Annotated in this window: 49 protein-coding genes and 9 tRNA genes (1 of these 58 running past the window's edge); 41 read left to right on the forward strand and 17 right to left on the reverse strand. The window is 39.3% G+C overall.

Annotated features, from left to right (window positions below; all coding sequences use genetic code 11):
- Positions 1–19: 19 nt before the first annotated feature.
- The 11 genes from ACOZIR_RS12360 (at position 20) to aceA (ending at position 3931) form a co-directional block, all read left to right on the forward strand.
- Positions 20–112, forward strand: a tRNA-Ser gene (locus tag ACOZIR_RS12360).
- Between the two features lie 25 nt (positions 113–137).
- Positions 138–214: transfer RNA gene (locus ACOZIR_RS12365), tRNA-Met, on the forward strand.
- A 4-nt stretch (positions 215–218) separates the two neighbouring features.
- Positions 219–294 (forward strand) — tRNA-Asp (locus tag ACOZIR_RS12370).
- 8 nt (positions 295–302) lie between these two features.
- A tRNA-Phe gene (locus tag ACOZIR_RS12375) sits at positions 303–378 on the forward strand.
- A 10-nt stretch (positions 379–388) separates the two neighbouring features.
- A tRNA-His gene (locus tag ACOZIR_RS12380) sits at positions 389–464 on the forward strand.
- An 11-nt stretch (positions 465–475) separates the two neighbouring features.
- Positions 476–549: transfer RNA gene (locus ACOZIR_RS12385), tRNA-Gly, on the forward strand.
- A gap of 6 nt (positions 550–555) precedes the next feature.
- Positions 556–632, forward strand: a tRNA-Ile gene (locus tag ACOZIR_RS12390).
- A gap of 3 nt (positions 633–635) precedes the next feature.
- A tRNA-Asn gene (locus ACOZIR_RS12395) sits at positions 636–710 on the forward strand.
- Between the two features lie 4 nt (positions 711–714).
- A tRNA-Glu gene (locus ACOZIR_RS12400) sits at positions 715–786 on the forward strand.
- Between the two features lie 209 nt (positions 787–995).
- On the forward strand, positions 996–2255 hold the full coding sequence (locus tag ACOZIR_RS12405) for a M48 family metallopeptidase (protein WP_045295285.1): 1260 nt from the start codon (positions 996–998) through the stop codon (positions 2253–2255).
- A gap of 392 nt (positions 2256–2647) precedes the next feature.
- On the forward strand, positions 2648–3931 hold the full coding sequence (aceA, locus tag ACOZIR_RS12410) for an isocitrate lyase (RefSeq protein ID WP_028412422.1): 1284 nt from the start codon (positions 2648–2650) through the stop codon (positions 3929–3931).
- A 195-nt stretch (positions 3932–4126) separates the two neighbouring features.
- Here aceA and ACOZIR_RS12415 read toward each other — a convergent pair whose 3' ends face one another.
- Positions 4127–4363 (reverse strand): IDEAL domain-containing protein, encoded by a 237-nt coding sequence (locus ACOZIR_RS12415; protein ID WP_028412421.1) that lies wholly within the window; start codon positions 4361–4363, stop codon positions 4127–4129.
- Between the two features lie 176 nt (positions 4364–4539).
- Between ACOZIR_RS12415 and ACOZIR_RS12420 the strand changes: the two genes are divergently transcribed.
- The 8 genes from ACOZIR_RS12420 (at position 4540) to ACOZIR_RS12455 (ending at position 21068) form a co-directional block, all read left to right on the forward strand.
- Positions 4540–6519 (forward strand): S9 family peptidase, encoded by a 1980-nt coding sequence (locus ACOZIR_RS12420; protein ID WP_340141591.1) that lies wholly within the window; start codon positions 4540–4542, stop codon positions 6517–6519.
- A 162-nt stretch (positions 6520–6681) separates the two neighbouring features.
- Positions 6682–7299: a TVP38/TMEM64 family protein gene (locus ACOZIR_RS12425; RefSeq protein ID WP_013081701.1), complete on the forward strand. Its 618-nt coding sequence runs from the start codon at positions 6682–6684 to the stop codon at positions 7297–7299.
- 580 nt (positions 7300–7879) lie between these two features.
- Positions 7880–8620: a 3-oxoacyl-ACP reductase FabG gene (gene fabG / locus ACOZIR_RS12430; protein WP_045295283.1), complete on the forward strand. Its 741-nt coding sequence runs from the start codon at positions 7880–7882 to the stop codon at positions 8618–8620.
- A gap of 270 nt (positions 8621–8890) precedes the next feature.
- Positions 8891–12391, forward strand: a complete 3501-nt coding sequence (gene addB, locus ACOZIR_RS12435; RefSeq protein WP_310878289.1) for a helicase-exonuclease AddAB subunit AddB — start codon at positions 8891–8893, stop codon at positions 12389–12391.
- Positions 12384–16121, forward strand: coding sequence for a helicase-exonuclease AddAB subunit AddA (gene addA / locus ACOZIR_RS12440; RefSeq protein WP_340141590.1), 3738 nt, complete (start codon positions 12384–12386; stop codon positions 16119–16121). Before addB ends, addA begins: the two co-directional genes overlap by 8 nt.
- Positions 16122–16174: 53 nt before the next feature.
- Entirely contained in the window at positions 16175–17359 is a 1185-nt protein-coding gene (locus ACOZIR_RS12445) for an exonuclease SbcCD subunit D (protein ID WP_045295280.1), read from the forward strand.
- A complete protein-coding gene (locus ACOZIR_RS12450; RefSeq protein WP_045295279.1) occupies positions 17356–20748 on the forward strand; it encodes an SbcC/MukB-like Walker B domain-containing protein in 3393 nt (1130 codons plus the stop codon). The genes ACOZIR_RS12445 and ACOZIR_RS12450 overlap by 4 nt, the downstream gene beginning before the upstream one ends.
- 14 nt (positions 20749–20762) lie before the next feature.
- The gene (locus ACOZIR_RS12455; protein WP_013081707.1) at positions 20763–21068 is read left to right on the forward strand and encodes an HNH endonuclease; all 306 of its coding nucleotides are present in this window, start codon (positions 20763–20765) and stop codon (positions 21066–21068) included.
- 46 nt (positions 21069–21114) lie between these two features.
- Here ACOZIR_RS12455 and ACOZIR_RS12460 read toward each other — a convergent pair whose 3' ends face one another.
- The 6 genes from ACOZIR_RS12460 to ACOZIR_RS12485 all read right to left on the reverse strand — a co-directional run bounded on the left by ACOZIR_RS12460 (position 21115) and on the right by ACOZIR_RS12485 (position 23344).
- Complete coding sequence (locus ACOZIR_RS12460) at positions 21115–21333, reverse strand: spore germination protein (protein WP_025749935.1); 219 nt, start codon at positions 21331–21333, stop codon at positions 21115–21117.
- Between the two features lie 60 nt (positions 21334–21393).
- Positions 21394–21825 carry a spore germination protein GerPE gene (locus tag ACOZIR_RS12465; RefSeq protein WP_045295278.1) on the reverse strand — a complete coding sequence of 144 codons (432 nt, stop codon included), beginning with the start codon at positions 21823–21825 and terminating at the stop codon, positions 21394–21396.
- A gap of 12 nt (positions 21826–21837) precedes the next feature.
- Complete coding sequence (locus ACOZIR_RS12470) at positions 21838–22014, reverse strand: hypothetical protein (protein WP_045295277.1); 177 nt, start codon at positions 22012–22014, stop codon at positions 21838–21840.
- Positions 22011–22727 (reverse strand): spore germination protein GerPC, encoded by a 717-nt coding sequence (gerPC, locus tag ACOZIR_RS12475; protein ID WP_045295276.1) that lies wholly within the window; start codon positions 22725–22727, stop codon positions 22011–22013. The genes ACOZIR_RS12470 and gerPC overlap by 4 nt, the downstream gene beginning before the upstream one ends.
- Before the next feature lie 89 nt (positions 22728–22816).
- Positions 22817–23092: a spore germination protein GerPB gene (locus ACOZIR_RS12480; RefSeq protein WP_029324687.1), complete on the reverse strand. Its 276-nt coding sequence runs from the start codon at positions 23090–23092 to the stop codon at positions 22817–22819.
- Between the two features lie 30 nt (positions 23093–23122).
- The gene (locus ACOZIR_RS12485; protein WP_013055358.1) at positions 23123–23344 is read right to left on the reverse strand and encodes a spore germination protein; all 222 of its coding nucleotides are present in this window, start codon (positions 23342–23344) and stop codon (positions 23123–23125) included.
- A gap of 198 nt (positions 23345–23542) precedes the next feature.
- On the opposite strand from ACOZIR_RS12485, the gene ACOZIR_RS12490 reads away from it, so the two are divergent.
- Together ACOZIR_RS12490 and ACOZIR_RS12495 are read left to right on the forward strand one after the other, a co-directional pair.
- Positions 23543–24715 (forward strand): DUF418 domain-containing protein, encoded by a 1173-nt coding sequence (locus ACOZIR_RS12490; RefSeq protein WP_045295274.1) that lies wholly within the window; start codon positions 23543–23545, stop codon positions 24713–24715.
- A 78-nt stretch (positions 24716–24793) separates the two neighbouring features.
- Entirely contained in the window at positions 24794–25141 is a 348-nt protein-coding gene (locus tag ACOZIR_RS12495) for a DUF1516 family protein (RefSeq protein ID WP_014461635.1), read from the forward strand.
- Between the two features lie 245 nt (positions 25142–25386).
- On the opposite strand, the gene ACOZIR_RS12500 is transcribed toward ACOZIR_RS12495, so the two are convergent.
- On the reverse strand, positions 25387–25947 hold the full coding sequence (locus tag ACOZIR_RS12500; RefSeq protein ID WP_045295272.1) for a DUF2777 domain-containing protein: 561 nt from the start codon (positions 25945–25947) through the stop codon (positions 25387–25389).
- Between the two features lie 171 nt (positions 25948–26118).
- Here ACOZIR_RS12500 and asnB point away from each other — a divergent pair, with 171 nt between their 5' ends.
- The 12 genes from asnB (at position 26119) to ACOZIR_RS12560 (ending at position 43402) form a co-directional block, all read left to right on the forward strand.
- Positions 26119–27966, forward strand: a complete 1848-nt coding sequence (gene asnB, locus ACOZIR_RS12505; RefSeq protein WP_045295271.1) for an asparagine synthase (glutamine-hydrolyzing) — start codon at positions 26119–26121, stop codon at positions 27964–27966.
- A 316-nt stretch (positions 27967–28282) separates the two neighbouring features.
- Positions 28283–29815, forward strand: a complete 1533-nt coding sequence (locus ACOZIR_RS12510; protein WP_045295270.1) for a phytoene desaturase family protein — start codon at positions 28283–28285, stop codon at positions 29813–29815.
- Positions 29812–31269, forward strand: coding sequence for a phytoene desaturase family protein (locus tag ACOZIR_RS12515; RefSeq protein WP_310878285.1), 1458 nt, complete (start codon positions 29812–29814; stop codon positions 31267–31269). The genes ACOZIR_RS12510 and ACOZIR_RS12515 overlap by 4 nt, the downstream gene beginning before the upstream one ends.
- 59 nt (positions 31270–31328) lie before the next feature.
- Positions 31329–32177 carry a phytoene/squalene synthase family protein gene (locus ACOZIR_RS12520; RefSeq protein WP_045295267.1) on the forward strand — a complete coding sequence of 283 codons (849 nt, stop codon included), beginning with the start codon at positions 31329–31331 and terminating at the stop codon, positions 32175–32177.
- A gap of 184 nt (positions 32178–32361) precedes the next feature.
- Complete coding sequence (locus ACOZIR_RS12525; protein WP_028412404.1) at positions 32362–32703, forward strand: P-II family nitrogen regulator; 342 nt, start codon at positions 32362–32364, stop codon at positions 32701–32703.
- A gap of 37 nt (positions 32704–32740) precedes the next feature.
- Entirely contained in the window at positions 32741–34141 is a 1401-nt protein-coding gene (locus ACOZIR_RS12530) for an ammonium transporter (RefSeq protein ID WP_045295264.1), read from the forward strand.
- A 149-nt stretch (positions 34142–34290) separates the two neighbouring features.
- Positions 34291–35805: an alpha-amylase family glycosyl hydrolase gene (locus tag ACOZIR_RS12535; RefSeq protein ID WP_045295263.1), complete on the forward strand. Its 1515-nt coding sequence runs from the start codon at positions 34291–34293 to the stop codon at positions 35803–35805.
- Positions 35806–35862: 57 nt separating this feature from the next.
- Positions 35863–36897, forward strand: a complete 1035-nt coding sequence (locus ACOZIR_RS12540) for a LacI family DNA-binding transcriptional regulator (protein WP_045295261.1) — start codon at positions 35863–35865, stop codon at positions 36895–36897.
- Between the two features lie 503 nt (positions 36898–37400).
- Positions 37401–38948, forward strand: coding sequence for an L-glutamate gamma-semialdehyde dehydrogenase (pruA, locus tag ACOZIR_RS12545; RefSeq protein WP_045291950.1), 1548 nt, complete (start codon positions 37401–37403; stop codon positions 38946–38948).
- Positions 38949–38971: 23 nt separating this feature from the next.
- Positions 38972–40177, forward strand: coding sequence for an ornithine--oxo-acid transaminase (locus ACOZIR_RS12550; protein WP_045291949.1), 1206 nt, complete (start codon positions 38972–38974; stop codon positions 40175–40177).
- A gap of 103 nt (positions 40178–40280) precedes the next feature.
- Positions 40281–41960 carry a M20/M25/M40 family metallo-hydrolase gene (locus tag ACOZIR_RS12555; RefSeq protein WP_045291948.1) on the forward strand — a complete coding sequence of 560 codons (1680 nt, stop codon included), beginning with the start codon at positions 40281–40283 and terminating at the stop codon, positions 41958–41960.
- Positions 41961–41983: 23 nt separating this feature from the next.
- On the forward strand, positions 41984–43402 hold the full coding sequence (locus ACOZIR_RS12560) for an amino acid permease (protein WP_045291947.1): 1419 nt from the start codon (positions 41984–41986) through the stop codon (positions 43400–43402).
- Positions 43403–43429: 27 nt separating this feature from the next.
- On the opposite strand, the gene ACOZIR_RS12565 is transcribed toward ACOZIR_RS12560, so the two are convergent.
- The 3 genes from ACOZIR_RS12565 to ACOZIR_RS12575 all read right to left on the reverse strand — a co-directional run bounded on the left by ACOZIR_RS12565 (position 43430) and on the right by ACOZIR_RS12575 (position 46441).
- Positions 43430–44842 (reverse strand): sigma-54 interaction domain-containing protein, encoded by a 1413-nt coding sequence (locus ACOZIR_RS12565; RefSeq protein ID WP_045291946.1) that lies wholly within the window; start codon positions 44840–44842, stop codon positions 43430–43432.
- 104 nt (positions 44843–44946) lie between these two features.
- A complete protein-coding gene (locus tag ACOZIR_RS12570; RefSeq protein ID WP_045291945.1) occupies positions 44947–45810 on the reverse strand; it encodes an SDR family oxidoreductase in 864 nt (287 codons plus the stop codon).
- Between the two features lie 139 nt (positions 45811–45949).
- Entirely contained in the window at positions 45950–46441 is a 492-nt protein-coding gene (locus ACOZIR_RS12575; protein ID WP_013055376.1) for a YajQ family cyclic di-GMP-binding protein, read from the reverse strand.
- Between the two features lie 255 nt (positions 46442–46696).
- On the opposite strand from ACOZIR_RS12575, the gene ACOZIR_RS12580 reads away from it, so the two are divergent.
- Complete coding sequence (locus tag ACOZIR_RS12580) at positions 46697–47560, forward strand: CvfB family protein (RefSeq protein ID WP_045291944.1); 864 nt, start codon at positions 46697–46699, stop codon at positions 47558–47560.
- A 34-nt stretch (positions 47561–47594) separates the two neighbouring features.
- Here ACOZIR_RS12580 and ACOZIR_RS12585 read toward each other — a convergent pair whose 3' ends face one another.
- Positions 47595–47726, reverse strand: a complete 132-nt coding sequence (locus ACOZIR_RS12585) for a DUF3941 domain-containing protein (protein ID WP_013055378.1) — start codon at positions 47724–47726, stop codon at positions 47595–47597.
- Positions 47727–47778: 52 nt separating this feature from the next.
- Positions 47779–48639 (reverse strand): DegV family protein, encoded by an 861-nt coding sequence (locus ACOZIR_RS12590; protein WP_045291943.1) that lies wholly within the window; start codon positions 48637–48639, stop codon positions 47779–47781.
- Between the two features lie 257 nt (positions 48640–48896).
- Between ACOZIR_RS12590 and ACOZIR_RS12595 the strand changes: the two genes are divergently transcribed.
- Positions 48897–49736 (forward strand): YitT family protein, encoded by an 840-nt coding sequence (locus ACOZIR_RS12595; RefSeq protein WP_045291954.1) that lies wholly within the window; start codon positions 48897–48899, stop codon positions 49734–49736.
- Positions 49737–49772: 36 nt separating this feature from the next.
- Here ACOZIR_RS12595 and ACOZIR_RS12600 read toward each other — a convergent pair whose 3' ends face one another.
- The 3 genes from ACOZIR_RS12600 to ACOZIR_RS12610 form a co-directional block, all read right to left on the reverse strand.
- Complete coding sequence (locus ACOZIR_RS12600) at positions 49773–50534, reverse strand: DUF3813 family protein (RefSeq protein WP_045291942.1); 762 nt, start codon at positions 50532–50534, stop codon at positions 49773–49775.
- Between the two features lie 3 nt (positions 50535–50537).
- Positions 50538–50690, reverse strand: coding sequence for a hypothetical protein (locus ACOZIR_RS12605; protein ID WP_013055382.1), 153 nt, complete (start codon positions 50688–50690; stop codon positions 50538–50540).
- 118 nt (positions 50691–50808) lie between these two features.
- Positions 50809–51621 carry a Cof-type HAD-IIB family hydrolase gene (locus ACOZIR_RS12610; protein WP_045291941.1) on the reverse strand — a complete coding sequence of 271 codons (813 nt, stop codon included), beginning with the start codon at positions 51619–51621 and terminating at the stop codon, positions 50809–50811.
- Between the two features lie 237 nt (positions 51622–51858).
- On the opposite strand from ACOZIR_RS12610, the gene ACOZIR_RS12615 reads away from it, so the two are divergent.
- Positions 51859–52167, forward strand: coding sequence for a metal-sulfur cluster assembly factor (locus ACOZIR_RS12615; RefSeq protein WP_013081729.1), 309 nt, complete (start codon positions 51859–51861; stop codon positions 52165–52167).
- A gap of 28 nt (positions 52168–52195) precedes the next feature.
- Here the strand turns inward: ACOZIR_RS12615 and ACOZIR_RS12620 are convergent, their stop codons facing one another.
- Complete coding sequence (locus ACOZIR_RS12620) at positions 52196–52894, reverse strand: Crp/Fnr family transcriptional regulator (RefSeq protein ID WP_328120429.1); 699 nt, start codon at positions 52892–52894, stop codon at positions 52196–52198.
- A gap of 352 nt (positions 52895–53246) precedes the next feature.
- Between ACOZIR_RS12620 and argC the strand changes: the two genes are divergently transcribed.
- The 5 genes from argC to ACOZIR_RS12645 form a co-directional block, all read left to right on the forward strand.
- On the forward strand, positions 53247–54290 hold the full coding sequence (argC, locus tag ACOZIR_RS12625; RefSeq protein ID WP_045291938.1) for an N-acetyl-gamma-glutamyl-phosphate reductase: 1044 nt from the start codon (positions 53247–53249) through the stop codon (positions 54288–54290).
- 48 nt (positions 54291–54338) lie between these two features.
- Positions 54339–55571 carry a bifunctional ornithine acetyltransferase/N-acetylglutamate synthase gene (gene argJ, locus ACOZIR_RS12630; protein ID WP_375156309.1) on the forward strand — a complete coding sequence of 411 codons (1233 nt, stop codon included), beginning with the start codon at positions 54339–54341 and terminating at the stop codon, positions 55569–55571.
- A gap of 12 nt (positions 55572–55583) precedes the next feature.
- On the forward strand, positions 55584–56408 hold the full coding sequence (gene argB / locus ACOZIR_RS12635) for an acetylglutamate kinase (RefSeq protein ID WP_045291936.1): 825 nt from the start codon (positions 55584–55586) through the stop codon (positions 56406–56408).
- The gene (locus tag ACOZIR_RS12640) at positions 56374–57528 is read left to right on the forward strand and encodes an acetylornithine transaminase (protein ID WP_045291935.1); all 1155 of its coding nucleotides are present in this window, start codon (positions 56374–56376) and stop codon (positions 57526–57528) included. Before argB ends, ACOZIR_RS12640 begins: the two co-directional genes overlap by 35 nt.
- 70 nt (positions 57529–57598) lie before the next feature.
- A protein-coding gene (locus tag ACOZIR_RS12645) for a carbamoyl phosphate synthase small subunit (protein WP_045291934.1) crosses the window boundary here: on the forward strand, positions 57599–57671 show its 5' portion. 1001 nt of this gene lie beyond the right edge of the window; 73 of the gene's 1074 nt are visible here — the first part of the coding sequence; the start codon lies at positions 57599–57601; its stop codon lies off the right edge, out of view.

Below are 57671 nucleotides of genomic sequence, written 5' to 3' on the forward strand. Positions count from 1 at the left end.
ACATTTGTTATAAATATACGGAGGAATACCCAAGTCCGGCTGAAGGGATCGGTCTTGAAAACCGACAGGGGTGTTAAAGCCCGCGGGGGTTCGAATCCCTCTTCCTCCGCCATTTATTTATATCATATTCATATCATCGCGGGGTGGAGCAGTTCGGTAGCTCGTCGGGCTCATAACCCGAAGGTCGCAGGTTCAAATCCTGTCCCCGCAACCAAAGTGGTCCCGTGGTGTAGCGGTTAACATGCCTGCCTGTCACGCAGGAGATCGCGGGTTCGATTCCCGTCGGGACCGCCATTTTGTTTGGCTCGGTAGCTCAGTTGGTAGAGCAAAGGACTGAAAATCCTTGTGTCGGCGGTTCGATTCCGTCCCGAGCCACCATTTTAAGACGGCGATTGTGGCGAAGTGGTTAACGCACCGGATTGTGGTTCCGGCATTCGTGGGTTCGATTCCCATCAGTCGCCCCATCTTAAGTAACGCGGGTGTAGTTTAGTGGTAAAACCTCAGCCTTCCAAGCTGATGTCGTGAGTTCGATTCTCATCACCCGCTCCAAATAATGGGCCTATAGCTCAGCTGGTTAGAGCGCACGCCTGATAAGCGTGAGGTCGGTGGTTCGAGTCCACTTAGGCCCACCATATTCCACAGTAGCTCAGTGGTAGAGCTATCGGCTGTTAACCGATCGGTCGTAGGTTCGAGTCCTACCTGTGGAGCCATACTGGCCCGTTGGTCAAGCGGTTAAGACACCGCCCTTTCACGGCGGTAACACGGGTTCGAATCCCGTACGGGTCATCTCAAAAGCAGTTTGCATATGCAAACTGCTTTTTTTGTTTGTAAACAGAGTTTAGACAAAAGAATAAACTCTGTTTTTCGTTTTTCTATGATTTTCTCTTCACAATTTGCATTTCCTATAGCACATCTATAAACGCTTGTTCTAAATTTCGAAAAAAAACCTACAATAGTAATAACGGAATACTGTTTGTACAAAAGGAGGGGAATGCGTGAAAAAAATTGTTTTGTGGTCCATCGGAGTTTTTCTTGTGTATGCAGCTTGTATATGGGTGTATTTATTTTATATAAGTGACACCTCTATTCCACAATCATTAAAAGGCACCAGCGTAGATCCGGCTACGTTTATGAATGCAAGAGAACTTATATTAACCGAAAAATATTCAAAGATTAGAGATGCGCTCTTTTTTATCCGAATTCCATATGAGTGGCTAGGGTTTATTTTAATTTTAGTGTTAGGTGTGTCTAAGAAAGTTAATAAGTGGTCTAAAGACATCAGCCGTTTCAGTCTTCTCCAAACTGCTATTTATGTATTTTGGTTATCTGTTCTGCTGCTGATCTATTCTTTTCCTATGGACTGGATTAGCTATAAGCTTTCAACCGCATATCATATTACAACGCAACCTTTTCAAGGATGGATGAAAGATCTTTTTACAGATTTTTGGGTGAACTATGCCACGATGTTTTTAGTGATTGCTGTGTTATATGCATTCATTCGTAAGTTTTCAAAAAGATGGTGGCTGTATGCGTGGCTAGTATCTATTCCATTTACGCTATTTTTGACGTTTATTCAACCAGTGGTTATCGATCCGTTATATAACGATTTTTATCCGTTAAAGAATAAAGAGCTGGAGACGAAAATTTTGAATTTAGCAGATGAAGCTCATATACCTGCTAAGCATGTATATGAAGTAAACATGTCTGAAAAAACGAACTCTCTCAATGCATATGTAACGGGAATAGGTTCTAATTCAAGAATTGTGTTATGGGATACTACTCTTAATAAATTGACGGAACGTGAAATCTTGTTTATCATGGCGCACGAAATGGGTCACTATGTGAAGAAACATATTTATGTGGGGATTGCTTCAGCTTTAGTTTTATCGATTGTAGGTTTATGGCTAACGAAACATTTAGCAAGCTTTGTGATTAAGAGATGGGGGAAAGCATTAAAAATCACTTCTCTTAGTGATTTAAATTCATTACCGCTTATTCTACTTATTTTTTCTGTGCTCACATTTGCTGTAAGTCCGTTAACAAATATGCAGTCGCGTCATCATGAACTTCAATCTGACACGTACGCCATGGACTTAACAGGAGATAAACAAGCTGCTATTAAAACATTTCAGGATTTAACAAAATCAGGACTGTCCCAGGTAAATCCGCCGTATTTAGTGAAAATTTTCCGATATGGTCATCCAACAATACTGGAAAGAATTTCATTTGTTGAGAAGTATGAAAGAAATGAATAAGTGATATAAGAAAAAGTAAAGGATATATGAAGCCTTTTATACGTAGGTATTAATAGAAAAGCCTCCTTGCGAGTAGGAAAAAAATTCTAAAAGGAGGTTTCATTTTCGAAAGTACTGTTATATAATAACGTATGTAAAATAAAAACTGTTTTATAACAATAGGGAGGAATAGTTATTTGTGATTGAAAAGATAGCAGTCGAACTTATCAGCGTATATTCACCTCAGCAAAGTCTTACTACATGGCCTTCAACTATTTACTTATTTCATCTACGTTCTTACTAACACTATGGCAAACTGCTAATTTACTTCATCATGAAACAGACATATTCTCACTGCTGCGTTTTCTATTTTTATCAATATAGAATTTTAAATTCATTAGGGGGTATAAAGAATGAAAGAGATTCGTGTAAAAAACCTTGAAGAGAACTGGAAAAGCGATGAGCGTTGGAAAGGAATTGAACGTCCATATTCTGCAGAAAAAGTCATTGGACTGAGAGGATCCATTGATATTGAACATACGCTTGCTAGACGAGGGGCTGAAAAGTTCTGGAACTTATTAAAAACAGAGCCATACGTTCATGCATTAGGAGCTTTAACAGGCAATCAAGCGGTACAACAGGTAAAAGCAGGGTTAAAAGCAATTTATCTCAGCGGATGGCAAGTAGCTGCAGATGCAAACCTTTCAGGAAATATGTATCCTGATCAAAGTCTATATCCAGCAAACAGCGTGCCGCACGTTGTGAAACGAATCAATCAAGCGCTGCAGCGTGCCGATCAAATTCAGCATTTAGAAGGAGAAGGAGATATCGATTACTTTGCTCCAATTGTAGCAGATGCAGAAGCAGGGTTTGGAGGGCAGTTAAACGTATTTGAACTCATGAAAGGAATGATTGAGTCGGGAGCATCTGCCGTACACTTTGAAGATCAATTATCCTCTGAGAAAAAGTGTGGTCATCTCGGCGGCAAGGTATTGCTTCCAACTCAGACCGCTGTGAAAAATTTGATTGCTGCTCGTTTAGCTGCTGATGTAATGGGTGTTCCAACACTTCTGATTGCTCGTACCGATGCTGATGCCGCTGATTTAATTACAAGTGATGTTGATCCTGTAGATCGCCAGTTTATTACGGGTGAACGCACCGCTGAAGGCTTTTATCGCACGAGAGCCGGAATCGATCAAGCTATTGCTCGCGGCTTAGCATATGCGCCATATGCTGATCTAGTATGGTGTGAGACGTCTGAACCAAACTTGGAACAAGCACAAAAATTTGCAGATGCTATTCATGAAAAATTCCCAGGTAAAATGCTTGCTTATAACTGTTCACCATCTTTCAACTGGAAGAAAAAATTAGATAAGAAAACGATTGAAAAGTTCCAAAGAGAAATCGCAAAAATGGGCTACAAATTCCAATTCGTTACGCTTGCTGGCTTCCATGCTTTAAATCACAGCATGTTTGAGCTGGCACGAGGATATAAAACAAGAGGAATGGCAGCTTATTCAGAGTTACAAGAAAGAGAGTTTGCTAGTGAAATAAATGGATATACAGCTACGAGACATCAGCGTGAAGTAGGCACGGGTTATTTCGATGAAGTGGCGCAAGTAGTTTCTGGTGGGACCTCCTCTACAACAGCTTTAAAAGGTTCAACGGAAGAAGAGCAGTTTCAAGCACATAAATAACAAAAAACCTATGAGTGGAACGGTTGGGTACTTCCACTCATAGGAAAAATTCTAACAAAAAAGATTCTTACAGATGTAAGAATCTTTTTTTATGTAGTAAACACGATTTAACAGACAGCTGTTCTTCCTGGGAAGAAAGTATCTGCCTGTTAAACGTACATATAAATCATTAACATGAATTAAGTTCTTAAAATATTAAGTAGATGTTTGAAGCAGGGATTGGTACTGTGCTGATAGCTCATAAAAAGCAGTTTCATCACGTTGATCTAATGCCGTGTTAATGTTTGTTTCTAACAGTTCTTTTTGACGCTTAAAAAGCGATTCATCAATTACCATTTCGATATAAACATCCAACATACTCACAGTATCAATTACTTTTTTCTTGCGAGCGAGGGACTTCATCATTTCCGTGTACGATTTTTCATTGTTCATACCTCATCACCTCTGCACCCTTTTTATTATTATATAGATTAAAAGAAGAAAAAACAACTAATTTTCTAAATTTTTAGATTTTTATTTTTAGAAATGATAAAGTAAGAGGGAAACGCTACTTTCGTTTTTATCGATTGGCTATTTGGTTTAAAAATGAATCCTTGGGGGCGAAGAAATTGAATCATTTAAAAAAGCGTAAGGTAACCGTAGAGGATTTGTATGAATTGAAGTCTGTGTATAATCCTCAGATTTCTCCAGATGGAAAAAGTGTAGTTTATACGGTTCGAGAAACGAAGAAAATAGAAAACAGTTATGAAACGCAGCTGTTTATGTTAGATCTTGAAACGAAAAAAACAAAGCAATTAACGTACTATAAAGGAAATAATCATTCTCCCGCCTGGTCCCCTGACGGCAAGTGGATTGCTTTTTTATCCGATCGCAGTCAAGCCGTTCAGCTCTACTTATTAGCAGCGACAGGCGGGGAAGCAGAAGCACTCACAGATCTTGAAAAAGGCGTTAGTAATCCGGTATGGTCTCCTTATAGTGACGAAATTATGTTTTCTACAAAAGTAGAAGAAAAAGCTGTAAGAGTTGAACAAAATCATGAACATCCTCAGCCGTACGAAGTGGAACGTTTACTGTACAAATCCGATGCTAGCGGCTATTTAAAAGGTGAATATACGCAAGTTGCTGTCGTTAAACTTAAAAATAAAGAAGTGACGTTTTTAACGGATGGACCTTATCATCACTCTGTAGGATGCTGGGCCCCTGATGCAAACTCAATCGTATTTTGCAGCAGCCGAGGAGAGAATCCGGATTTATCGTTAACCATGGACGTGTTTATTTTGCATCGTGAGACTAAAAAATTAACATCTATTACAGCAGAAACAGGATATTTTCATCAAGTTTCGTGGTCACCGGATGGGTCATACATAGCTTACATCGGAAATGAACGTACATACGGATCAGCTTCAATGAATGACATATACATTTATCAGGTCTCTAACCAAAAAACAGCTTGTATCACTGCTGGCATAGACTTAGAAGTAGGAGATATGGTAGCAGGAGATTTTCACTTTGGAAGAACCTCAGCGGGAATTATGTGGAGCAGTAATGAAGAGTTTTATTTTGTAGTAAGTGAAAAGGGTTCTGTGGGCATATATAAAGGAAATGTGAATGGAAAGTTAGACCCTATGCTTATGGATAGTGCTCACGTATATGGGGTATCCGTTCTTCCCAATGGTGAGGAAGCTATCGTAGCAATCAGTACATTTACACATCCTGGAGATCTTTATTCTCTAAATTTAAAAACAGAGGAATTAGTGAAGCTGACAAACGTTAATGACTCATTTTTACAGCATGTGCAGTTAACGGAAGCAGAATCTTTTTACGCGACTTCTACGGACGGTATACATATCCACAGTTGGGTAGTAAAAGCTGCTGCTACCAATGATATATCTCCAACCATTTTAGAAATCCACGGAGGTCCGCATCTTATGTATGGTCATACATTTATGCTTGAATTCCAAGTACTTGCATCAAAAGGATTCAATATCCTCTTTTCTAATCCAAGAGGCGGCAGAGGATATGGACAAGCATTTACAGATGCGGTTCGAGGGGATTACGGAGGCATGGATTATACGGACTTGATGGCAGTGACCGACGAAGCGGTTAAGCGCTACTCTTATATTAATGAAGATAAGCTTGGCGTAACAGGGGGAAGCTACGGAGGCTTTATGACAAACTGGATTGTAGGAAGTACAAATCGGTTTAAAGCAGCGGTGACGCAACGGTCTATTTCAAATTGGACGAGTTTTTACGGCGTTAGTGATATTGGCTATTATTTTACCGAATGGGAATTAAAAGCTGATATTTATGAAAATCCGGAAAAACTTTGGAACCACTCGCCGCTTCGTTTAGCGGAGAACGTTAAAACACCGCTGTTAATCCTGCATAGCGAACAGGATTATAGATGTCCAATTGAACAAGCTGAACAGCTTTACGTGGCATTGAAAAGAAAAGATAAAGAAGTAGAATTTATTCGTTTTCCTCAGTCTAACCATGAACTTTCTAGAAGCGGTAAGCCTAATTTACGAACGGCAAGACTAAAATATTTAACAAGCTGGTTTAAACGTTATTTAAAACAGTCTCAGTAAAAAGTGCATGGCTGTTCAATTAAATATGTGTGCGTAAATAAAGGCTGTATGGCAAACGTAAAAGGACAGGAAAGATAAAACGCTGTAAAACTTTTGTTTGGTAAAGGAAAGTAGTACAATAAGTGAAAAGTAGCACAGTTGTTTAAATAAGGAGAACATTCGATGGATTTTGAAACATTAAAGCATTATTTGACATTAGACGGCGTCCTCGAGTTATTAAAACAATATCAATCATTTGGGATCATTCCCGGACTGCTGTTGCCTATTTTAGAAGCGTTTATCCCCATCTTGCCGCTTTTTGCGTTTGTAATGGCCAATGCTGCCGCTTTTGGCTTATGGTTAGGCTTTTTGATTTCATGGGTTGGCAGCTGTGTTGGATCACTGCTTGTCTTTTTGATTTTTAGAAAATACGGACAGGCGAGGTTTTTGCATTTTATCAGCCGGCATGCGCAAATTCGAAAAATTATGATTTGGGTAGAAAGACACGGTTTCGGACCGCTGTTTATTATGCTTTGTTTCCCTTTTACCCCGTCTTCGGCCATTAATGTAGTAGCGGGACTTTCACGTGTTAGTATGGCTCAGTTTATGCTTGCTGTATTAGCTGGTAAAATGGTGATGATATTTATGATGAGCTTTATTGGGGCCGATTTTGTTTCATTTGTGAAACAGCCTCTAAAAGCAGTACTTGTTTTAGTGATCATTTTTGTTCTATGGCTTGTTGGAAAGCAAATTGAACGGAGATTAAACGAAAAATCTAAAGTGAAACAGTATGACAAATAGTTTGTTTATATATAACAAATAGTGATGAAAGACTGCTTTTTAATAGGTAGTCTTTTGTTATACATGCAGCCGAAAGGGGTATTGTAAACTATAGAAAAGCCTTTTCTTATAGGGATACAACAGCATTTTTGAAAGGATCTTAAAATTTTTCCCGAAGAAGTTATTTGTCTGTTTATTCGGTTGGTAGAACAATGCACATATAGAGTATCTGTCCAGTAATGAACAAGTTTTTTGTTTATCAATTATGAAAAATATGCTAAAATAAAAGAAAAAACTGGGAATAAATTAGACGTCTATTCCTAGTTGCACCTAAGTAATGAACCCTTTGTTTTCTAAAGATATACATGTTTTTTCTCAACATGTATTATCACCTCATGTATTTCAAAACGTTTTCTTAAAAATTATATGAATGATTTTTGAGCTTGACTACTAAGATGTAAGTAGAGGGATCATTACTAGAAAAGCACCGAATGATCATTAAGACGTGCTTGGCGTCGTTTTGAGGAGGGGAATGCGCTACTAAGATTCAAGCGACTTGCTGATTAATCGTTGTTAGTAAGCGTCTTATAGCGCGGGTGACATGAGATTAAAAGATAAAGTGGCAATTATTACGGGTGCAGCAAATGGATTAGGGTTCGAAGCTTCTCGAATTTTCGCACAAGAGGGTGCAAAAGTCGCTATGGTTGACTACGATGCAAAAGCAGGAGAAGAACGAGCAGCTCAGCTAAAAGAAGAAGGCGGAGATGTAGCATTCTTTCAAGTGAACGTAGCGGATCGAGACAGTGTAGATGCAATGGTAGAAGAAGTAGTGAAACGCTACTCTAAAATAGATATTTTAATTAACAATGCTGGTATTACCAGAGATGGAATGCTAACCAAATTATCAGTTGAAAATTTTCAAGCGGTAATTAACGTAAACCTTACAGGCGTTTTTCACTGTACGCAAGCAGTGGTACCGCATATGATTGCTCAAGGTAAAGGGAAAATTATTAGCACATCTTCGGTATCGGGCGTATATGGAAATGTTGGTCAAACAAACTATGCGGCGACAAAGGCGGGCGTAGTGGGAATGACAAAAACATGGGCTAAAGAACTGGGACGAAAAGGAATTAATGTAAACGCTGTAGCTCCTGGGTTTATTGAGACGGATATGGTGAAGGCGATGCCAGACAAAATCATTGATCAAATGAAATCCACTATTCCTTTACAAAGATTAGGTCAGCCTTCTGACATTGGTTATGCTTATCTGTATTTAGCATCTGATGAGTCCAACTATATTAACGGTACAACTCTTCATGTAGATGGTGGAATCATGATGTAAAAGTAGAAAATAACTCGCTTTTCTAAAACTTTTCAGTGGTCTTTTGACTACTGAAAAGTTTTTTTGTTGCATCCAGCATTTCACATATCGGCAAAGTGGAATTTTGTCTGCAAGTTCAGTAAAATAATAAGGAGAGAGATAGAGAGATAGAGAGATTTAGCTGATTATCACTATAAAATTTTGACGACTGCGTCACGTGTTTACGTGGCGTTTATCCATTTTGTACTTAAACAAATGAAAATATAGAGAAAAAAATGAAGGGGTGAAAACGTGGGGCTACAGTTTTTATTAGGACGTTCAGGAAGCGGGAAAACGGAATATCTTTTAAATAGCATGCGCCAAGAGCTGTTAAATGCTCCGCTGGGGCATCCACTTATTTATATTGTACCTGAACAGATGACATTTCAGTCGGAGTATGCACTTGTTCAAACGCCTAGGTTAGAAGGCATGATGCGTGCTCAAGTTTATAGTTTTACACGCCTTGCATGGCGTATCCTGCAAGAAGTCGGAGGTATTAGCCGCTATCATGTGGATCAAACAGGTATTCATATGATGCTTAAAAAAATTATCGAGCATCAAAAAAAAGAGCTTCGACTGTTTGCGAATTCTTCAGAACAAGCAGGGTTTATTGAAGAACTAGAAAAAATGGTTAAAGAATTTAAACAGTATACGGTAGATGCCCCGTCTCTCGAAGAGATGAAGCAAAAGCTTCAAGCAGAAGATGAGAAAGTCCTTGCTGATAAATTACATGATTTACATCTCATTTACGGAGAATTAGAAAAACAGCTGATGACAAAATATGTAGATGGAGAAGATTATTTGAAGCTGCTGAGTGAAAAAGTAGCCTCTTCTGCGTACCTTGCTCAAGCAACGATTTATGTAGATGGATTTCATCACTATACTCCTCAAGAATTAACGGTATTAGTAGAGCTGATGAAAGTTTGTAGAGAAGTGAAAATAGCGGTTACTTCTGATTATTCATATCAAGATTTTATTCCGAATGACTTGCACTTGTTTCGATTAACGAGCGAAACGTACCAAGAAATAATGAGTCTGGCGGCTGAAAACGGGATAGAGATTCAAGAGCCAAACGTATTTAAAGAACAAAAAAGGCATCAAAACAGTCCAGAGCTTGCCTATTTAGAACGATATTATGATGAACGGCCAACGCCGGAATTTCAGTCAGAGCCCGAGCACATCCAGCTGCTGCCGGCTGTTAGCCGAAGAGCAGAAGTAGAAGGGATTGCAAGAGAAGTGCTGTCGCTTGTGCGTGATCACGGCTATCGCTATCGTGATATTGCCTTGATTGTTAGAAATGCAGAAGACTATCATGACTTGCTTCAAACCATTTTTCGAGATTATGAAATTCCGTACTTTATTGACCAAAAGCGAGCGATGTTTCACCATCCGCTCGTTGAATTTATTCGCTCAGTCTTAGAGGTGGTAAGCGGGTCATGGCGATATGAAACCATCTTTCGAGCAGTGAAAACAGACCTTTTATTTCCTTTGTCATCTGATGTGCACCAGCTGCGCGAAGAGATGGATGAATTAGAAAATTACGTGCTTGCTTACGGTATTCAAGGATCTAAGTGGACAAGTAAGGAGCCATTTACCTACAGAAAATATCGTTCGCTTGAAGACATGAACCTTGGAAAAACGGACGAAGAGCTTGCTTTTGAGCAAAAAATAAATGAATTAAAAAATATGATTGTTCCTCCTATTTACTCGCTTCAGCAAAAATTAAAACAAGCGAAAATAGGAAAAGAAAAAGCAGAAGCGCTCTATCGCTTTTTAACGAATTTAGATATTCCACAAAAGATAGAAGCGCTGCGCAACCGATGTGAAGAAGAAGGAAAGCTTCAAGAAGCAAGAGAGCACGAGCAGGTATGGAAAGCAATTCTTCACTTATTTGATCAGTTTGTTGAAATGATGGGAGAAGAGAAAGTATCGATTTCTTTGTTCGCAGATCTATTTGAGACAGGGCTTGACAGCATGCAGTTTGCACTTGTTCCGCCTGCACTCGATCAAGTGGTTGTGGCAAGTTTTGAGCGTTCGCGTTTATCCGATATCAAAGCAAGCTTTGTGTTAGGTGTAAATGACGGTGTGATTCCAGCTAAACCAAAAAGCGATGGCCTGTTATCTGAGAAGGAGAGAGAGCAGCTGCTTGAATCAGGTTTATTGCTTGCGCCAACTGGAAGACAAAAGCTGTTCGACGAACAATTTCTCATTTATTTAGCACTTTCCAGCTCTTCTGAAAAACTTTATGTTTCGTATCCTCTTGCCAATGAGGAAGGGAAGACTCTGCTGCCTTCACTCGTTATTAATCGAGTAAAAGAGCTGTTTCCGCTCCTGCAGGAAAAGCTGTTAATGACGGAACCTACGGATTTAGAAGAAGAAAAGCAAGTGGATTATATAACAAATCCCTTAACGAGCATCGCGCATTTAGCCAGTCAGCTGCAAGGATGGAAACGCCATTATCCGATGAGTTCCGCTTGGTGGGATGTATATAATTTTTATGTAGAAAATTCAGATTGGAACTCATACAGCGAGAAAGTACTAAGCAGCTTATTTTATAAAAATGAAGCAAAACGGTTAACAAAGAAAACGAGTCAGCGTCTGTATGGAAAACATATTCAAGCAAGCGTATCGAGAATGGAGAAATTTGAAGCCTGTCCGTACGCTCATTTTGCTTCTCACGGGCTTAAGCTTAAAGAGCGAAAAGTTTTCAAATTAGCAGCTCCTGACATAGGCGAATTATTTCACGCGGCGCTGAAGATGATTTCAGACGAGCTTCGCGGCGGTCAAAAAGAATGGAAGAACTTAACGAGAAAAGACTGTCAGCAGCTTTCAACGGCTGCGGTGCATGAACTTGCTCCGCGCTTACAAAATGAGATTTTATTGAGCTCCAATCGCCACCACTATTTAACGCATAAGCTGCAGCAAATTATTGAACGGGCGTCGCTTGTGTTAAGTGAGCACGCTAAGGTGAGCGGCTTTGTTCCTGTTGGATTGGAACTTGGATTTGGGCCTAGCGCCGAGCTGCCTTCTATGCAGTTCACACTGCCAAATGGGCATACGATGGAACTCGTTGGCCGAATTGACAGGGTAGATAAAGCGGAAAGCTCCAGAGGGCTTTTACTGCGTATTGTCGACTATAAATCAAGCGATAAAGCATTAAACCTAGTGGAAGTGTACTACGGTTTATCTCTTCAAATTTTAGCTTACTTAGACATAGTCGTGACGTATGCTGAACAGCTTCTTCATGATAATAGAGGAGCATTGCCTGCTGGCGTTCTTTATTTCCACGTTCATAATCCAATGATCAACAGTACTAAAGCATTACAGCCTGATCAAATTGAAGCTGAAATCTTTAAGAAGTTTAAAATGAAAGGACTGCTTTTAGGAGACGAGGAAGCAGTAAGGTTAATGGACGAAACGTTAGAATCAGGACACTCACAGGTTATATCAGCTGGCATTAAAAAGACAGGGGGCTTTTATTCTAATTCTTCGGTTGCGAGCGAAGAAGATTTTACACATCTCCGTCAGTATGTGCGAGGTAAATTTGTGGAGGCAGGTACAGAGATTACAAATGGGAAAATTGATATTTCGCCTTATAAACTAAAAGATAAAACACCATGTGCGTTTTGTGAATACCGCTCAATCTGTCAGTTCGATGAATCAATGGAAAACAACGAATATCGTCAGCTTAGTACAGAGAGTCAAAGTGTTATTTTAGATAAAATTCGAGAGGAGGCCAAACGAGATGAGTGAAGATATACACGTAAAACCGGCCGACTCCCAGTGGACGGATGACCAGTGGAACGCCATTGTTTCATCCGGTCAAGATATATTAGTAGCCGCGGCGGCTGGCTCAGGAAAAACAGCGGTTTTAGTCGAACGTATTATTAAAAAGATTACGATGGGCGAGGAACCAATCGATGTTGATAGATTACTAGTTGCTACGTTTACAAATGCTTCTGCAGCCGAAATGAGAAATCGAATTGGAGAAGCATTGGAAAAAGAGTTAAAAAAGAATCCATCTTCTTTACACTTGCGCAGACAGCTTAATTTATTAAACCGTGCGTCGATTTCTACGCTCCATTCTTTTTGTTTAGAAGTTATTCGAACGTATTATTATTTAATCGATGTAGACCCTGGTTTTCGGATTGCAGATGATACGGAAGCGGATCTTCTGCGGGAAGAAGTATTAGAAGAATTGTTTGAAGAGCAGTACAGTATTGAACAGAACGAGCGATTCTTTGATTTAATTGATCGTTATACAAGTGACAGAAATGACTTAGATATTCAGTTTATGGTAAGAAAGCTATATGACTTTGCAAGATCTAACCCTGACCCAAACGGCTGGCTTGAAATGATCGTGAGTCAATATGATGTGACAGAGGATTCTTCTATTGATTCACTTCCGTTTCTGTCTTTTCTTTTACAAGAAGTAACAACGCAGCTCGTGGGTATTGAGTCGATTTTAAAACAGGGCTTAGAGCTAACAAAGCTGCCAGGAGGGCCTGCTCCTCGCGCCGTTAATGCAGAGGAAGACCTGGCTCAAATTCATCGGCTGCTCAGCGCTTCTAAACATTCTTTTGCTGATTTGCATGAGGAAATGCAGAATTTGAATTTTACTCGTTTAAAGCCATGTAAAGGAGAAGCATACGATTCGCAGCTTTTAGATGATTTCGGAGAGCTTCGCAAAAAAGCTAAGACAAGCCTTGAAAAACTTCATGCTGATTTGTTTTCTAGGCCTTTGCACGGCTACATGGCTGATTTTGAAAAAATGAAGCCCGTTATTGAAACGCTAATCTTTTTGGTTCAGCGCTTCGGTGAACGATATGAACACATTAAAAAAGAGAAAGGGTTAGTGGATTTTTCTGATTTAGAACATTATTGCCTGCAAATCTTGAGTGTAAAAGAAGATGGAGTGCTTAAGCCGTCGTCCATTGCCCAAAAATATCGCACTCAGTTTGAAGAGGTGCTTGTTGACGAATATCAAGATACAAATATGGTTCAAGAAACACTGATTAAATTAGTGACGAGAGATAGTGAAGAACAAGGAAATTTATTTATGGTTGGAGATGTAAAACAATCCATTTACCGCTTTCGTTTAGCGGAGCCATTTTTGTTTTTAGCAAAGTACAAGCGCTTTACGCAAGATGGTCGCCAGTTCGGAAAACGCATCGATTTGAATAAAAACTTCCGCAGTCGTTCCCAAGTGCTGGATGCTACAAACTTTATTTTTAATCAGCTGATGGATGAAGAAGTCGGAGAAATTGCATATGACGATGATGCTTCTTTAAAATTAGGAGCATCGTATCCAAAAGTGGAAGGAATGGAAACGGAGCTTCTGCTGATTGCAAAAGAAAATGCAGAAGAAGGAGCGGAAGAAGAAGCGGATTCTTCTCTCGTCGCTTTTTCAGAAGCGGAGCTTGAAACCGCTCAGTTAGAGGCAAGAGCAATGGCGCGCAAAATCAAAGAACTCGTTCAAAACCGTTTTCAAATATATGATCGCAAGCTCGATATCATGAGAAACGTGACGTATCGTGACTTTGTTATTTTGCTTCGTTCCATGCCTTGGGCTGCGCAGATTATGGATGAATTTAAACAAGAAGGCGTTCCGATTTATGCCGATTTATCAACAGGTTATTTTGATGCTACTGAAGTGATGATTATGATGTCTTTATTAAAAGTAGTAGATAACCCGCATCAAGACATTCCGTTAGCTTCTGTTCTTCGCTCGCCGGTAGTAGGGCTTTCAGATGAAGAGTTAGCTACACTGAGAGCGGAGCAAAAGAAAGGAACGTATTACGATGCGTTAAAAACGTACTTAGCGGTTTCGGATGATGAAGAACTTCGCGATAAAGTAAAATATTTCTATGAGCAGTTAAAAGCATGGAGAACACAAGCTAGACAAAGCTCTTTGTCAGAACTAGTATGGCAAATTTACCGCGATACGGGTTTCTTTGAATTTGTTGGCGGACTTCCTGGCGGGAAACAGCGTCAAGCCAATTTACGTGCTCTTTACGATCGCGCTCGCCAGTATGAGGCGACTTCATTTAGAGGTCTGTTTCGCTTTTTACGCTTTATTGAACGGATGCAGGATCGAGGGAACGATTTAGGAGCTGCTCGAGCGCTGGGAGAACAAGAAGATGTGGTGCGTTTGATGACGATCCACAGCAGTAAAGGTCTTGAATTTCCTGTTGTTTTCGTAGCTGGTCTTGCTCGTCAGTTTAACTTGATGGACTTGAATAAAGCTTATTTACTCGATAAAGAACTAGGTTTTGGATCTAAATATATTGATCCGAAACTGCGTATTACGTACCCGACTCTTCTTCAGCAGACCATGAAGAAAAAAATGAAAAAAGAAAGCATGGCAGAGGAAATGCGGGTATTATACGTAGCTTTGACGCGTGCGAAAGAAAAACTTATTTTAGTTGGAACAGTAAAAGACGCACAAGAAAAGCTCAGACAATGGAGCTCGGTTATGGCACATGAAGATTGGACGCTCCCGGCTCACGTGAGAAGAGATGCAAAATGTTATTTAGACTGGATTGGACCTTCTTTAATTCGTCACCAAAATGTTAGTCACATGGTTGAAGGAGAGGTCCAGCCGGCTGAGATGATTCATCAGCACTCTTCAAGCTGGAAACTTTCAACGTTATTAGCAGGTGATTTAGCCGAACAGCCCCTTGAAGAGCAGCAGCACCATGAAGAGCTTTTGAACGCTCTTCAAAAGCATGAGCCAGTTTCAGAATACAGCGATTATAAAGACGAAGTGTATAGACGCTTAAATTGGTCTTATGATTATCGTGTAGCTTCCGTTCATCGTTCGAAGCAATCTGTTTCTGAACTAAAAAGGCAGCAGCAGCTGACGGATGCAAGTGGAAGCGACGATCTCGTTCGGAGATCTAAAGCACCTCTTGAAAACCGTCCGCTGTTTCTTCAAGAAAAATCTCTCACAGGAGCGGAAAGAGGAACAGCTACACATGCCGTTATGCAGCAGCTTCCATTAAATAAAGCTTATACCCTTGATATGGTTCAAGACTTTATTCAATCAATGGTTACCAAAGAATTATTGACGCAAGATCAAGCGGATGCCGTTGATGCAAATGATGTAGCAGCTTTTTTAGAGAGTGACATTGCACAAGATATTCGAACGGCTCGCACGGTTTATAGAGAGATGCCTTTTAGTTTAGGTGCCTCTGCTAAAGAAATCTATGATCATTGGGAGCAGGAAGACGAAACGATTTTAGTGCAAGGTATTATTGATTGTCTATATGAAACGGAAGAGGGCCTCGTTTTACTTGATTTTAAAACGGATAATATTTCGGATCGTTTTCAAGGAGATTTTGAACGAGCAAAACCGTTTCTAATTGAAAGATACCGCATTCAGTTAGAGCTTTACGCAAAGGCCATTGAGCGGATTGTAAAACAACCTGTGCAGCATCGCTATCTGTACTTTTTAGATGGTGGACATGCTGTTGAAATATAAAAAAAGAAGAAGGCGCTGGTCTTCTTCTTTTTCACCAATAAGGAGAGAGTAACATGCGTTTATTACATACAGCGGATTGGCATTTGGGGCGAACGCTAGAAGGACGAAGCCGACTGGCTGAGCAAGCACAGTTTTTAGATGAACTGGCAGACATTGTGGAAGAGGAAAAGGTAGATGCTATTCTCATGGCGGGAGATGCCTTTGATACGGTTAACCCTCCAGCAGCGGCAGAACAGCTTTTTTACGAAAGTATGTCTAGGTTGAGCAACAATGGAAAACGTCCGATTATTGTTATTGCAGGTAATCATGATAACCCGGATCGGCTGTCGGCGGCTTCTCCATTAGCTGTTCACCAAAATATTAGGCTTCTTGGTTTGCCTACTACCGATGTAGAAAGCATTCACATTCCTACATCAGATGAAATATTAAAGGTTGCGGCTCTTCCTTACCCATCTGAATCAAGGTTAAAGGAGCTGTTAGCAGAAGAAAATGATGAGCTGGCTCTTCGAAATTCATATGATGCCAGAGTAAAAGGTATTTTCGATAAAATGAGCGAGCAGTTCACAACGGATACCGTTAATATTGCCATGAGTCATATTTACGTAGCAGGCGGAAGTTCAACGGACTCAGAACGTCCCATTGAAGTAGGAGGAGCTTATACAGTGGCGGCAACTAGTTTACCTGCTAATGCTCAATATGTAGCTCTAGGACATTTGCATCGCCCGCAAATGATCAATCGCGCCCACACCCTTGCCAGATATTCTGGTTCACCTCTTGCTTACAGCTTTTCAGAATCAGGATACGCAAAGTCCGTGAGCATTTTAGATGCTAAGCCAGGAAAAGAGGTTGAAATGACTGAAATTCCATTATCTAGCGGAAAGCCTTTGACGCGTTGGAAAGCGAAAAACGGATTGACAGAAGTATACACATGGCTTGATGAGCAAAAAGATGCGCAGGCATGGGTCGATTTAGAAGTTCACGTAGAAGATGCACTTTCTCTAGAAGAAATCCATCGACTTCGTAAGCTTCATCCAGGCTTTATTCATATTCGTCCGGTATTCAAAGCAGAAGAACTAGCAAATGAAACACGTTCACAGCGCGAAGTGCCAATCGAAGAACTGTTTACAAAGTTCTACAGCAGGCAAACCGGCGGAGGGGCACCTGATACTGAATTAGTCAAACTGTTTTTAACCTTAATTAACGACGAAGAAATATCGGGAAAGGAGGATGAAAAATGAAACCTATTAACTTGACCGTTTCGGGACTTCACAGTTTTAGAGAAAAACAAACTGTCGACTTTGAAGCGCTGTGTTCAGGCGGTGTGTTCGGAATATTTGGTCCTACAGGAAGCGGGAAATCCTCCATTTTGGATGCCATTACACTAGCTTTATACGGAAAAGTAGAGCGTGCAGCCAATAATACACAAGGAATTTTAAATCACGGGGAAAATGAACTGAAAGTATCGTTTACGTTCGAGCTGGAAAACGCGAGTCATAAAAAACGCTATACTGTTGAACGAAGCTTTAAACGGACGGATGAGCTGCGTGTGAAATCAGCTTCCAGTCGATTGATTGAAATCGAAGATGAAACGTATGTATTAGCGGATAAAACAAATGATGTAAACCAGCAGGTACAGGAACTTCTTGGTTTAACAATTGATGATTTTACAAGAGCTGTTGTATTACCACAAGGAAAATTTGCAGAGTTTTTATCGTTAAAAGGGACGGAACGCCGTCAAATGCTTCAGCGTCTTTTTAATCTCGAGCAGTACGGAGATCAGCTTAGTAAGAAAATACGCTATCAAGTTCAGCAGCTAAAAACAGACCTAGATAAAATCACGGCAGAACAAGCGGGATTAGGTGAAGCTTCAACAGAGAAAGTAACGGAAGCTGAGCAGCTTGTAAGTGATAGCATTGTACTTTTGGAAAAACGAGAAAAAGAAGCTGCTGATTTGCAAGAGCGATACGATCAGCAGGCGTCTCTTTGGAAAGCGCAGCAGGAAAAAGCACAGCTAGAAGAAAAGCTAGCACATGCTTCTAGACAGGAAGAGGAGATTACACAAAAGAAAGATTTGCTGATGAAAGCCCAGCAGGCTGAGCGTCTTTTTCCTTATTTAGAAACCTTTGAACAAGCTGAAAAACAGCAGAAGCTTTATGAAGATAAAGTAGAAAATTTAAAAGCACAAATTGTTCAAAAAAGTGAGGAATATAAGCGTTCGAATAGCTTATATGAGCAGGCTCGCTTGTATAAAAATGAACAGCAGCCCAAATTAGTTGTTCAAAAAGAACAGCTCCAACAGGCTTCTGATCTTCAAAAACAAATTAAAGATGGACAGCAAGAAGTAAAAGAAGCGGAAGTCTCTCTTCAGCAAAAGCAGCAGGCACTTCAAACGAAAAATGATGAATTAATGGAAGCGGATAAGCGGTATCAGCAAGGTCTGAACCTTCAAAAAGAGTTGAAAGAAGCATTAACAAAAGTGGAGATTCAACCTGATTATCGGCAGGCTGTTCAGCAAGCATTCTACCGGTATCAAGTATGGAATAATGATAAAAAAAATCTAGATGAAGGCCAAAAAACGTATAAAGAAAAAGCGGAACAGCTTCAGCATTTGCATACACAAAAACAAACACACCAAGAGAGATATCAGCAAACAATAGAACGAAGTAAAGAGTTATTTTCAGATATTCAAGGCTTGTATCACACTGTATGTGAGCGGGAAAAAGAGTTTCAGCAGCTTTTTCAACAGGCGGATCATTTAATGAGTGATCTAAAAAGACGCAAAGAAAAAGAATGGTCACATCGTCTGGCTCATCAATTAGCTGAACAGCTGACTAAAGGAGAGCCTTGTCCAGTTTGTGGCTCTGAGCATCATCCTAACCCCGTGTTAAACCAAGAAGAAGAAAATGGTACAGTAGAATCAGCGGATCAGTTCGAAGATCAAGTCAATCACTTGCGAGAACAGCGATTTAGCTATTCATCGCTTAAAATGCAGCTTGAACAGCTAGCTAAACCTCTTGTTGAAAAGATACCTGATTTAGCTGGGTTTATGAACGAAGCTGGCGAAGTTCCTGCTTTAGGAGAAATGGGTATAGATGCCTTTGGCCAGTATGCTAAGAAAATAGAAGTTGAAATCAAATCTCTTGAGCAGGATTATTTGCAGGTAAGTGAAAAGCAGCAATCAATTCTTGGGCAGGTACAGAAAGTCCAGCAAAGTCTTGAAAAGATTGAATTAGAGCTTGCTCATTATCAAAAAGAACAAGCTGAATTAGAAAGAAAAGTCAATCAGCAAAAACAAGCGCTACAAGCAGGAAAAGAAGCTTTTCAACAAGACTATCCTTCCTTTGTATTTGAAGAGATGGAGAAAATTAACGAAAAGCTGACTGAAAGAGAAAAAGAAGAGCAGACAATAAAGGCTCGAATTGAAAAAAGCAGCGTATTTTTTGAAAATCAGCAAAAGAAAATCGAACGTCTAAAAGAAGAAAAATATGCGGGCGAAAAAGAATTTACCGAATTAAAAGCAATGCTGTCTCATAAACAATCTCTTGTTCACTCACAAATTGAACGCTTGCGTACGCTTACAGATCAAGAAGATATTGAACAGGCGCTGCAAAAAACAGTTTTTTTACTTGCGGAGTTAGAGACGAATGAACAACAGGCGTATCAACATTGGCAGACTGTTCAAAAAGCGTATCAAACGCTGCAAATGGATGAAAAAGCAGCGAGCGAATCCCTAGAGACAGCTCATATCCAGTATAAAAAAGCAGCTGAAAAATGGAAAGAAGCGATAGGGAATTCTTTATTCAGTGAAGGAAAAGAAGTTCAGCAAGCTCTGTTATCACATGATGAGATGAAATTGTTGGATGAAACTGTTCAGGCTTATTGGGACAACATAAAACAGATGAAGTTATCAATTGAACAGTTAAATATCCAGCTGAATCACCAGTCCATAGAAGAGCAGCAATTTGAAGAAACTCAGCAGCTGCTTCATGATATAAAAGCAGCTGTGAAAGAAGCCGTTCAGCTCAAGGGAGCAGCTGAGCAAACGTTAAAAAGCGTCAAAGAACGACATGAGCGATTTTTGGTGCTTGAACAAGACCGTGAAGAAAAACAAGCTTTATTTGAACAGTATCAGAAGCTTCAAACAGTATTTAAAGGAAATGCTTTTGTGGAATATATTGCTGAAGAGCAGCTGATGTCCGTTAGCCGAGATGCTTCGGAGCGTCTGGGTATATTAACACGCCAGCGCTATGCGATTGAAGTTGATTCACAAGGCGGCTTTATCATGAGAGATGATGCAAATGGAGGCGTAAAACGTCCGGTTTCAACTTTATCAGGAGGCGAAACATTTTTAACTTCCCTCGCTCTGGCCCTTTCATTATCTGCACAAATACAGCTAAGAGGAGAATATCCACTGCAGTTTTTCTTTTTAGATGAAGGATTTGGAACGCTTGATGGCGAGCTTCTTGATACCGTGGTTACGGCGCTTGAAAAACTTCAGTCCAATAATTTATCAATTGGAGTCATCAGTCACGTGCAAGAACTTCGGGCTCGGCTGCCAAAACGTTTGATTGTGGAGCCATCCGAGCCTTCTGGCAAAGGAACTAGTGTAAGAGTAGAAACTTTATAGGGAAGGAAATCTATATGAAGAAAAAAGACAGGCGAATAGGAACATGCGAATTATGCGGAAGGCAGGATGTCTTGACGACCGTACATCATTTAACGCCAAAGGAAATGGGCGGAGCGTTTGAACCGACGGCAAACTTATGTATTCCGTGTCATAAACAAATTCATGCGTTATACACAAATGATGAATTAGCCATTCGTCTTAATACGATTTCTTTATTACAAGCTGATTCTAAAATTAGCTCTTTTATTAAATGGATTCGTAAACAGCCTTCTTCTAAATTACCTAAAACCAAAAAATCAAACAGCCGAAAATCCAAGTGAATAAAAAACCCCTTATCCGCTTTAATAGCAAAGATAAGGGGTTTTTTTAAGCGTTTGCTGCTATATTTTGATCAAATAAATCTGGATCTAACGTATTTGTTCCTGAAATGCCGTTATTGGTATTAACAAAGTTCCCTGTATTTAAAGAACCGGAGCCTGAGGCTGTTTTAGCAGCGCTTTTTGGAGAAACATAGAACGTATCTCCAAACGTTACGACACCGCCTCCGACGCTCATGATACTAACGGGTCCAATTATTGCTGGCATGAAGTTCACACCCTTTTTTTCGTGATATTAATTTAATATATGAGCAGCTTCTTAAAAGGTTCAATCATCGCTGCGAGCTTGTGAAGTAGGGCTGTTTGATGTTCCTGTTTCAGCTTCCTTTGAAGGTTCATCGTTGATCAGTTCACGAATATGCTTAATGCGAGCTTCTGCATAAACATTGCACGTTGAGCCCACATGAATAACTGACGAGAATGAACATCCTTTTATATCAATTCTGTTAACGCGTATCAAAGGTATTTCATTCCATATTTGAACGGGAATAGGTTCGTAATCGCCATGGGGAATAGGCTCACTAAAGATAGCATAATCATCAAAATTTCCTTCTCTGCCGTAGAAAAACGGGTATTGTCTCCGATCAGCTAAAGCTTTATTGAGTAGGTGAATTTCTGTTGAATCTCCAATTTGGCAAAAAGAGCTCGCCGACAAGGAATTAATTTCTATATAATTAACAGAAGATGTGCGTGAAAGCATACATACGCTCCTTTATGATAACGATAGTGGAACATAAGGGCCGATAATCAAAGATTCCGCTGGCGTATCAAATGTTGAGGATAGAGAGATGTAATTTGCATCACCAATTAAAAAAAGAGAGGAAGAAGATACACCTGTAATATTAATGTCTCCAACAAGCAATTCACGGTTTACAACGTTAAAGTTCATGAAGGGGGTCCACCTTTCTTTAAAGATTCAGGTAAATACGTTAAAAATGCGTCAATTCCTTTTTTCATATCTTCGTAAAGTTTACCGATAATTTGCGGTTTAATTTGTTCAAAATTTCGTTCCATTTCTTCCGGCTGAACTTGCTGTATATAAAAAGTAATCCGCTGCTGCAGCTGCTTTTTAATATCCTCTAAAATAAACTCGTAGTACGATTCATCAATCATCATCGAGCGCTCATCAAGCACATGTTGAACCATAGAAAACCCATGTTGATTAAGTTCACCTAAAATCGTTTCGTGAATATCAGAGACCCACTGCTTTTCCGGGTGGCGATCCAATGGCTTTAAGCTGGGATTTTGCGGTCCAGGACCTCCGGGTTGTCCCGGCTGCTCACCTTGAGGCGGCTGCCCTTGGGGCTGAGCTCCTTGCGGAAATGTTACTTCTGGTTTCTCATTAATAATGATATCTTCTAAATTATCGGGTGTAAGAGGATTCAATCCAATATTTAATGTTCCATCTAAAGAATCAATTTTTAACTGTTCAAATTTATATTCAATTTTATCAATTTTAATAGGTGGCTGTTCACCTAATTCTTTTATTTTTTGCTGAAGTTCTTGTACGTTTTTTTCAAGCTGAGCAATGCGTCCTTCTTGCTGCTGAATATACGAAGACATTTGCTGAACATACTGATGAACTTGCTGAATATAGTTCATGTTATCCACCTTCAATCACCTCGATTCCCTTATCTTCCGATAAAGAAAATAGTTATATATATACATATGGCGATGAAGGTTGTAACATGTCAGTCGTTGTCTCGAGCTGGGGGAGTTAAAGACTGGGAAAAAGGAGCTGGGGCAGTTCCTGCGCCGGTTCCTGGGGTAAATGTAGAAGGAGAAACAGATCCAAGAATGCCTTTTTTTGTTTCAGTAGGTGCAGCACCTGTAAATCCTCCTGTATTAAAGAGATTTGAGTTTGGCTTAATGACACCGACGCTTCCAATTTGAAGTACCGAAGAGTTACTGACAGCACTGATTTTCATACTTTGAATACAGATACTTTGATTCACATAAAAGTTCATAAGCATCCTCCTGTATGAGCTTCATTTCTATTAGAGATTTCCAGCGACATTTTGATCATTTACGTCATTGTCCGACGTATTCGTTGAGCTCTGCTGATTCACAACATATAATCCGTCGCCTGTATTAAACGAACCTGCGCCAGCAAATGTTTTAGCAGTAGAAATAGGGGCTATTGTATAAACATCTCCAATATGAAAGACGCTGGCTGAACCAACACTGTTAAGATTAACAACACCAACAATGGCAGGCATAGGCAAACACCCTTTTAATTTAGTCTAGTAACAGCATATGAAGCCTAGACAAAAAGGTGATTAATGCTTTTTCCTTATCTATATGCAAAGAGTAAGTAAAACATTAAAGAGAGGAATGGAAATAGTAAACATTGAAGAAAAATTTTTATGTTCGATATAATGTGAAAGCAATAATGAAATCATGTAAGGTGTGAAAGAATGAAACGATTCAAAATGAACGCGACTGATAAAGAACAGCGTATTGAAGCAGCGGATGTATTAAAAGGAATCGCGCTTATTGGTATTTTGCTGATGAACATGCCGGATTTTTATTCGCCTGCTTCCTATTACGACAATAATTTGTTTGATGGTTCAAGAATGAATACTGTTGCTAATGGATTAGTTGATATAATAGTAGGGCAGACAGGGTACGCGCTGCTCGCTATTTTGTTTGGATTTGGTTTTATGAAAATGTTTCAGCGTACATACGAAAGGCAAGTAAGCTTTACTCCTTTTTATGTACGAAGAATGACGGCTTTGCTTCTCGTTGGAGCTATTCATGCTGTATTTATTTGGCATGGTGATATGATTATGATATACAGCTTCTTTGCTTTGATTATGCTATTTTTTCAAGAAGCAAAGAAAGAAGTGTTATTAGCGTGGGGAACCGGAATATTTAGTATTTATGCTTTGATTATGATTGTTATTTTAACAGTAGCGGCTTTTGCTAATGAAGGAGATACAGCAGCGGGAATTCACCAGCCTATTATTGACCAAGCGCTTCAAGTATATGGACACGGAAGTTTTGCGTCGATTTTTCATCAGCGTTTGCTGGATTGGTACTACGCGTATAATTTAAATACGGTTCCTTTTCTGTTTTTATCGCTATTTCCACTATTTTTATTAGGCGGTTTTATGGCGAAAAGCGAGTGGTTCGAAGAAACAGAAGAATATATAGTGGAGACAAAGTGGCTTTGTCTTATTTCATTTATCGCGTATACAGCATCATCCGTACTGCCGTATGCTTTAGATCACAATGTAGCTACATCCTATATCCACGATGCAATCGGAGGAACGGCAGGAGCTATTTTTATTGTAACGTTGGTCACATTAGCTATGCGAAGTGTATCTATTCAAAAAATCATGCAGCCATTTGCTCTTTTGGGGAGAATGATTTTAACTAACTATATTGTCCAGTCCATTGTATGTACATTCCTTTTTTACTCATATGGGTTAGGGTACTACGGACATATTTCCATTGTAGAAGGGTTGGCTATTGCGGGGATTATCATTTTTATTCAACTGCTGGGAAGCTGGATATGGATGAGCCTATTCTCAGATGGACCGCTTGAAAAACTCATTCGGTATGCTACTTATGGACGCAGCCGCTAAAAATCCTTTTCTTTCCTTATATTATTGGTGAAGGAAAGGTTTTCATGATATGATATTTTCAGAAAGGACGTGAGATGAATGGCTCCACTACATATTCATGTAACGCTTTGGACATTATTGATTATCTCGTTTGTGGTTTCGTTGATTTTACATCGAGCAGGTAAAGCTAAAGGTCAGAAAATTCTACATATGGTAGCGAGACTTCTATACTTATTAGTATTAGTATCAGGTCTGCACATGTTAGCAGCTTGGTACCATTTTCAAGGTGCAGCGCTCATTAAAGGGATTGCCGGAGTGCTAGTGCTTGTGGGAATGGAAATGGTACTTGTTCGTACTGAAAAAGGAAAGCGTACAGGCGTTGCTTGGGCAGTTCTTGCAATTGCGCTTATCTTAGTATTCTATTACGGATATGTCGTACTAGGATAAGAGGATTTTAGTTGAAAGAAAAACCGAAGTATTAATCAGAGTTATTGATTAATACTTCGGTTTTTCTTGTTGTCATCGTGAAGGCAGGTTTCATGTGTGTAGGTGCTTCTAGCTGTTGATTGGAATCTTCGCCTTGCACGGAAACCAATAGCGGTGTAAAAGTAATCCATACGAACTCATATATCCAATTTGTTCGTTTTTAGATTGGGTTGATGAAGTTATGTCTCACACTCTTTTCTGTTGCTTTAATCTAAAAAAAGATTCATTGAGCGTTCTCCATCGTTAACGGTATATTCAAATCGGTCTAGGTACTGGGTGCCTCGTTCGAATAAATGCTGAACGGCACAAATTTTTTCCTCATTGTCATAAATGATAAAATTAGCACCTTTTGTATCACCGTCTGTCGGTAAAAAACATAATGTGTTGTGACAGTAAATACAATCATAAAGAGAGAATTTTAATGAATTTAAGTGCTGAGTGAATGATAAAAAGGTCTCTTTCGGTAGTGATTGAAGAAGCTGTTCGTATGCATAAGGTAGCTTTTTAGTCAGTCGTAGCTTATCCCCATTTCGCAATAAATACGTTCCATCGTGAAGCTTTATTTGACGGTCATCAACCATAATGGCTTTTTCCCAGCGTGTATCAATAAGAAGTTCTAATGTATCATCCATTACTTCATGGAGCATGGAAGCTTCGTCACTTTCATCTTCAAAGAAAATCCACTGTGAATCAACACATTCAACCGTACCAATCACGAAGGAACGCGGCTGATTGTTCATAGCTTGTTGTTTAGAATAATGATTCATAATCAAACCTCCGTGTGAAATTTATCCATATTTTTTTATTGCCTAAAAAAGCTCTCTTTATAACTTGAAAGTAAAAATAAAATATAAGGACAATTCAACTGTAACTATTGCGTGCATACAATGGCATTATTTCATTCATAAACAAGAGCGTGAAAGAAAGGATGATAAACGATGTGTGGTATAACGGGTTGGGTCGACTTAAAGCGATCGCTTTTAAATGAAACAGCAACAATAACAAAAATGGCTGACACTTTATCGAAAAGAGGTCCTGATGACACCAACGTATGGACACAGCAGCACGTTGCTTTTGGGCACAAACGCTTAGTTGTAGTAGATCCTCAAGGCGGAAGACAGCCGATGACACGAGAAAAAAATGAACAGCTCTACACGCTTTGCTATAATGGAGAGCTTTACAACACGGAAGATATTCGGAAAGAATTACTAAAAAGAGGTTATCAATTTCAAGGACATTCAGATACGGAAGTACTTCTAACATCTTATATAGAATGGAAAGAATCATGCGTAGATCATTTTAACGGTATCTTTGCTTTTTCGATCTGGGATGAAGCCAATGAAAAGTTATTTATAGCACGCGACAGAATGGGAGTAAAGCCCTTATTCTATCGATCTTATGAAGGTGGAATTCAATTTGCATCAGAATTAAAGGCGATATTAGCTCATCCTGAGGTAAAAGCGGAAGTAGGATTAGATGGATTAGCAGAAGTGTTTGGCTTAGGACCTTCTCGTTCTCCGGGCCACGGCGTATTTAAAGAAATAAATGAATTGCGCCCGGCTCACGCGCTCACGCTTACGCGTAACGGATTGAAGATTTGGCGATACTGGAACGTAAAAAGTGAGCAGCATACAGATGATTTAGCTGAAACGACAGAAAAAGTTAAATTTTTAGTGCAAGACGCGATTATAAGACAGCTAGTGTCGGATGTCCCGGTTTGTACATTTTTATCAGGTGGAGTGGACTCAAGCGCCATTACAGCAATTGCTGCAAATGCGTTCAAAGAAAGTGGAAAAGGCTCTCTTCATACGTATTCTATCGATTATGAAGACAATGATAAATTTTTTAAAGCAAATGAGTTTCAGCCAAATTCTGATGGAACTTATATCAAGCTCATGTCGGATACGTTTCAAACAAATCATCACCGCTGCATTATTTCAACGGAGGACCTTGTGCAGCATTTAACAGAGGCTGTAGAGGTGAGAGACCTTCCTGGAATGGCTGATGTAGATTCATCGCTGCTTTGGTTTTGCCGTGAAATCAAACAAGATTTTGTCGTGAGCTTATCAGGAGAATGTGCAGATGAAATTTTTGGAGGATATCCGTGGTTTCACCGAAAGCATGATTTGTCTTCGGATACCTTCCCGTGGATGCGTTCATTAGATGCTCGAATTGATTTGCTGCAAAGCTCATGGAGAAAGAAATTACAGTTAGAAGACTATGTGCGTGCAAGATATGAAGAAACATTAAAGGAAGTGCCTGAACTAGAAGGTGAATCGTTAGAAGATGCGCAGCGGAGAAAGCTGTTTTATTTAAATCAGGTTTGGTTTATGACAACTTTATTAGATCGTAAAGATCGTATGAGCATGGGCGCGAGCTTAGAAGTACGCGTACCTTTTGCAGATCATCGCCTTGTGGAATATGCATGGAATATTCCGTGGGAGATGAAAATGACGGGCAATAAAGAGAAGGGGATTTTACGCAAAGCGCTTGAAGGAATTTTGCCTCATGACGTTCTTTATCGCAAGAAAAGCCCTTACCCTAAAACGCATAACCCAGCTTATACGAAAGCTGTAACTGTATGGCTTCAATCTCTTTTACAAGATAAACAGTCACCTCTTCACGAATTTTTTGATAAGCAGCAGTTAAAGCATATTATTGATACAGGCGGAGAAGGATTTAAAGCGCCGTGGTTTGGTCAATTAATGACAGGTCCTCAGCTGCTAGCTCATCTAGCTCAAATTCACGTCTGGTTTACTCACAATAATATTCAAATTGTTGAATGACAGGACCCTCTCAGTACGGAGGGTTTTTTTTTATGAAATAAGTCATCTATTTCTCTTTTTTATACGTTTAAGTAGAGAAGAAGACCGCAGTCTATTTTTGTATAACTTTACATAGATATAAAATAAAAGCTTGAAAGCACCGAATACAGGGAAAGTGTACTGAAACCCTGGAAAAATGGTACAAACGTCATATTTTCATGGTTTAGTTATTGGTAATTTTATGATTCGAATAAAGACAAGCAGTTTATCGTTGTGTTTAATAATAAAGATTTGTATAATGTTTGTATAACTATTGTATAAGATTAGGAGTGTATGTATGCAAAAAAACGTAATCGTGATTGGAGCAGGTCCAGGAGGACTAGCGGCAGCAATGCTGTTAGCAAGTCATGGCTATAAAGTAGATGTATATGAAAAGCAAGGATACGTGGGCGGGCGAAATTCAGCGATTAAAATGTCAGGTTATACGTTTGATATGGGTCCTACATTTTTGAGCATGCCACAGATTTTTGAAGAATTATTTCAAGCTGCTAATCGCAATGCGCATGACTATATGGACTTAAAACGTCTAAATCTCATGTATGAGCTTATCTTTGATGATGCGCAGATTCAGATGACGGATAACCATAAAAAGATGAAAGAAGAAATCGAACGTTTATACCCAGGAAACGGAGAAGGCTATGAGCGCTTTATGAAAGACACCGAAGCAAAGATGGCGGCTTTGCTACCTTTATTGCAGGGCCAGATGGATCGTTTTCATCACTATTTAAAGCCTGAAGCAATTCGAGCACTGCCGCATTTATCCTTAGGTAAAACGCTCTATGATGTACTTGGCAAGTATTTCACTGATGAGAAATTGAAATTAGCTTTTACTTTTCAATCGAAGTACTTGGGAATGTCCCCTTGGGAATGTCCAGGAGCCTTTTCTATTTTATCGTTTATGGAACATGCTTACGGTATCTTCCATCCGATAGGAGGAGTAAATCAGCTATCTCAAGCAATGGCAAAAGTAGTGGAAGAACATCAAGGACACATCCACTTAAACCAAGGTGTTCAAAAACTATGGATTGAAAAGAAGAGAGTAAAAGGAATTATTCTAGAAAATGGAGAGCGAATAGGAGCAGACGACGTCATTATCAATGGAGATTTTGCTCATGCGATGACGAATTTAATAGATGAAGGTACGCTTAAAAAATATGCAGTTAAAAAACTTGAAAAGAAAAAATACTCTTGTTCCACTTTTATGATTTATCTAGGCATAGACAAACAGTACAAAGATCTGCCTCATCACACGATTGTGTTCGCTGAAGATTATAAAAAAAATGTAGAAGAGATCACAAAAACGTTAGCTCTTTCAGAAGACCCTTCCATCTACATTCAAAACCCAAGTGTAACAGACCCAACTTTAGCACCAGAAGGAAAGTCTGCTCTTTATATTTTAGCGCCGGTTCCAAATAATTTCAGCGGTGTAAACTGGGAGGAAAAACAAAAAGCTTTTCGAGATGCAGTATTAAAAATTGTAGAAAAGAAAACGGGTTTCAAAGATTTAGAGAGTCATATTGAAGTTGAAAAAATCATTTCACCAAAGCAGTGGGAAGAAGACGTGCTTGTCTATAAAGGAGCGACATTTAACCTTGGACATCAGCTCACTCAAATGATGGTGCTGCGTCCGCATAATAAATTTGAAGAATTAGAAAATTGCTGGCTAGTTGGAGGAGGAACTCATCCAGGGAGCGGTCTACCAACTATTCTGGAATCATCTCGCATTACGACAAAGCTCATCTTAAAAAGAGACGGACAATTACTGAATGAGCCGTTTAAAACCATGAAGGAAATGGAGAGTGCATTATGAGAACAGCAATTGTTGGAGGCGGCATAGGGGGGTTAATTACCGCTTTGTTATTAAGTAAACGAGGTTTTTCTGTTGATATTTTCGAAAAGGAAAATAAGCTGGGCGGCCGGTTGGCGTTTGTAGAAAAAGACGGTTATAAAATTGATGAAGGTCCCACGATTGTCTTGCTACCTTTAATGCTTGAACGTATTTTAGATGAAGCGGGCATTTCTGCTTCTCAATATGAACTAATACGCTGTGATCCACTTTATGATCTTCATTTTCCAGACGGTACGACCTATACAAAAAAAGCGACTGAAAAAGATCAGTTAGAGGAGATTAGCCGTTTGTTTCCAGGCGAAGAGCAAAACTACCGGCGTTTTATGACTGAATTAAAAAAGCGATTTGAATTAGGAAGTAAGGCATTTTTGGAAAAAACATTTGTAAATAAACGAGATTTTTGGACATGGCAAAACATTAAGGCATTAAAAAAAATGAATGCAAATAAATCAATGAGAAAATTTGTTTCAACGTATTTCCAGGATGAACGTCTAGTAGACGCCTACTCACTGCAATCTCTCTATATTGGAGGAAATCCTTATTCGGCACCAGCTATTTATTCCCTTGTTCCTTACAGTGAGCATGCTCATGGCATCTATTACGTAAAAGGGGGATACGCAAGTCTTGTGCCACTTCTTGAAAAGGCGCTTATAGAGCAAGGTGTAAGCATTCATTTGAATAAGGTAGTTCAAGAGCTTTCCATATCAGGAGACAAGACAGAAGGGGTTATTGTTGACGAAAAACTTCACCTATTTGATCAAGTAGTTTTAAATGGCGACTTTCCTAATATGGCGAAAATTGCTCAAAAAAAAGAAAAGAAGTATGTGCCTTCGTCCAGCTGTCTGCTCCTTTACCTTGGTTTGAAGAGAAAATATGATCATCACAATGTGCATCAATACTTTATGGGCAATGATTTGGCTAAACATATGGAAGCAGTGTTTAAGCATAAAACGATTCCTGAAGATCCCGCTATTTATACATTTAATCCCTCTGTTATTGATCCATCGCTAGCTCCTGAAGGGAAAAGTGTGCTGTATGCACTTGTACCGGTTCCATCAGGTGGCCACATTGATTGGAGCAATCAGCAAGACTTTGTTGATGAAATCATTCTGACTTTGGAAGAAAAAGGGTTTGAAGAGCTGCGTAAAGAAATAGAGTGGGTAAAAGTACGCACGCCAAATGATGCTCAAGCATTTGGACTTTACGAAGGTGGAAGCTTTGGTATTGCTCCTGAGCTGTTCCAGTCAGGCGTATTCAGACCCCAGTACCAGCCGTACGAATATAAAAATGTTTTTGCGGTCGGAGCATCTATTCATCCAGGCGGAGGCGTGCCAATTGTTATGCAAGGAGCAAAAATGTTGGCTGATCATCTTATTGAACAATCGTCTATTCAAACGGTTGCAAAGCTTTCTTAAGATCTTGTGAAGCCATAAGGAAATGATGGTTTATCCTTTAATAGAGAAAGGGGTCCTATATGATGAACATTTCGTTAGACAAAGCGTACAATCAGTGTGAAGAAATTATTAAAGAAAACTCAAAAACGTTTTACAAAGCTTTTTCCATGCTGCCGTCAAAACAAAAAAAGGCAGTATGGGCGGTATATGCATTTTGCCGTCAAGTTGATGACATTGTAGATGAAGGAAGCAACCCTGAAATAGAGCTGCAGCAATTCGAAGGAGAATTTGCCCGGTTTAAAAATGGAGAACTATTAAACGAAAGCGCCATGTGGGTAGCTCTGCGAAATGTATTTGAACAATATGAAATGAATGTTCAAGCATTTGATGATATGATTACCGGCCAGCGGATGGATTTAGCAAAAAAAGAATATGAGACGCTTGATGAAGTGAAAACATACTCCTATCACGTAGCGAGTACGGTAGGGTTAATGCTTTTACCGATTTTAGCTCCAACTACTCATAAAGAATTAGAAGAAGAAGCAGTCGCGTTGGGCATTGCGATGCAGCTGACTAACATTTTAAGAGACGTGGGGGAAGACTTAGAGCGAGGGCGCATTTATTTACCGAAAGACCTTATGGATTCTTACGGATATACGCGCACGCTGTTAGAGAACCGGTGGGTCACTTCTGAATTTATAGAAATGTGGGAGCACCTGGCCAAAGAAGCAGAAATGTATTATATAAAAGGGCTTCAGTCAATTCATCAATATCCCGTTGCTTCTCGTTTGCCTCTTACAGGAGCGGCGCATTTATACCGAGCGATTCTTGATAAAATTCGAAAAGAACATTATGAAGTATTTACAGAAAAGCATTTTGTCACAAGTCAAGTGAAAAAACAAATTATGACATCTATTTCTACGGGGTAACGCAAAGGAATTACTTTTCCTTTGCGTTACTTTTTTTGGAAAGATATGAAAGCGCTAACTGTTATGTAAATAAGAAAAAAGTCTCATTTTTATCGCGTATTAACTTGAATATTCAGAAAATTACCTATATGATAATATACATAACATTAAATGTTAATAAAACTAACACAAAAGAGGGGTTACAATGAAAAAAGTAGAAGCCATCATTCGTCCAGAAAAATTTCAAGCACTGCGCGTAAAATTAGAGGAAGTAGGAATAAACGGATTAACGGTCTCAGAAGTGGCAGGCTGCGGTCAGCAAAAAGGAGAGCAGGGACTGTTCAGGGGACAAAGTTTTGAAATCAAACTAGTACCTAAAGTCAAGGTAGAAATGATTTTAGAAGCAGAACAAGTTGATGAAGTCATTAAGATCATTCAATCAATTTGTTCTACGAACCAAATAGGCGACGGAAAGGTTTTTGTATATCCGGTAGAGGATGCTGTACGAATTAGAACAGGAGAAGCAGGTGTAGAGGCTATTTTATAAAAAGAGAGTGTTATTTTAATAGAGGGGGAGTTAAGCGTTGAAAAAGAAAATTAGTGCGGTTTTGTTTATTAGTTTGTTGGCGGCAACACGCGTTAATGCGGCTGATCCAACTGTCGAATCAGTTAGTGCATCAATTGACATGATGTGGGTAATGTTTGGGGCGGTACTTGTATTTTTAATGCACGCAGGGTTTGCGATGGTTGAAACAGGCTTCACTCGTTCGAAAAATTCGCTTAATATCTTAATGAAAAATATGCTAACGGTAGCTGTATCTTCCGTATTGTATTTTGTGATCGGTTTTGCCCTTATGTTTGGTAATTCAAAAGGAGGATTTATCGGTTCAAGCGGTTTCTTTTTAAATGGACAAAGCGATCAAATGAGCTTTTTTGTCTTCCAAATTGTTTTCGCAGCAACGTGTGCTACGATTATTTCAGGAGCGGTAGCGGAACGTATGAAACTATCCAGCTATATGATGCTCACAATTGCTATGGTAGCTGTGATTTATCCAGTTGTAGGTCACTGGGTATGGGGAGGGGGATGGTTGTCCAAACTAGGCTTCGTAGATTTTGCAGGGTCGACGGTTGTTCATTTGACTGGAGCTCTTGGTGCGGCTGTAGCAGTTACTTTTCTAGGAGCACGTCTTGGAAAGTATGGAAGCGATGGAAAAGTCAATGCTATTCAAGGGCATAACATTCCACTTGGCGCATTAGGTGTATTTATCCTCTGGTTTGGCTGGTTTGGATTTAATGGAGGAAGTACATTAGCAGCCGATCCTGCTCTTGTCCCAGGAATCATTGCAACGACATTAATGTCTGGGTCATGCGGAGTCCTGTCTTCTGCTTTATACACAAAGTTTCGCTACAAACGTATTGATGCTAGCTTAACATTAAACGGTGCCTTAGCTGGGCTTGTAGGGATTACAGCTGGAACAGCAAACGTATCGATTCCAGGCGCGATCGTCATTGGGCTGATTGCAGGAATTATTCTAGTAGAAGCTGTGCATTTTATCGATAGCAAAATGAAGTTAGATGATCCAGTTGGTGCTATTACTGTTCATGGAATTTGCGGTATTTGGGGGACGTTAGCAGTGGGGCTGTTTGATACAGCTAATGGTTTATTTTATGGCGGCGGCGTACAGCTATTAGGTATTCAAGCTCTTGGAATTATAGCTGTGATGGGCTGGACAATTGGAACGGTTGGGCTGTTCTTGTTTGTCCTCACGCGTTTTTCTTCTATTCGAGTATCAAGCGAAGAAGAAATTGCTGGTTTAGACTTTGCTGAACACGGTTCATCCGCATATGAATTTCGTGAAAGTTTTGTAGCGACAGGAGACGGTAATCTTCATCCTGAATTTGGTGTTGGACTGATTGATCGATTAAATAAAGTGGGTAAAGTATCGGATAAACCTCATATATCGAACGTAAATGAGACGGTATAGCAGTATATAGATGGAAAAAAGTGATTAAAAGTAAAAACTTTTAATCACTTTTTTTGTTTTTATCAACTTATTTAACAATAATGTAAGCGTTAACGTTATAATGGAAACAAAAGTGAGTTTGAAACAGTTCGTCTATAGGAGGGGAATAGATGAAATGGAAAAGGACAAGTATGCTACTTATACTATTATTACTTTTTGGAAGCAGCGCCTCGGCACAAGGTCATAAAGATATACGTGATGAGGTGATATACTCGTTGATGATTAACCGTTTTTATAACGGAAGTGAACAGAATGATCGAAATGTGAACTATGAACGCTCAGATGCCTATTATGGAGGCGATTTACAGGGAGTAGCACAAAAGTTAGACTATATTCAAGAGATGGGATTTACCGCTGTTTTATTAACTCCTTTTATGGAAAATGATGAGACAGGCTATCATGGATATGCGGTGACCAACCATTATAAAATAGACGATCATTTTGGAACGTTAAAAGACTTACAAAATCTTGTGAAGAAAGCACATGAGCGCAATATGAAAATTATGGTCGAATTTCCTTTGACAATCAGTAACAATCATACCTGGGTAGCAGATAAAGGAAAACAAACATGGATAAGTAATGAATCCGTTACAGATAATGAAGTAATTAAAGCATTGCCGCACTTTAATCTAAAAGAAAGCGTTGTGCAGAAATACCTTATTAAAAATGCTGCTTGGTGGAGCAAACAAGCAGATATTGACGGATATTACGTTAAAGATATCGATCAAGCTCCTTCTGCATTTATTTCATCCTTTTCTCAAACGTTAAAAAGCATGGATCCTTCCTTTCTATTAATAGGAGAAATAAGCGGGCATTCATTAAAAAAAAGTGAGCAGGCTGATTTATTAGGAATGGATTTGCTTGTAGATAGAACGCTAGCTGAAGCCACTGCTGCTACGTTTAGCGGTACTAATCGTCCGCAGAAAATGTTGTATGACAAGTGGAAAAAAGGAAGTAATTTGCCTTTAACAAATTTTTTAGATGATGTTCATAGCACACGTTTTACAGCAAAAGCATTAAAAAGTGAAAACCATCCTGGAGCCCGAACAAAGCAAGGGCTTTCCTACCTTTATACTTCGCCTAGTGTACCAATCGTTTTTTATGGAACAGAAATTGCGCTGAATGGGGGAAAGGGAGCAGAAAATTATGGCATGATGAATTTTTTAGCTAATCCCGATATTATAGATCATTTAAAAAAATTGGCTGAACTTAGAGCAAAATCGCCTTCTCTTCGAAAGGGAAGCTTTACCCTTGTGTCTGAGCAAAAAGGTGTGGCTGTATACAAGAGAAGGTATAAGGACGAAACGACGTTTGTTGTGATCAATAATACAAAGGAAACGTCGGCCATTAATGTCCCGCTTAAAAAAGTTGGAAAAGAAAATGAATTAAGAGGGTTAATAACGGAAGGAATTATACGACCAGTTGACGATGTATACAACATTTCATTGGAGCCTGAGACTACAAATGTATATAAAGTAGTGAAAAATTCAGGGGTTAATATTGGATATATCGCAGCGGTTGCCGCTGTTTATACGGGATTCGGCATCTTTTTGTACAAAGCATCGTCAAAAAGAAGAAAAGAAAAGAAAATTTCTCAATCTCATAAAAAGGACAGCGCGTCGTAGTTGTCAAACTATATTGGATAAGTAGTAATGAAGAAAACATAATTAAGAGGTGGAATTATGGGTGTAACAATAAAAGATGTGGCAAATTTAGCAAATGTAGCCCCTTCGACGGTATCTCGCGTCATTGCAGACAGCTCAAGAATTAGTGAAAAAACAAAACAGCGCGTGCGATCGGCTATGAAAGAACTTGGTTATCACCCAAATATTATTGCGCGAAGTCTAGCAAATCAAACGACAGAGGCAGTCGGCCTAGTGATGCCGAGCTCAGCAGACAAGGTGTTTCAAAATCCATTCTTCCCAGAAGTGCTAAGAGGAATCAGCACCGGGGCTCACGAAAACAAAAGAGCGATTTATATGTCCACTGGAGAAACGGAAGAAGAGATTTTTGCAGAAGTTGTTCAAATGGTACAGGGAAGACGAGTGGATGGATTAATTTTGCTGTACTCCAAAGTTGATGATCAAGTACTTTCTTATTTACAAGAACAGAGCGTGCCGTTTGTAGTTATTGGAAAGCCGTTTAAGCATAGTGAAAGCATTACGTTTGTTGATAATGATAATTTTAAAGCTGGAAAAGAAGCGACGGAATATTTAATTGAATCTGGTCATGAGCGTATTGCGTTTATTGGTGGAAGTCTTGAATTAGTCGTTACCATTGACCGTTTAACAGGCTATGATAAAGCGATTCAAAAAGCAAACATTCCTTACCGGGACGAGTATGTGATTCATGAAGAATTTCTACAGAAAGGAGGAAAAGAAGCTGTTTGCGAACTTTTATCTCTAAAAGAACGTCCAACGGCCCTAGTAGTAGCAGATGACCTAATGGCATTAGGTGTTTTAAATACATTGGATGAAATGGGAATTTCGGTTCCAGAAGACATCTCTATTGTCAGTTTTAATAATGTCTTAATCGCTGAAATGGCTAGACCAGCTCTTACATCAATTGATATTAATATTTTTGAACTTGGTTATCAGGCTGTAAGCTGCTTGATTAAGCAGATTGAAACGCCATATGCTGTTGCAGAACAAGTGCGCGTTCCTCACAAAATGATTAAAAGACAGTCCTGTAAAACTATTCAAATGACGCAAAGATAACTTAATACAAAAATAGACAGAGGCTGAGACAAAAGTAATATAGTTGAAGGAAGATCCGAACGAGTTTGATTCTTGATGGAGAATTAAACTCGTTCGGATTTTTTCGTTAGTAGGATGAACGTAGGTTTCATGTATGTAGCTGCTTCTTAGCTGTTGATTGGAGGGCAAGGCTCATCGGCCGCTCGCGAAAAGCGAAGCCTTGCATGGAAATCAACAGCGGTGAAACAAGTCATCCATACTAGATTATGTATCCCACTTGTTCGTTTCTAGATTAGATTGATTTAGGTATGTCTTAATGTTCTCTTCATGCTAAAAATTTTGGCGTTTTAAGTGCCAAGAAAATGTACATATGCCAATTATTTTTTCTTTTGTAAAAAAGAAAGAATGATATAAGTGGTGAAAGCCTTGATAAATAAAGAGGATGTGAAGTTTTATTAAAAGTTGGCACGCTATTTGCATAACTATAAAGTAAACAAAGATTTGCATACTAGGAGGTATATATCATGGTAGTTTCTTATTCTCATGAACCATTTACAAATTTTAAGGACGAAAACAATAAAAAGACATTTCAAGAAGCATTAACATATGTAAATACACAGCTTGGCAAAACGTACCCGCTTGTGATCGACGGTGAAAAAGTGGAGACTGAAGAGAAAATTACGTCTGTTAACCCAGCGAATATAAAAGAAGTGATTGGATATGTCTCTACAGTAAATAAAGATCTAGCAGAGCAAGCGATGCAGTCAGCTTTAAAAGCTTTTGAAACGTGGAAAAAATGGAAAGTAGAACATCGAGCAGATATTCTTTTCCGCGCAGCGGCCATCATTCGTCGCAGAAAGCATGAATTTTCTAGTTATCTTGTAAAAGAAGCGGGAAAGCCTTGGAACGAAGCAGATGCTGATACAGCAGAAGCAATTGATTTTTTAGAGTACTACGCACGTCAAGTCCTGACGTTAAAAGATGGTTCCCCAGTACAGAGCCGAGACGGTGAGTATAATCAGTACAATTATATTCCGCTTGGCGTAGGTATTATCATTTCACCATTTAACTTCCCGTTAGCTATTATGGCTGGAACAGCAGTAGCAGCTATCGTAACAGGCAACACGATTTTATTAAAGCCAGCTGATGCCACTCCTGTAGTAGCAGCGAAATTTGTAGAAGTAATGGAAGAAGCAGGTTTACCGAAAGGCGTATTAAACTTTATTCCTGGTGCTACACCTGAAATCGGTGACTACTTAGTTGAACATCCAAAAACACGGTTTGTTTCATTTACCGGTTCGCGCGCAGTAGGTTGCCGCATTTACGAACGAGCAGCAAAAGTACAGCCGGGACAAAAATGGCTAAAACGCGTTATTGCTGAAATGGGCGGAAAAGATACGGTGGTTGTAGACAAAGATGCAGATCTTGATTTAGCAGCTTCTTCAATCGTATACTCTGCATTTGGTTTTGCAGGGCAAAAGTGCTCCGCAGGTTCTCGTGCCGTTGTGCATCAAGATGTGTATGATGAAGTGCTTGAAAAAGCAGTTGCGCTAACCAAAACATTAACCGTTGGCAACCCGGAAGAAGTTTCGACTTATATGGGACCTGTTATTCACGAGGCTTCGTACAATAAAGTATTATCGTATATTGAAATTGGAAAAGAAGAAGGGCGTCTCGTTGCGGGAGGAGAAGCAGACAATTCAACTGGATACTTCATTCAGCCAACTATTTTTGCGGATGTAGATGAAAAAGCTCGTCTCATGCAAGAAGAAATTTTTGGTCCGGTAGTAGCATTCTCTAAAGCGCGAGATTTTGATCATATGATGGAGATTGCAAACAATACAGAATATGCATTAACAGGCGCTTTATTATCAAATAACCGCGAGCATATTGAACGCGCCCGTGAAGAGTTCCATGTTGGAAATCTGTATTTTAACAGAGGCTGTACAGGAGCGATTGTAGGGTACCAGCCTTTTGGCGGATTTAATATGTCAGGAACGGATTCAAAAGCAGGGGGACCGGATTATCTTGTTCTTCACATGCAAGCAAAAACAACATCTGAAACATTCTAATTGGGAAATAAGGAGGAATAAATATGACAACTGAAACACAAAAAACGGTGAAAATCATTGAGCAAACAGAAAAATTCGGGGCACACAACTATCATCCGCTGCCGATTGTAATTGAAAAAGCAGAAGGCGTATGGGTACACGATCCAGAAAATAATAAATATATGGATATGCTAAGTGCTTATTCCGCTGTTAACCAAGGGCACCGTCACCCGAAAATTATTGAAGCATTAAAACGTCAGGCTGATAAAGTAACGTTAACGTCACGAGCGTTTCATAATGATCAGCTTGGCCCATGGTATGAAAAGATTTGTAAATTAACAAATAAAAATATGGCTCTTCCAATGAATACGGGAGCAGAAGCGGTAGAAACAGCCATTAAAGCTGCACGCCGCTGGGCTTACGATGTGAAAGGTGTTGCTGAAAATCAAGCACAAATCATCGCATGTGTGGGCAACTTCCACGGTCGCACAATGACAGCTGTTTCATTATCATCTGAAGCAGAATATCAACGTGGTTTTGGACCGATGCTTCCAGGGCTTCAAACGATTCCTTACGGTGATTTAGAAGCGTTAAAAGCCGCTATTACACCAAATACGGCCGCATTTTTAATGGAGCCAATTCAAGGCGAAGCAGGTATTGTTTTACCTCCAGAAGGCTTCCTAAAAGCTGCAGCTGACTTATGTAAAGAACATAATGTGCTATTTATTGCTGACGAAATTCAAGTCGGCTTAGCGCGTACAGGCAAAATGTTTGCTTGTGATTGGGAAGGCGTAGAACCAGATATGCTGATTTTAGGTAAAGCGCTTGGAGGAGGAGTTTTCCCTATTTCTTGCGTAGTCGCTAACGAAGACATTTTAAGTGTCTTTAACCCTGGTTCTCATGGTTCAACGTTTGGAGGAAACCCGCTTGCTTGTGCCGTATCATTAGCTGCTTTGGAAGTAATTGAAGACGAGAAACTTCCAGCGCGTTCATTAGAACTAGGTTCTTATTTCAAACAGAAGCTCCAAAGCTTAAGTAATCCAGTTGTTAAAGAAGTGCGCGGCCGCGGTCTATTCATCGGGGTAGAATTACACGAAGAGGCTCGTCCTTATTGTGAAAAATTAAAAGACCAAGGTTTGCTTTGTAAAGAAACGCACAGTACGGTTATTCGTTTTGCTCCGCCGTTAACGATTTCAAAAGAAGAGTTGGACTGGGCAATTGAACGAATTGAAAAAGTATTTGCTGAGTAATCGGTTTAAAGTAAATAAAAATAGTACGATATATACATATCGTACTATTTTTATTCATATGCAGCTAAATGACGTTTTTATTTGATAGGCAGGAGGAATAGAAGTGTATACCCAACTCTCACGGCTAAGCATTGAAGAGCAAGTTGAATGTTTAACAAAAGCGTTAGTGAAAATCAAAAGTATCAATGGGACAAGCGGCGAAGTAAAGATTGCTGATTTTATTAAAGACACGCTTCAAAGTTTTCCTTATTTCAAAGAAAATCCGCTTCACATCTGGGAACAAAAAATTAATGGCGATACGCTAGGCAGAAAAAATGTATTTGCTTTTATTCAAGGAAGCCAAAAAAATACTCAAACAATTATTTATCACGCTCACTTAGATACGGTTGGCATTGAAGATTTTGGTTCATTAAAAGACATAGCGTTAGATCCAGAAGCACTTCAGCGCTATTTCTCTATGCATAATATTAATGAAGATGTACAGCGAGATGCTCGCTCAGGTGAATGGATGTTTGGAAGAGGAGCCGTTGATATGCAAAGTGGAATTGCTGTACATTTAGCTAATGTGCTGCATTTTACTAAGCATCAAAATCAATTAGAAGGAAACGTGCTTTTTATGGTCAATCCAGATGAGGAAAGTCAGCATGCTGGAATTATTTCTGCTGTTTCTGAGCTGAACCGTTTGAAAAAAGAAAAAAATCTTTTGTATACAGCAGCGATTAATACCGACTTTATTACACCTCTTTACGATGGAGATTCCACGCGCTATATTTATACAGGAGCCGCTGGGAAACTGCTTCCATGTTTTTATATTTACGGAAGGGAAGTACATGTAGGGGATACGCTTGCTGGCATAGATCCTAATTTGATTGCATCTGAGATTACGAGAAGCATCCATAACAATATTAACCTAGCTGAAAATATTGAAGGAGAGCTGGTACTGCCGCCTTCCTGCCTGTATCAGCGAGATAATAAAGAGGCTTATAATGTGCAAACCGCTGTAAGCAGTCATTTGTATTTTAACTATTTTATCTACGAACGAACGGCAAAAGAAGTGATGAGTCAATTAATTGGAACATCAATCGAAGCATGTGAAAAAGTGGAGAAAAAACTTTCTGATTATTACGAACTTTTTGCTCGGAGAACGAATTTACCAAAGCGAAACTTGTCTTGGAAAGTGGATGTTGTGAGTTTGGAAGATTATCTGGAAGAATTAGATCAAAAAGGGATAAGTGCTCAGGCTTGTATTGAACAAGCTTTCGAACAGTATGCGCATTTAGAACTTAGAACAAGGTGCTTTAAAGTAATTGAAGAACTTCAAAAGTTAGATCCGCATCAAAGTCCGCGCGTAATTGTCTTTTTTGCACCGCCTTACTTGCCTCATAATCACTTGAAGAAAGACGAAAGCAGAGATCAGCAGCTTCTTTATCCTTTACAAGCGGCTGTGGAGAAGGTTGGAAAACAGACGGGAGAGACATTTCAGTTTAAAAAATTCTTCCCCTATCTAGCGGATGGCAGCTTTTTATCTCTTCATGAGACAGATGAGGAAATCGATGCTTTTACACGTAACTTTCCGGGGTGGGGTATTGCAGGGTCGATTCCTTTCCGTGAAATTCGAGAGTTAAATATTCCGTCCATTAATATAGGAGTATATGGGAAAGACGGACATAAGTGGACAGAGCGAGTATACAAGCCTTATTCGTTCGGCGTCCTTCCTAAGTTGATTCAAGAAACAACTGTTCATATATTAAAAAGTTTTCATGCTTGTACAAACACCCTATAAGAAAATGAAGAATGGAGGTACCGATGAAGAGAGATACAGAACAAAACCAATTACAGAGAACAATGAAAAGCAGACATTTATTTATGATTGCGTTAGGAGGCGTGATTGGGACAGGATTATTTTTAGGTTCGGGTTTTACTATTAGCCAGGCGGGGCCGGGAGGAGCCATTCTTGCTTATATAATAGGCGGCTTCCTCATGTACTTAGTTATGCTTTGTTTAGGAGAGCTAGCGGTAGCAATGCCGGTTTCAGGTTCCTTTCAAGAATACGCTACAAGGTTTTTAGGACCTTCTACAGGCTTTATGATTGGATGGCTGTACTGGTTCAGCTGGGCAAATACGACAGGGCTTGAATTTACGTCAGCAGGAATTTTAATGCAGAGGTGGTTTCCTGATGTACCTGTATGGTCATGGTGCTTGATTTTTGGCGTCATTACGTTTTTAATTAACGCTCTTTCTGCTCGAAGCTATGCTGAAACGGAGTTTTGGTTTTCGAGTATTAAAGTTACGGCTATTATTCTATTTATTTTAATGGGAGGAGCTGCTGTTTTTGGTTTTATTGACTTTAAAGGAGGAGAATCCGCACCGTTTCTTTCACATTTCACCCAAGGCGCAGGTCTTTTTCCAAACGGGATACTGGCAGTTCTATTAACTTTAGTAACGGTTAACTTCTCGTTTCAAGGAACGGAGCTTGTCGGCATTGCAGCAGGAGAAAGTGAAAGCCCGGAGAAAACGTTGCCGAGATCTATTCGAAACGTCATTTGGAGAACGCTGTTTTTCTTTGTGTTAGCTATGTTTGTTTTAGTCTCTATTCTTCCATACAAAACAGCGGGAGTTATTGAAAGTCCGTTTGTTGCCGTATTAGATCAAATTGGCATTCCCTACGCAGCGGATATCATGAACTTTGTCATTTTAACAGCCGTTCTATCAGTGGCGAACTCCGGAGTTTATGCTGCTTCTCGTATGCTTTGGTCACTGTCAAACAGCAATATGGGGCCAAAATCTTTAAAGAAATTATCTTCAAAAGGTGTTCCAATTAACGCGTTAATTGTGACGATGATTATTTCAGGATGCTCGTTGATTACAAGCGTCGTGGCTGCTGAAACCGTATATCTTTGGTTTATTTCGATTTCAGGAATGGTGACCATTATTGTTTGGATGTCCATTTGTGCCTCTCAATTTATGTTCCGCCGTCGTTTTTTAGCGGAAGGGGGAGACATAAAGGAATTAAAATTTAAAACGCCGCTTTATCCGTTCGTTCCTATTCTAGGTTTCTGTTTGTATGGACTTGTATTAATCAGCTTAATTTTTATTCCAGATCAACGAATTGGTCTTTACTGCGGGGTCCCTTTAATTATTGTACTCTACGTGTATTATCACGTAGGAATCAAGAAAAATATTAAACAAAAACAATCGGATTCACCGGTTTATAAAGCAAAATAAAAAAGAAGTGCACAGTGCACTTCTTTTTTATTTAGAGCGGATGTTTAATCGTTTCATACGATATTGCAAGCTTTGTCTGGTCAGCCCTAGTATCTTAGCACTTTTTGAGATGTTGTGGTTGTATTGTTCAAGCGTTTGTTTAATACATTCTGCTTCGAACGCTAACAGCTGTTCCTTTAAAGGAAGAGAAGGGTGAAAAGCGCTTGGATAAGAAGGTGATTCACCGCTTGTTTTATCTTCAGAATGTTCATGCTGCTTTAGCTGGAACTTCGTTCTGTATTGAAAAGGAAGGTGAGAATAGTGAATAACGTCTTCATCCATCACCAAGTTCATGGCGCCTTCAATAATGTGTTCTAATTCCCGTACGTTCCCTGGCCAGTCATAAGAGAGAAAAGAAGACATGACTTGGTGATCTACGGTTTTTACATTCATCTGAAACAAATCATTGTATTTTTTGATGAAAAACTTTGTTAATTCAATAATATCTTCTTTTCGTTCACGAAGAGGAGGAATAAAAAGCGTCACGACGCCAAGTCGATAATATAAGTCTTTGCGTAATCGATTTTCTGCAATCGCATCGATTGGGTCTTCATTCATGTTCGCGATGACTCGAACGTTCACCGGTTTGTCTACTGTATCCCCAATTCTTCGTACGGTTTTTTCTTGCAGTACTCGAAGAAGCTTAGCCTGCAGATTTGGGTTTAACGAGTTGATTTCATCTAGCAGTAATGTGCCTCCTTGCGCTTGTTCGAAAAGACCGGGATTATCCATTGCACCTGTAAAAGCTCCGCGTTTCGTACCGAACAAAAGGCTTTCAATTAAATTATCCGGTAGCGCAGCACAGTTTTGTGAAATAAAAGGAGCAGAAGAGCGGCTGCTGCCATTATGTATGCTTTGGGCAAACAGTTCTTTCCCCGTGCCTGTTTCTCCAATAATTAAGACATAAGAAGGAGTTCTAGTGGCGCGCTTAGCATCTTCAATAACATCGTGAACGGCTTGGCTGTTTCCGATGATGCTATCAAACGTAAAGCGTGTGTTTCCTTTTTGCCTAATGTTTTGCCGGATTAGACGCTCTAGTTTCGTAACGTCTTGAGCAATTTCAACCGCTCCTTGAATGACCCCATTTTTTAAAATAGGGAAGGTATTATTAATCGTCGTGATTTCTTGTCCTTGATTGTTGAAATACGTTTGCTTGACGTTAACCGTTTCTTTTCCTTTTTGCAACGCCTGTACAAGCGTGCTTTGCTGATTTTCTTTGAACATAAATACATCTAACAAGTTTTTATGTAAAACGTCTTGTTCATCCATCAGCTCCATCTTTGTCATTTTTTCATTGTAAATAATGGTTTTTCCTGTTTCATCGACCGCATGGATACCGGCATCGACTTTATTTAAAATGGTTTCATATATATGTTTAAGAGTGCTTAATGTATCGGTCATTCAAATACTCTCCTTTAGCGGTGTTCATATCTCTATTTAAACAAAAATAGCTGAATTCTGATAGTGTTTCCACATAAAAATAAATGAATGACCGAAGAGAAATGTTATCCGTTTACAATGGATCCCCCATTAATGTGCAGAACTTGCCCGGACATATAAGAAGAATCAGAACTTGCCAAATATACATAGGCCGCTCCAAGCTCAGAAGGCTGTCCAGCCCGTTTCATAGGTGTGTTAGAGCCAAATGTTGCAACCTGCTGTTCGTCGAACGTAGACGGAATAAGAGGTGTCCAAATAGGTCCCGGAGCTACGCCGTTTACGCGAATGCCTTTTGTTGCGAGCGAAGCTGATAAAGAACGTGTAAAAGCAACGATAGCACCCTTGGTCGAAGAGTAATCAATGAGCTGGTCATGTCCATGGTAAGCTGTTACAGACGTTGTATTAATAATAGCGCTTCCTTGTTTTAAATGAGGCAATGCAGCTTTGGTCAAATGAAAAATTGAAAAAATATTTGTTTGAAACGTACGGGTAAGCTGTTCAGTCGTGATATCCGTAATGCTTTTTTGAGGATGCTGTTCAGCTGCATTATTGACTACAATGTCTATTTTTCCGAAAGTCTGAATGGCCTTGGAGATGACTTCTTGACAAAAATGCTCATCTCCTATGTCACCAGCAAGCAGCAAACAAGAAGCTCCCATTCGTTCAACTTGTTTTTTAGTTTCATTTGCATCATCATGTTCATTCAGATAGGTTATGACAACATTTGCGCCTTCTTTCGCGTAATGATAAGCGACAGAACGTCCAATGCCGCTGTCTCCTCCTGTGATAACGGCTACTTTGTCCTGTAATTTTCCGCTTGCCTTATAGTCTGGAGCGATAGAGGTAGGGACTGGATGCATATCTTTCTCAATACCTGGCTGAGTTTGCTGATGCTGAGGAGGGAAGTTTTGTTTTTGATTTTGATTCATTGGTATACACTCCTTAATTAATATGAGTATGTAAGCGTATACTAGTATTTGTTAAGAAAGTGTATCTATGCATAGGGATAAGCCTGAACGAATAAAAAAAGGCTTTGAAAGAAAAAATGAATGCCGGGGGCATCCATTTTTAGCGGTAATTAATAAATTGTACGTCAATAGGTAAATCAGCACTGCGAATAGCTGAAATAATTTGCTGCAGGTCATCACGATTTTTACCGCTTACGCGAAGCTGATCATCTTGAATCTGGCTTTTTACTTTTAAACCGGTATTCTTAATAATTGTATTTAGCTTTTTAGCGTTGTCTTTGTCGATACCTTGAATTAGCTTGGCGCGTTGTCTAACCGTTCCTCCAGAAGCATTCTCGATTTTTCCATATGAGATATTGCGTGTAGGTACGCCGCGTTTAATAAGCTTGGAAATCAGTACATCTTTTAACTGTTCAAGCTTAAATTCATCATCAGAAATAAGAACAAGCTCTTCGTTTTCAAGTGAGATTTCGCTTTTACTGCCTTTAAAATCATAGCGGGTTTTAATTTCTTTTGTTGCCATGGTAATGCCGTTTGTTACCTCTGACAAATCAACTTGTGACACAATGTCAAATGAACTATCTTTAGCCATAATAACCTCCATATGTAAAGAGTTTGTTCTTTTATTATAAATAAAACACAAACTGTATACAACTGATATTGAATAGAGGGCCGGTAATTGATACAATACAAGTTATGCTTTTTGTTGTAAGCTATAGAAGCAGCTTTTTTAAACAATGCATGCATTTCAGTTGATTTGAAATTTGAAATGCTGTCTGATGCAAAGTGAGAAGGTATGTGGTGAAGGAACAATCACTACTAATTTATATAAAGGATGGATAGAACGATGAATGTAGATGCTGGGATGAAAGCGTATTTAACAGTAAACCGGGAAACGCCGATTGGTTATATGTTAGCAGAAGGAGAAGAAGAAATTTTGCTACATAAAAATGAAACAACAAGAGAACTTGCTGAAGGAGAAGAAGTAGAAGTTTTTTTATACCTTGATCAGCATGACCGCTTAACGGCAACGATGCACTTGCCTCTTGTTGAAGAAGGTGTCTATGAGTGGGTTGAGGTCGTAGATGTTAATCCAGGTTTAGGCGTGTTTGTAAATATTGGTATGAACAAAGATATGTTAATTGGTTCAACAGACTTACCTGCGCTAGAAGAGCTGTGGCCAGAAGTTGGAAACAAGGTTTACTGTACGATGAAGATTTCAAAGCGCGGTAAGATGTATGGAAAAATTGCTACAGACGATGTGATGAAAGCAATGGCATTAGATGCTCCGCCTGAACTTTTTAATCGTGAAGTGAGCGGATACATCTATCGCGTACTGCGCGTAGGTTCATTTATTATGACAGATGAAGGATATGTTGGATTTATTCATGAAAGCGAGAGACGCAAAGAACCAAAGCTTGGTACGTATGTAACAGGCCGCGTAATTAATGTAAAAGAAGACGGAACGCTAAACGTATCGCTTCTTCCGCGCAAGCAAGAAAGCATGGATGAAGATGCACAAGTACTACACGATTACATGGAAAGCCGCGGTGGCGTTATGCCATTTTGGGATAAAAGCTACCCAGAAGATATTCGTGAGCGCTTTAATATGAGTAAAGCTGCGTTCAAACGTGCGCTTGGTAAACTGATGAAAGAAGGAAAAGTTTATCAAGAAGAAGGATGGACATATTTTAAAAAAGAAGAAAACTAAAAGGAGAAGCCGCTGAAAATTCAGCGGCTTCTTTTTATAAGTGATCAGTTTTTTTAGAAAATGAATGTTTTCCAAGCTCACGGTTGTGCTTAGCTTGAAGATTCTTTTCGTGAAGCTTTGCGTTATTATCTTTTGCTTTTTTATCGTTATCGCTCGTTTTTGGCATTGTGATACACCCCTTTTTGATCGTACCTTTAGAATGCCCCGACCTCTTTAAATTATTCGATGGTTTCGTTCAAAAAGAAGACTGCAATCGTCCCTGGGCCTGAGTGAGAACCTATGGCTGCACCAATAATATTAATAATAAAGTGTTTGGTTCCAAAACGTTCTTGAATCATCTCTTTCAGCTGAAGAGCTGTTTCTAAATCATCTCCATGGCTAATTCCAATGGTTTGAGAAGAGAGGTTGTTTCCTCGCTCTTCCATCACGTCAAGCATGCGCTTGAATACTTTTTTACGACCGCGGATTTTTTCGATTGGAATTAATTTTCCATCTTCTACATGAAGCAACGGCTTAATATTAAGCAGACCTCCTACAAAAGCAGAAGCTTTGCTCACGCGGCCTCCTTGAGCAAGAAAATCTAAGTCATCAACCGTAAAAATATGCTCCATATGAAGAGCGTATTGCTTTATTTTTTCTGTCATTTCTACTAGCGAGAGGTGTTGGTGTAATAATTGTACTGCATAATAAGTAACTACTCCCTGGCCAAGAGATGCACATTTCGTATCAATTATTTCTAATTGGAAATCGGGATACTTTTCTAGGAGTTCTTCTCGAATCATCATTGCTGTTTGGTATGTACCGGACAATTCCGAAGAAAAAGCTAAATAAATGCACGAATCACCTGATTTAGCTATGTTCTCAAAGACTTCATACATAGTAGTTGGAGCCGCTTGAGACGTTTTTGGCATCTTGCCTTTACGGATGGCTTCGTAGACAGAAGCTGGTTCAATCGTTTGTAAATCTAAAAATTCTTGATTATCCAAACTTACGCGAAGCGGTAAAAAGCCAACGTTATTTTCTTGAAAAAAGGATAAAGGCAAATCGCTTGCACTATCGGTTAAAAGTTTAATTGACATAAATGTCACCTTCCTAATTGCATTTATAAAATATTAAATGAGTTTGATGTATAAACATTGAAAAGCGTTATATACGACATATTATTAGTGTATAAGCACTTTGAGGAAAATACAATTTTTGAATAAGTTTTTTTAATTCTGCCAAATCGTACATACTATATGTACTAACTATTTTAAAGATGCTGACTTTATTCATTTTATAAATGGGTATAAGAGAGTAAGAAGTTTTAAAAAAAGCGGAGGTCGGTCATTTGAATATGTGGCTTGAAACAAAAAAAGCGATAGTCGTCTTAGTAGGAGCATTATTGAATGCGCTTGCACTCAACTTGTTTTTGATACCTGCTAATGTATATTCGAGCGGCTTTACGGGAGTAGCACAGCTTGTTTCGAGTATCGTGACAGATTATACTCCTTTTACTATTTCCACTGGAGTGCTGCTGCTGTTGTTAAATATTCCTGTAACTGTTTTAGGGTGGAAAAAAGTGGGGAAGTCATTTACTGTTTACAGTTTTATCAGCGTTGCTGCAACAACTTTGTTTCTTGGAATGATTCCTATTCAAGCACTTTCTAAAGACATCATTCTTAACGCAGTTTTTGGAGGGGTTATTTTAGCGGTAGGGGTCGGAATTACATTGAAATTTGGAGCTTCAACGGGTGGGCTCGATATTATTGCCCTGATTTTGTCTCGAGTAAAAGACCGACCAATTGGCACTTATATGTTCATATTAAATGCAATTATTATCGTGCTAGCAGGTCTTTTATATGGTGCGGAGAAGTCACTCTATACGCTTGTGACGCTTTATACGACCACTCGCGTCATTGATGTTATTCATACGCGTCATGTCAAACTCACAGCGATGATTGTAACAAAAAAAGGAGTGGAGCTAAGAAAGGCGATTCACGCCAAACTCGTGCGAGGGATTACGGCGGTGCCGGCTAAAGGCGGCTTCACAAACGAAGATAAAGAAATGCTAATGATTGTTTTGACTAGATATGAATTATTTGACTTGGAGCGAGTGATTAAAGAGGTAGATCCTAAGGCATTTACCAATATCGTTCAGACAACGGGAATCTTTGGTTTGTTTCGCAAGGATTAAAAAAGGTCCAGGTATTAATTACCTGGACCTTTTGTATTAATGTGTGCCTTTTAAGTCATTAGAAAGCTCTTGAAGCTGAGCTTGTTCTTCAGGAGAAGCATTTTGCTGCGCATGAGACAGCATGTCAGCTGCAATGTTTTCATCAGAACCTGCAGACGTATGAGCCTGAGAGGGCTGATGGTTTTGACCAGCAGCTCCCAATGTATTCTGAAGCTGCTGAAGCTGAGCTTGTTCTTCAGGTGAAGCACTTTGCTGTGCATGAGACAGCATATCAGCTGCCACGTTTTCACTAGATGTGTGAGCTTCATCGTAAGCGTGAGAATGACCGCCTTCTAAAGTGCTTTGAAGCTGTTCAAGCTGGCTCTTTTCTTCAAGAGAAGCATTTTGCTGTGCATGAGACAATATATCAGCTGCAACGCTCTCACTGGACGTATGAGCTTCACCGTGAGCGTGAGAATGACCGCCTTTTAAAGTGTTTTGAAGCTGTTCAAGCTGAGCCTTCTCTTCAGGAGAAGCATTCTGAACGATATGAGAGAGCGTATCCGACGTAATATCTGCGCTTTTCTCTTGTGAATGTGATTCTCCATCTGTATCATACGCTTGATGTAATGAATTTTGGAATTGCTTCAGCTGTTCTTGCTCCTGTGGAGAGGCGTTAGAAGCAATACTATTTAATACGCCTTCTGAAATATCAAGCTCACCGTTGCCGTGCTTCTGGCGGTGAAGCTGATCGTCTGAGTGACCGGATACTGCATTTCGAATCGCATCTTTTACTTGACCAAAAAGTGAATTTTTCATAAGTTACTGTCCTCCATGAGGAGTTTGGCGCTGCTGAGCTTGAAATGCTTCTGCCTCCGCCATAGTCATATGATAAGGAATTCGTTCATCATGTTTTTGAACTGCGTCTGCACCTTGTTTCACAAAACGTTTTGATCGATTGCCTCTGCCCATCATAAATTCCTCCCCGTAATATAAATAAAACCGACACTTTAAGAAGTGTCGGTTATAGTGTGTGCTAAATAAAAAAAATGATAGCGATAAAAATTTACCTTGCTTTTCAAAAAAAGCTAAGTTATAAATTTAACGTTTTTTCCAAATAATAAGCAATACCATCATTTTCATTCGATTTTGTTACTTCACGCGCTAGGTGCTTTAATTCGCTAATACCATTTTCCATGGCGATTCCATGTCCTGCAAATTTAATCATTTCAAAATCATTATCTTCATCTCCAAACGCAATAATTCGTTCGCGTGGAATTTGATAATGATTAGCTACGCGCTCAAGACCTACCGCTTTATTAAGGCCTTTTTTGACAATTTCAACAACATGCCAAGGTGCTCCCCAGCGTCTGTGCTCTAGTACTTCTGCATGAACATCTGAAAGGTGAGAGCGTATATCTTGTACATGTTCTTCATCTGCATGAATCAAAATAGACGTTGGATCGTGCTGCAGCGTATGACGCAAATCACCCGTTTGTAATTTGGGATCTCCTAGGCTGAGTACATCCATTAATTTACGATCTTCAAAATGAAGATACACATCATCTTGTACTTCCGCCATGATGTTGTTGATGCGGTAGTCTTGCATGGCTGTCACAATGTCATGGACAGTGCGGCGGTTTAAAGGTTCGTGATGCTTGCCGAAATCAGACTGAAGGGGATGATGGACAAGCGCTCCGTTAAAGTTTACGATAGGTGTGGATAAATTTAACTCGCTGTAATACATAGCACTGGAACGATAAGGTCTCCCAGTCGCAATCATTACAACATGGCCTTCTTGTTTGGCTTTTTCTAATACTCGTTTTGTTTTAGGTGAAATGGTTTTTTCATTCGTTAACAATGTTCCATCCAGATCTAATGCGATTAAGTGCTGATCGTTTCTCATATAGGCTCCTTTTAAATTGAAGTAGTTATACGATTATATTGAATTCTACTAATATTCATGCTTGTATTCCCATATTTTACACAACTTTTCCTCGTGAGAAAAGCAGAACGATTGACATGTCAAAATGGTCTTGTTACGGTGTAAGTCATAGTTATTATTGATTGCTTATGATAAATTGTTTCAGGGTATATTTAATACGTGAAGATAATTACGGAAGTAAAAGAAAGGAGAATGAATGTGGAGAAACAGTTAGAAGATAAAATCATGGAATCACTAGAAGAAGTGATTGATCCAGAGCTTGGTGTTGATATTGTAAATTTAGGCTTAGTTTACGGTGTAGAAATGGAAGAGAACAACACAGTCATCGTGACGATGACGTTAACTTCCATCGGCTGCCCGCTAGCTGGTGTGATTGGAGAACAAGTGAAAAAACAATTAATTTCGCTTGAAGAAGTAGAAAATGTAGAAGTGAATATCACATTTAATCCGCCATGGGATAAAGATCGCATGACACGCTACGCTAAAATTGCATTAGGTGTTCAATAAAAAAAGCCATCAACGATGGCTTTTTTTATTATTCAATTCTGCACAATTCCACAGGGCATTCCTCACAGTCTATTTCTTCCTTTAAGAAAGAGAGCTTATGAATGATAATTTTTCCATCTGCCATTGAAATTACTTCATTTTTTCGCAACTCAGCGAGCATGCGATTGACCACTTCTCGGGATGTTCCGCATAGATTAGCGATCTCTTGATTTGTCAAAGTTACGTTTAATAAAATACCATTTGGCTTCATTACCCCAAAACTATTGGACATGCGAATCAGAGTAGAATAGAGAGCTCCTTTTTTTCCATTTAGAATTAAGTCTCTAAATTTTGTCTGCATTCGCTTAATTTGTAATCCCATCCACTTCATGTACTCCATAGAAAGAGCCGGGTATTGTGTTAGTTCGTTTTCTAACACCCGTTTTTGAATACTGATTGCCGTACAAGGTTCAATAGCTTTTGCTTGAAGCATGTGGGGAGTAGATCCGCAAAACAGCATAACTTCCCCCACTAAGTCTCCTGAACTCGCGAGCTGAAGCGTCAGCTCGCGTCCTTCCGGTGTCACTTTACCTACTTGCACGGCCCCTGACGTAATAAAAAATAAATGAGTTGAAGTCGAGCCTTCTTGAAACAGAAAGTCACCTTTTTTAAACGAAACTTTATGATCAAAGTCCATAAAAAATTGCTGCAGCTCATTTGAAAAAGAATCCGATGTGATGTTCATCATGTTATCACCTTTTAATTAAAATTTTTGTGACTGTTACTTATTAATCTATTAAGTTAGAACAGTCTGTATATGCTGTACGTCCACTAGCCGTATGAAAAAATGTCATACGGATGATTTTTATCGCTATTCTCATTATACACAAAAACAACCAGTGTTTTCCAAAATTATCTGTGAACAATTTCTAAACAAAAATAGAAAGATAGTTATAAAAATAAAAACTTATGAATAAATAAAAATGTTTAAAAATATAGAATAAAGTGTTGGATTTTTTAAATATTCATTTGATTTTATTTTTATACGGTATTATAATGATAAATAATTCAAATAGATACGTGGAAAAAGGAGTTTTAAAATGAAAGAATATAAGGTAGGGATTGTTGGAGCAACAGGTTATGGAGGAGTAGAACTGATTCGTTTGTTAGCGAATCACCCGCATTTTCATGTTTATGCAGTTTATTCATCCTCTCAGGACGGGGTGGAACTAGCAGAAGTTTATCCTCACCTTTCTAATACTGTATATACACTGCAAGATATAAACCCTAAGAACATGGCCAAAGAATTAGATTTAGTGTTTACAGCAACTCCGTCCGGTGTTTCTAGCAAACTTGTACCTCAATTAATAGAAGAAGGAATAAAAGTGGTAGATCTATCTGGAGATTTTAGATTAAAAACAGAAGCGCTTTATGAAAAATGGTACAAAAAGCCTGCTGCAGCCGAAGCATTTTTACAACAGTCTGTGTACGGATTAGCAGAATGGTTTGCAGACGAAGTCGAAAGCAGTACGTTCGTTGCGAACCCGGGCTGTTATCCAACAGCTACACTGCTTGGGCTAGCTCCTCTCGTTAGTAAACAAATGGTGAAATCAAACTCTATCATCATTGATGCAAAGTCTGGAATCTCAGGAGCAGGACGCGGTCTTTCGCAAATGGCTCATTATGCTGAAATCAATGAAAATATGAAAATATACAAAGTTAATCAACATCAGCATATCCCAGAAATCGAATCTATTCTAGAAAAGTGGGATGAGGAAATTGGCCATGTTACGTTCAGTACGCACTTAGTTCCAATGACGCGAGGGATTATGAGTACAATATACGCTGAACTTTCTGAAGACAGCTCAATACAAGAGCTTCATCAGCTATATGTAGATACATATCAAAACTCCCCGTTCGTTCGCGTTCGAAAAGCTGGTGAATTTCCTTCTACTAAAGAAGTAAGTGCATCAAATTATTGCGATATCGGTATTACATTTGACGAACGAACAAAGCGTATCACGATTGTTTCTGTCATTGATAACTTAGTAAAAGGGGCAGCGGGTCAGGCCATTCAAAATGCCAATATCATGATGGGATTTGAACAGCAAGCGGGTATCGGACTACTGCCTGTCTTCCCATAAAAGCAAAGCATCACTAATCACGATAAAAGCAGGAGGGAACGTATAGTGATTACGGTTAAACAAACGAAAGAAAAGATAAAGAAAATAGAGAACGGTACAATTGTAACACCGCTAGGTTTTTCAGCAGACGGCGTTCATGCTGGTTTACGTTATGCTAAAAAAGATTTAGGAGTTATTGTAAGCGATGTGCCTGCTAATTGCGCAGCTGTTTACACGCTTAATGCCTTCCAAGCGGCGCCTTTAGCTGTTACAAAAGAAAGTGTAGCAGTGGAGCAGAAGCTGCAAGCGATTGTTGTGAACAGCGCATGTGCAAATGCATGTACTGGAGAACAAGGATTAAAAGATGCATACCAAATGCGAAATACATGTGCAGAAAAGCTTAATATCCTACCTCATCATGTAGCGGTAGCTTCTACAGGGGTAATTGGAGAGCTTCTAGATATGGAAAAAATCGTGAAGGGCATTGGGTTATTAAGTCCTTCGTCGAACAAAGAAAAAGCAGAAGAATTTCAAACGGCTATTTTAACAACAGATACAGTGATGAAGTCAGCTTGCTATCAAACAAAAATTGACGGCAAAACGGTTACGATTGGCGGTACAGCGAAAGGGTCAGGTATGATTCACCCGAATATGGCTACGATGCTTAGCTTTATAACAACGGATGCTAAGGTTGAAGCTTCGGTGCTGCAAGATGCGCTGGGGTCTATTACAAATAAAAGCTTTAATCAAATTACAGTGGATGGTGATACGTCAACCAATGATATGGTTGTTGTTTTAGCAAATGGAAAAGCTGATCACCAGTCGCTTACACCAGATCATCCTGAATGGAATTCGTTTTATGAAGCACTGCGCTTGACGTGTGAAGATTTAGCCAAACAAATTGCACGTGACGGTGAAGGAGCAACAAAACTAATTGAAGTAAACGTATCTGGTGCTAATACAAACGAAGAAGCAAATGTGATTGCTAAACAAATTGTAGGCTCGAACTTAGTGAAAACGGCCATGTATGGAGCCGATGCCAATTGGGGACGAATTATTTGTTCAGTTGGCTACAGCGGCGTAGCGCTTAATCCAGAAGCAGTGAACGTTTCGTTAGGTGATATCCAGATGTTAAAAAACAGCCAGCCTGTTTCATTTAGTGAAGAAGAAGCAAAAGCTTATTTAGAAAATGATACGGTTGAAGTCTATGTTGACTTGCAGCAAGGAAGTGGAATTGGCAAAGCGTGGGGCTGTGATTTGACTTACGATTATGTCAAAATCAACGCCAGTTATCGAACGTAAGGAGAGAGTGAAATGAGCACTGAAAAAATCGTTGTTGTAAAATGCGGAGGCAGTATTGTCAATCAGTTAACAAGCGCCTTTTTTGAAAGTATTCAGCAGTTAAAAGCGAGTGGATATCAGATCATTGTCGTGCACGGAGGTGGACCGGATATTCAAGATACGCTTACCAAACTTCACATTGAAACGGAATTTGTAGATGGGCTTCGAAAAACGTCTAAAGAAGCATTAGAAGTTGTAACTATGGTATTAGCAGGCAAGGTTAATAAGCAGCTTGTAAAAGATCTACAAAAAGCGAATTTAAAAGCGGTAGGATTATCAGGAATTGATGGATTATTGCTTAAAGCAGAGGCTATTGATGTTGAACGTCTAGGTTACGTTGGAGAAGTAAAAGGTGTAAACGATACGTTGGTAAAGCAATTAACTGACAGTCAGTATATTCCAGTTATTTCTTCCATTGGAGCCGATGAAGAAGGCAATAGCTATAACATTAACGCTGACGTGGCGGCGGGAGCTGTTGCACAAGCAGTAAATGCTGAAAAGCTGATGTTTGTAACGGATGTAAAAGGTGTGCTAAAGGATGGAACATTGCTTCCTGAACTTACAAAGTCAGAGATTGATGCACTTATTGAAGAAAAAGTAATTTACGGCGGAATGATTCCGAAAGTGACATCAGCGGTAAATGCGTTATCTCCTTTACTTGAAGAAGTTCATATTATTAGCGGAACTGATGGATTTTTAGATAAGGAAGGAAAGCTGATTGGTACAGCAATTAAATATAGTGGAAAAGGTGGAGAAGATAGCGATGAGTTCATTGTTTCCAACATATCAACGGTTTGATATCCACGTGGAAGAGGCGCAAGGAACAAAATTAATAGATAACAAAGGAAATGAGTATTTAGATTTTATTTCAGGTATCGCTGTTTGTAACGTAGGTCATCGTCATCCGGATGTTCAAAAAGCGGTCGAAGAGCAGTTAAATAAAGTGTGGCATGTGTCAAATCTATTTCATCAATCGATTCAAGAAGACGTAGCAGGTAAGCTTGTGGAACACTCAAACGGTGATGCAGTATTTTTCTGTAACAGCGGTGCAGAAGCGAATGAAGCGGCGATTAAATTAGCACGCAAGTACACACAAAAACACAAAATTATTACGTTTACAAAATCATTTCATGGACGTACATTTGCTACAATGACAGCTACAGGGCAGGCAAAAATTCATGATGGCTTCGGTCCTCTTGTTAATGAGTTTGTTTATGTGCCATACAATGATGAAGAAGCATTAAAACAGGAAATGGACGACAGCGTAGCAGCAATTATGGTTGAAGTCATTCAAGGAGAAGGCGGAGTTGTTCCAGGAACCGAAGCATTTTTATTAACCATTCAAGAACTGTGTAAAAAGCACGAAGCACTGTTTATAGTCGATGAAGTGCAAACTGGAATCGGCAGAACAGGAAAACCATTTGCCTATCAGCATTTTAATGTGTCACCAGATATTATTACAGCAGCTAAAGGGTTAGGAAGCGGAATGCCGGTTGGTGCGATGATTGGAAAAGGCTATCTCAAAGAAGCGTTTGGACCTGGTACTCACGGAACAACCTTTGGAGGAAACCCAATTGCATTAGCTTCAGCCAAAGCAACTTTAAACATTATTTTTAATGAAGCATTTTTGGCAGAGGTTACAGAAAAAAGCTTTTATTTTATCAACGCTTTGAAAAATAGCGTAGCAGATTATTCATTTGTAACGGATGTTCGCGGAAAAGGTTTTATGATTGGAATTGAATGCGGGGAACATCAGTCGGCACTGCTTGCAGCTATGCGTGAAAAAGGATTGCTAGCACTGGGAGCAGGACCGCATGTAGTACGATTGCTGCCGCCTTTAACTGTAACAAAAGAAGAGTTAGACCAAGCGATTCATATCATTGAAGAAGCGTTTAGCCAAACAAAAATTACTTCATAATACAAATTTTTTTGAATATGTTTGTATAAAAATTCTGTTTTATAAATAATTATTCGAAGAGGGATGCACAATGAACGGATATTTACACTTAGCAAACGGCGATTCGTTCGCCGGACACATTGAACATACAGCAACGCACCAGG

It is taken from the genome of Priestia sp. D3YE.R1, from assembly GCF_049199565.1.
Taxonomy (GTDB): Bacteria; Bacillota; Bacilli; order Bacillales; family Bacillaceae_H; genus Priestia; species Priestia aryabhattai.

What these genes read in the sequence shown, in the direction of transcription:
- ACOZIR_RS12450 (WP_045295279.1), top strand. Translation starts at nt 17,356, where the DNA reads ATGAAACCTATTAACTTGACCGTTTCGGGACTTCACAGTTTTAGAGAA.
- pruA (WP_045291950.1), top strand. Translation starts at nt 37,401, where the DNA reads ATGGTAGTTTCTTATTCTCATGAACCATTTACAAATTTTAAGGACGAA.
- ACOZIR_RS12490 (WP_045295274.1), top strand. Translation starts at nt 23,543, where the DNA reads ATGAAACGATTCAAAATGAACGCGACTGATAAAGAACAGCGTATTGAA.
- asnB (WP_045295271.1), top strand. Translation starts at nt 26,119, where the DNA reads ATGTGTGGTATAACGGGTTGGGTCGACTTAAAGCGATCGCTTTTAAAT.
- ACOZIR_RS12600 (WP_045291942.1), bottom strand. Translation starts at nt 50,534, where the DNA reads ATGAAAAATTCACTTTTTGGTCAAGTAAAAGATGCGATTCGAAATGCA.
- argB (WP_045291936.1), top strand. Translation starts at nt 55,584, where the DNA reads ATGAGCACTGAAAAAATCGTTGTTGTAAAATGCGGAGGCAGTATTGTC.
- ACOZIR_RS12605 (WP_013055382.1), bottom strand. Translation starts at nt 50,690, where the DNA reads ATGATGGGCAGAGGCAATCGATCAAAACGTTTTGTGAAACAAGGTGCA.
- ACOZIR_RS12595 (WP_045291954.1), top strand. Translation starts at nt 48,897, where the DNA reads ATGTGGCTTGAAACAAAAAAAGCGATAGTCGTCTTAGTAGGAGCATTA.
- ACOZIR_RS12480 (WP_029324687.1), bottom strand. Translation starts at nt 23,092, where the DNA reads ATGAACTTTTATGTGAATCAAAGTATCTGTATTCAAAGTATGAAAATC.
- ACOZIR_RS12540 (WP_045295261.1), top strand. Translation starts at nt 35,863, where the DNA reads ATGGGTGTAACAATAAAAGATGTGGCAAATTTAGCAAATGTAGCCCCT.
- ACOZIR_RS12520 (WP_045295267.1), top strand. Translation starts at nt 31,329, where the DNA reads ATGATGAACATTTCGTTAGACAAAGCGTACAATCAGTGTGAAGAAATT.
- ACOZIR_RS12585 (WP_013055378.1), bottom strand. Translation starts at nt 47,726, where the DNA reads ATGCCAAAAACGAGCGATAACGATAAAAAAGCAAAAGATAATAACGCA.
- ACOZIR_RS12525 (WP_028412404.1), top strand. Translation starts at nt 32,362, where the DNA reads ATGAAAAAAGTAGAAGCCATCATTCGTCCAGAAAAATTTCAAGCACTG.
- ACOZIR_RS12500 (WP_045295272.1), bottom strand. Translation starts at nt 25,947, where the DNA reads ATGAATCATTATTCTAAACAACAAGCTATGAACAATCAGCCGCGTTCC.
- ACOZIR_RS12455 (WP_013081707.1), top strand. Translation starts at nt 20,763, where the DNA reads ATGAAGAAAAAAGACAGGCGAATAGGAACATGCGAATTATGCGGAAGG.
- ACOZIR_RS12515 (WP_310878285.1), top strand. Translation starts at nt 29,812, where the DNA reads ATGAGAACAGCAATTGTTGGAGGCGGCATAGGGGGGTTAATTACCGCT.
- ACOZIR_RS12495 (WP_014461635.1), top strand. Translation starts at nt 24,794, where the DNA reads ATGGCTCCACTACATATTCATGTAACGCTTTGGACATTATTGATTATC.
- gerPC (WP_045295276.1), bottom strand. Translation starts at nt 22,727, where the DNA reads ATGAACTATATTCAGCAAGTTCATCAGTATGTTCAGCAAATGTCTTCG.
- ACOZIR_RS12485 (WP_013055358.1), bottom strand. Translation starts at nt 23,344, where the DNA reads ATGCCTGCCATTGTTGGTGTTGTTAATCTTAACAGTGTTGGTTCAGCC.
- ACOZIR_RS12560 (WP_045291947.1), top strand. Translation starts at nt 41,984, where the DNA reads ATGAAGAGAGATACAGAACAAAACCAATTACAGAGAACAATGAAAAGC.
- ACOZIR_RS12565 (WP_045291946.1), bottom strand. Translation starts at nt 44,842, where the DNA reads ATGACCGATACATTAAGCACTCTTAAACATATATATGAAACCATTTTA.
- aceA (WP_028412422.1), top strand. Translation starts at nt 2,648, where the DNA reads ATGAAAGAGATTCGTGTAAAAAACCTTGAAGAGAACTGGAAAAGCGAT.
- ACOZIR_RS12445 (WP_045295280.1), top strand. Translation starts at nt 16,175, where the DNA reads ATGCGTTTATTACATACAGCGGATTGGCATTTGGGGCGAACGCTAGAA.
- ACOZIR_RS12575 (WP_013055376.1), bottom strand. Translation starts at nt 46,441, where the DNA reads ATGGCTAAAGATAGTTCATTTGACATTGTGTCACAAGTTGATTTGTCA.
- ACOZIR_RS12550 (WP_045291949.1), top strand. Translation starts at nt 38,972, where the DNA reads ATGACAACTGAAACACAAAAAACGGTGAAAATCATTGAGCAAACAGAA.
- addA (WP_340141590.1), top strand. Translation starts at nt 12,384, where the DNA reads ATGAGTGAAGATATACACGTAAAACCGGCCGACTCCCAGTGGACGGAT.
- ACOZIR_RS12590 (WP_045291943.1), bottom strand. Translation starts at nt 48,639, where the DNA reads ATGTCAATTAAACTTTTAACCGATAGTGCAAGCGATTTGCCTTTATCC.
- ACOZIR_RS12425 (WP_013081701.1), top strand. Translation starts at nt 6,682, where the DNA reads ATGGATTTTGAAACATTAAAGCATTATTTGACATTAGACGGCGTCCTC.
- fabG (WP_045295283.1), top strand. Translation starts at nt 7,880, where the DNA reads ATGAGATTAAAAGATAAAGTGGCAATTATTACGGGTGCAGCAAATGGA.
- argC (WP_045291938.1), top strand. Translation starts at nt 53,247, where the DNA reads ATGAAAGAATATAAGGTAGGGATTGTTGGAGCAACAGGTTATGGAGGA.
- ACOZIR_RS12460 (WP_025749935.1), bottom strand. Translation starts at nt 21,333, where the DNA reads ATGCCAGCAATAATTGGACCCGTTAGTATCATGAGCGTCGGAGGCGGT.
- ACOZIR_RS12620 (WP_328120429.1), bottom strand. Translation starts at nt 52,894, where the DNA reads ATGATGAACATCACATCGGATTCTTTTTCAAATGAGCTGCAGCAATTT.
- ACOZIR_RS12470 (WP_045295277.1), bottom strand. Translation starts at nt 22,014, where the DNA reads ATGAACTTTAACGTTGTAAACCGTGAATTGCTTGTTGGAGACATTAAT.
- ACOZIR_RS12535 (WP_045295263.1), top strand. Translation starts at nt 34,291, where the DNA reads ATGAAATGGAAAAGGACAAGTATGCTACTTATACTATTATTACTTTTT.
- ACOZIR_RS12610 (WP_045291941.1), bottom strand. Translation starts at nt 51,621, where the DNA reads ATGAGAAACGATCAGCACTTAATCGCATTAGATCTGGATGGAACATTG.
- ACOZIR_RS12580 (WP_045291944.1), top strand. Translation starts at nt 46,697, where the DNA reads ATGAATGTAGATGCTGGGATGAAAGCGTATTTAACAGTAAACCGGGAA.
- ACOZIR_RS12510 (WP_045295270.1), top strand. Translation starts at nt 28,283, where the DNA reads ATGCAAAAAAACGTAATCGTGATTGGAGCAGGTCCAGGAGGACTAGCG.
- ACOZIR_RS12415 (WP_028412421.1), bottom strand. Translation starts at nt 4,363, where the DNA reads ATGAACAATGAAAAATCGTACACGGAAATGATGAAGTCCCTCGCTCGC.
- ACOZIR_RS12640 (WP_045291935.1), top strand. Translation starts at nt 56,374, where the DNA reads ATGAGTTCATTGTTTCCAACATATCAACGGTTTGATATCCACGTGGAA.
- ACOZIR_RS12465 (WP_045295278.1), bottom strand. Translation starts at nt 21,825, where the DNA reads ATGCTTTCACGCACATCTTCTGTTAATTATATAGAAATTAATTCCTTG.
- ACOZIR_RS12570 (WP_045291945.1), bottom strand. Translation starts at nt 45,810, where the DNA reads ATGAATCAAAATCAAAAACAAAACTTCCCTCCTCAGCATCAGCAAACT.